The 57,671-nt window shown below is 57.1% G+C and carries 37 protein-coding genes and 3 pseudogenes (2 of these 40 running past the window's edge); 29 read left to right on the top strand and 11 right to left on the bottom strand.

Features of this window, described 5'->3' with window-relative positions:
• The 10 genes and pseudogenes from AC3WP7_RS04380 to AC3WP7_RS04335 form a co-directional block, all read left to right on the top strand.
• Positions 1 to 14,250, top strand: partial view of a hemagglutinin repeat-containing protein gene (locus AC3WP7_RS04380; RefSeq protein ID WP_331459847.1) — the 3' portion only. 435 nt of this gene lie to the left of the window's left edge; 14,250 of the gene's 14,685 nt are visible here — the last part of the coding sequence; the start codon falls outside the window, past its left edge; its stop codon occupies positions 14,248 to 14,250.
• Positions 14,250 to 14,735 (top strand): hypothetical protein, encoded by a 486-nt coding sequence (locus AC3WP7_RS04375; RefSeq protein ID WP_092243291.1) that lies wholly within the window; start codon positions 14,250 to 14,252, stop codon positions 14,733 to 14,735. Before AC3WP7_RS04380 ends, AC3WP7_RS04375 begins: the two co-directional genes overlap by 1 nt.
• Positions 14,736 to 15,230: 495 nt before the next feature.
• Positions 15,231 to 15,767, top strand: coding sequence for a ParA family protein (locus AC3WP7_RS04370; protein ID WP_139212877.1), 537 nt, complete (start codon positions 15,231 to 15,233; stop codon positions 15,765 to 15,767).
• Positions 15,768 to 15,924: 157 nt separating this feature from the next.
• Positions 15,925 to 17,949 carry a methyl-accepting chemotaxis protein gene (locus tag AC3WP7_RS04365; RefSeq protein ID WP_102592317.1) on the top strand — a complete coding sequence of 675 codons (2,025 nt, stop codon included), beginning with the start codon at positions 15,925 to 15,927 and terminating at the stop codon, positions 17,947 to 17,949.
• Positions 17,950 to 18,155: 206 nt separating this feature from the next.
• Positions 18,156 to 19,541: pseudogene (locus AC3WP7_RS04360) on the top strand (IS4 family transposase).
• A 186-nt stretch (positions 19,542 to 19,727) separates the two neighbouring features.
• The gene (locus AC3WP7_RS04355) at positions 19,728 to 20,030 is read left to right on the top strand and encodes a hypothetical protein (RefSeq protein WP_092243295.1); all 303 of its coding nucleotides are present in this window, start codon (positions 19,728 to 19,730) and stop codon (positions 20,028 to 20,030) included.
• A gap of 464 nt (positions 20,031 to 20,494) precedes the next feature.
• Positions 20,495 to 20,722 carry a deaminase domain-containing protein gene (locus tag AC3WP7_RS04350; protein WP_092243298.1) on the top strand — a complete coding sequence of 76 codons (228 nt, stop codon included), beginning with the start codon at positions 20,495 to 20,497 and terminating at the stop codon, positions 20,720 to 20,722.
• Positions 20,722 to 21,075 carry an Imm2 family immunity protein gene (gene imm2, locus AC3WP7_RS04345; protein ID WP_093122535.1) on the top strand — a complete coding sequence of 118 codons (354 nt, stop codon included), beginning with the start codon at positions 20,722 to 20,724 and terminating at the stop codon, positions 21,073 to 21,075. Before AC3WP7_RS04350 ends, imm2 begins: the two co-directional genes overlap by 1 nt.
• Positions 21,076 to 21,458: 383 nt before the next feature.
• Positions 21,459 to 21,662 carry a hypothetical protein gene (locus tag AC3WP7_RS04340; protein ID WP_492561380.1) on the top strand — a complete coding sequence of 68 codons (204 nt, stop codon included), beginning with the start codon at positions 21,459 to 21,461 and terminating at the stop codon, positions 21,660 to 21,662.
• 8 nt (positions 21,663 to 21,670) lie between these two features.
• On the top strand, positions 21,671 to 22,048 hold the full coding sequence (locus tag AC3WP7_RS04335; RefSeq protein WP_102630118.1) for a hypothetical protein: 378 nt from the start codon (positions 21,671 to 21,673) through the stop codon (positions 22,046 to 22,048).
• 644 nt (positions 22,049 to 22,692) lie between these two features.
• Here the strand turns inward: AC3WP7_RS04335 and AC3WP7_RS04330 are convergent.
• Positions 22,693 to 23,544 (bottom strand): annotated as a pseudogene (locus AC3WP7_RS04330) (Tc toxin subunit A-related protein); the annotation flags it as partial.
• Between the two features lie 144 nt (positions 23,545 to 23,688).
• Here AC3WP7_RS04330 and AC3WP7_RS04325 point away from each other — a divergent pair.
• The 5 genes from AC3WP7_RS04325 (at position 23,689) to AC3WP7_RS04305 (ending at position 26,490) form a co-directional block, all read left to right on the top strand.
• Complete coding sequence (locus AC3WP7_RS04325) at positions 23,689 to 23,922, top strand: hypothetical protein (protein ID WP_092250874.1); 234 nt, start codon at positions 23,689 to 23,691, stop codon at positions 23,920 to 23,922.
• 457 nt (positions 23,923 to 24,379) lie between these two features.
• Positions 24,380 to 24,904 carry a hypothetical protein gene (locus AC3WP7_RS04320; RefSeq protein ID WP_093128590.1) on the top strand — a complete coding sequence of 175 codons (525 nt, stop codon included), beginning with the start codon at positions 24,380 to 24,382 and terminating at the stop codon, positions 24,902 to 24,904.
• A 120-nt stretch (positions 24,905 to 25,024) separates the two neighbouring features.
• Entirely contained in the window at positions 25,025 to 25,606 is a 582-nt protein-coding gene (locus tag AC3WP7_RS04315) for a tetratricopeptide repeat protein (RefSeq protein ID WP_102592314.1), read from the top strand.
• 163 nt (positions 25,607 to 25,769) lie between these two features.
• Entirely contained in the window at positions 25,770 to 26,072 is a 303-nt protein-coding gene (locus AC3WP7_RS04310; protein WP_207240118.1) for an EndoU domain-containing protein, read from the top strand.
• 10 nt (positions 26,073 to 26,082) lie between these two features.
• Positions 26,083 to 26,490, top strand: coding sequence for a hypothetical protein (locus AC3WP7_RS04305; RefSeq protein ID WP_093128602.1), 408 nt, complete (start codon positions 26,083 to 26,085; stop codon positions 26,488 to 26,490).
• Between the two features lie 326 nt (positions 26,491 to 26,816).
• Here AC3WP7_RS04305 and AC3WP7_RS04300 read toward each other — a convergent pair whose 3' ends face one another.
• The 5 genes and pseudogenes from AC3WP7_RS04300 to AC3WP7_RS04280 all read right to left on the bottom strand — a co-directional run bounded on the left by AC3WP7_RS04300 (position 26,817) and on the right by AC3WP7_RS04280 (position 37,976).
• The gene (locus tag AC3WP7_RS04300) at positions 26,817 to 30,929 is read right to left on the bottom strand and encodes a Tc toxin subunit A-related protein (protein WP_102592312.1); all 4,113 of its coding nucleotides are present in this window, start codon (positions 30,927 to 30,929) and stop codon (positions 26,817 to 26,819) included.
• A gap of 12 nt (positions 30,930 to 30,941) precedes the next feature.
• Complete coding sequence (locus tag AC3WP7_RS04295; protein WP_102592311.1) at positions 30,942 to 34,154, bottom strand: Tc toxin subunit A; 3,213 nt, start codon at positions 34,152 to 34,154, stop codon at positions 30,942 to 30,944.
• A 214-nt stretch (positions 34,155 to 34,368) separates the two neighbouring features.
• A pseudogene (locus AC3WP7_RS04290) lies at positions 34,369 to 34,664 on the bottom strand (zinc-binding dehydrogenase); the annotation flags it as partial.
• Between the two features lie 16 nt (positions 34,665 to 34,680).
• Complete coding sequence (locus tag AC3WP7_RS04285; RefSeq protein WP_092250743.1) at positions 34,681 to 36,507, bottom strand: CocE/NonD family hydrolase; 1,827 nt, start codon at positions 36,505 to 36,507, stop codon at positions 34,681 to 34,683.
• 47 nt (positions 36,508 to 36,554) lie between these two features.
• Positions 36,555 to 37,976, bottom strand: coding sequence for a YfcC family protein (locus AC3WP7_RS04280; protein WP_102592310.1), 1,422 nt, complete (start codon positions 37,974 to 37,976; stop codon positions 36,555 to 36,557).
• A 303-nt stretch (positions 37,977 to 38,279) separates the two neighbouring features.
• Between AC3WP7_RS04280 and AC3WP7_RS04275 the strand changes: the two genes are divergently transcribed.
• Both AC3WP7_RS04275 and AC3WP7_RS04270 read left to right on the top strand, forming a co-directional pair.
• On the top strand, positions 38,280 to 39,506 hold the full coding sequence (locus tag AC3WP7_RS04275; protein WP_371914785.1) for an OprD family outer membrane porin: 1,227 nt from the start codon (positions 38,280 to 38,282) through the stop codon (positions 39,504 to 39,506).
• 72 nt (positions 39,507 to 39,578) lie between these two features.
• The gene (locus AC3WP7_RS04270; RefSeq protein WP_093124909.1) at positions 39,579 to 40,484 is read left to right on the top strand and encodes a LysR family transcriptional regulator; all 906 of its coding nucleotides are present in this window, start codon (positions 39,579 to 39,581) and stop codon (positions 40,482 to 40,484) included.
• Positions 40,485 to 40,486: 2 nt separating this feature from the next.
• Here AC3WP7_RS04270 and AC3WP7_RS04265 read toward each other — a convergent pair whose 3' ends face one another.
• Positions 40,487 to 41,389 carry a LysR substrate-binding domain-containing protein gene (locus AC3WP7_RS04265; protein WP_102592309.1) on the bottom strand — a complete coding sequence of 301 codons (903 nt, stop codon included), beginning with the start codon at positions 41,387 to 41,389 and terminating at the stop codon, positions 40,487 to 40,489.
• 173 nt (positions 41,390 to 41,562) lie between these two features.
• Between AC3WP7_RS04265 and AC3WP7_RS04260 the strand changes: the two genes are divergently transcribed.
• The 7 genes from AC3WP7_RS04260 to AC3WP7_RS04230 all read left to right on the top strand — a co-directional run bounded on the left by AC3WP7_RS04260 (position 41,563) and on the right by AC3WP7_RS04230 (position 50,925).
• Positions 41,563 to 42,825: a dicarboxylate/amino acid:cation symporter gene (locus AC3WP7_RS04260; protein ID WP_092250617.1), complete on the top strand. Its 1,263-nt coding sequence runs from the start codon at positions 41,563 to 41,565 to the stop codon at positions 42,823 to 42,825.
• On the top strand, positions 42,822 to 44,273 hold the full coding sequence (gene cuyB / locus AC3WP7_RS04255) for a cysteate racemase (protein WP_102592308.1): 1,452 nt from the start codon (positions 42,822 to 42,824) through the stop codon (positions 44,271 to 44,273). Before AC3WP7_RS04260 ends, cuyB begins: the two co-directional genes overlap by 4 nt.
• Before the next feature lie 115 nt (positions 44,274 to 44,388).
• Positions 44,389 to 44,847 (top strand): Hsp20 family protein, encoded by a 459-nt coding sequence (locus AC3WP7_RS04250; protein WP_071490189.1) that lies wholly within the window; start codon positions 44,389 to 44,391, stop codon positions 44,845 to 44,847.
• Between the two features lie 589 nt (positions 44,848 to 45,436).
• On the top strand, positions 45,437 to 48,103 hold the full coding sequence (locus tag AC3WP7_RS04245) for a phosphoenolpyruvate carboxylase (protein ID WP_256579979.1): 2,667 nt from the start codon (positions 45,437 to 45,439) through the stop codon (positions 48,101 to 48,103).
• A 69-nt stretch (positions 48,104 to 48,172) separates the two neighbouring features.
• Positions 48,173 to 49,228: an NAD(P)-dependent oxidoreductase gene (locus tag AC3WP7_RS04240; protein ID WP_092250626.1), complete on the top strand. Its 1,056-nt coding sequence runs from the start codon at positions 48,173 to 48,175 to the stop codon at positions 49,226 to 49,228.
• Positions 49,229 to 49,254: 26 nt separating this feature from the next.
• Positions 49,255 to 49,908, top strand: coding sequence for an RraA family protein (locus AC3WP7_RS04235; protein ID WP_092250629.1), 654 nt, complete (start codon positions 49,255 to 49,257; stop codon positions 49,906 to 49,908).
• A gap of 93 nt (positions 49,909 to 50,001) precedes the next feature.
• Positions 50,002 to 50,925: a LysR family transcriptional regulator gene (locus AC3WP7_RS04230; protein ID WP_102592306.1), complete on the top strand. Its 924-nt coding sequence runs from the start codon at positions 50,002 to 50,004 to the stop codon at positions 50,923 to 50,925.
• Here the strand turns inward: AC3WP7_RS04230 and AC3WP7_RS04225 are convergent.
• Positions 50,828 to 51,532: a TetR/AcrR family transcriptional regulator gene (locus AC3WP7_RS04225; protein ID WP_092250632.1), complete on the bottom strand. Its 705-nt coding sequence runs from the start codon at positions 51,530 to 51,532 to the stop codon at positions 50,828 to 50,830. The genes AC3WP7_RS04230 and AC3WP7_RS04225 overlap by 98 nt on opposite strands.
• Before the next feature lie 123 nt (positions 51,533 to 51,655).
• Here AC3WP7_RS04225 and AC3WP7_RS04220 point away from each other — a divergent pair, with 123 nt between their 5' ends.
• Complete coding sequence (locus AC3WP7_RS04220) at positions 51,656 to 52,873, top strand: MFS transporter (protein ID WP_102592305.1); 1,218 nt, start codon at positions 51,656 to 51,658, stop codon at positions 52,871 to 52,873.
• A 94-nt stretch (positions 52,874 to 52,967) separates the two neighbouring features.
• Positions 52,968 to 53,762 carry a DNA/RNA non-specific endonuclease gene (locus tag AC3WP7_RS04215; RefSeq protein ID WP_092250638.1) on the top strand — a complete coding sequence of 265 codons (795 nt, stop codon included), beginning with the start codon at positions 52,968 to 52,970 and terminating at the stop codon, positions 53,760 to 53,762.
• Positions 53,763 to 53,933: 171 nt separating this feature from the next.
• On the opposite strand, the gene AC3WP7_RS04210 is transcribed toward AC3WP7_RS04215, so the two are convergent.
• On the bottom strand, positions 53,934 to 54,113 hold the full coding sequence (locus tag AC3WP7_RS04210; RefSeq protein ID WP_102592304.1) for a DUF1289 domain-containing protein: 180 nt from the start codon (positions 54,111 to 54,113) through the stop codon (positions 53,934 to 53,936).
• A 123-nt stretch (positions 54,114 to 54,236) separates the two neighbouring features.
• Here AC3WP7_RS04210 and AC3WP7_RS04205 point away from each other — a divergent pair, with 123 nt between their 5' ends.
• Positions 54,237 to 55,448, top strand: a complete 1,212-nt coding sequence (locus tag AC3WP7_RS04205; protein ID WP_102630116.1) for a YeeE/YedE family protein — start codon at positions 54,237 to 54,239, stop codon at positions 55,446 to 55,448.
• 1 nt (position 55,449) lies between these two features.
• Here the strand turns inward: AC3WP7_RS04205 and AC3WP7_RS04200 are convergent, their stop codons facing one another.
• Both AC3WP7_RS04200 and AC3WP7_RS04195 read right to left on the bottom strand, forming a co-directional pair.
• A complete protein-coding gene (locus tag AC3WP7_RS04200; protein ID WP_092250644.1) occupies positions 55,450 to 55,611 on the bottom strand; it encodes a DUF2986 domain-containing protein in 162 nt (53 codons plus the stop codon).
• Between the two features lie 40 nt (positions 55,612 to 55,651).
• On the bottom strand, positions 55,652 to 56,704 hold the full coding sequence (locus AC3WP7_RS04195; protein WP_102592302.1) for an alpha/beta hydrolase family protein: 1,053 nt from the start codon (positions 56,702 to 56,704) through the stop codon (positions 55,652 to 55,654).
• A 244-nt stretch (positions 56,705 to 56,948) separates the two neighbouring features.
• On the opposite strand from AC3WP7_RS04195, the gene AC3WP7_RS04190 reads away from it, so the two are divergent.
• Together AC3WP7_RS04190 and AC3WP7_RS04185 are read left to right on the top strand one after the other, a co-directional pair.
• Positions 56,949 to 57,437, top strand: a complete 489-nt coding sequence (locus tag AC3WP7_RS04190; RefSeq protein WP_139216884.1) for a hypothetical protein — start codon at positions 56,949 to 56,951, stop codon at positions 57,435 to 57,437.
• A 99-nt stretch (positions 57,438 to 57,536) separates the two neighbouring features.
• Positions 57,537 to 57,671 carry the 5' end (the start) of a hypothetical protein gene (locus AC3WP7_RS04185; RefSeq protein ID WP_093513150.1) on the top strand. The gene runs 1,209 nt beyond the window's last position, so the window shows 135 of its 1,344 coding nt (coding positions 1-135); it begins with the start codon at positions 57,537 to 57,539; its stop codon lies beyond the right edge, outside the window.

Below are 57,671 nucleotides of genomic sequence, written 5' to 3'. Positions count from 1 at the left end.
AACGGCCAGATCAGCCGCTACCAAGTGGATCAGGGCAACGTCGCCATCGAAGGCACCGGCCTGAACGCCAGTAACGTCGATCAGTTCGAAATCATCACCCGCGCCACCACCATCAATGCGCAGATCCAGGCTAAAAAGCTCACCATCGTGGCGGGGCGCAACGATGTGGACGCGCGCACGTTGAATGCGACGGCGCGTGCGGCGGACGGCAGCAAGGCACCGGATCTGGCGATTGACTCGTCGGCGCTGGGCGGCATGTATGTGGGGGCGGTCAGGTTGGTGGGGACCGAGGCCGGCGTAGGGGTGAAACTGTCCGGGGACATGGTCGCCGGTGGTGATATCCAGATTGATGCAGCGGGCAATGTGGTCATGGGCCAGACCTCGGCCGGTACGGCAGTGGCGGTCAAAGCAACCAGCGTAGAGGCCAAGGGCGCCGTGTATGCCGGTACTGACTTGTCGGTGATCACCCAAGGCGCACTGACCAATCAGCAAACCCTGGCGGCCAAGGACAGCATCACACTGGACGCTGCTGGGCGGTTGACCAACAACGGGATCATCGAAGCGGGCGTCAATGCGGATAACAGCCGCAATGCCCAAGGCGATGTGCGCTTAAAAGCAAATAGCATCGACAACAGCGGCAAAACGGTGATCGCCAGCCGTGACCTGATCATCAACGCGGGTGAGCTGGCCAACCAAGGCGGCACGTTGAGCGCTCAGCGCGATGCGCAACTGAACGCGACAAACCTGGACAACCAGAACCAGGGCCGGATCCTTAGCGCAGGAAGTCTAGGGGTCACCGCCGACCAACTGCTAAATCAAAAGGGTCAACTGCTGGCGACTGACGTCACGTTGGCCGTGGGCTCTCTTGCTAACGATGACGGTCAGATTCAGGGTGATAACGCTCTGTCGATCAAGGGCAGCGCTATCAGCAACCTTCGCGGAAACATCGCTGCGGGTAAGCGCCTTGATGTTGTCAGCAACACGCTCGACAACACCGCTGGCAAGCTAATCAGTGACGACGCACTGACCACAGTGATCGCTGGTCAACTGCTCAACCAGACCGGTTTGTTCGCCGCCAAAGGTGACGCGCGCGTGAAACTGGCCAGCCTCGATAACCGTCATGGCACGATCGTCGCCAACCATCTCAATCTGCAGTTGACTGGGCCGGTGAACAATCAGCACGGCGCTATGCGCGGTAACGTCAGCCTGGATTTTAAAGCCGGTGAGGTCGACAACAGTCAAGGCGGCCGTATCACCAGCGGCCAGACGCTTAATGCCAGCGTCAGCGGACTGGACCAGCACGACGACGGTCGGATTTTCGCAGGCGGTGATGTCAGCCTCGACCTGAATGGCGGCCACCTGAACAACCAGGGCGGTTTGATCCATGCACCAGGTGCATTGCTACTCAATAACCTGACCAGTGTGGATAACCGAGGCGGCGAAATCTCCAGTGCCCAGGCGCTGGTTTTCAAGGCTGACCGCCTAGATAACCGCAACGGCAAACTGCTCAGTGAGCAAGGGTTGCTGGTACGTATTGCTCAAGCGCTGGACAACACCAAGGGCCTGGTCGTCGCGACCGGGTTGGACCTGCAAGCCAATAGCCTGAACAACACCGAAGGCAAACTCAGTGCGCGCGATGACCTGACTGCACGTGTCACCACAAGCCTGGTCAACCGCCAGGGCGAGATCCTCGGCGCTAACACCTTACTGACCGGTGCCTCACTGGATAACGGTAACGGTTTGATCCAGGGCGACAAGCGCCTGACCCTTGATCACACAGGCCTGATCAGCAACCGCAACGGGCGTATGGTCGCCGGGCAGGCATCGGACCTGAGTGCTGCCAGCCTCGACAACACCGGTGGCATGTTCACCAGTGACGGCACCCTGAAGGCGTTGATCTCCGGTCAGTTGGTCAACCAGGCCGGGCTGTTTGCTTCCGCCGGCCTGTTGCAGTTGACGGCCGCCAGTCTCGATAACCAGAACAAAGGCCGCATCACCGGCAAGAGTGAGCTGGCGCTTTCCCTCGGCCAACTCGACAACCGCAGCGGTTTGATCAACTCCGGCAAAACCATGACTTTGGGGGGCGACAGCCTCGACAACCGCGCCGGTGAAGTGTCCAGCGTCACGGACATTGTGCTCAACGGCAGTCAGCTGGATAACAGTGCCGGTGGCAAGGTACTCGCCAACGGCGATGTGCAACTGAACCTCGACCGTCTGAACAACCAGCTCAAGGGCAGCGTCTACGCCAAGCGCAACCTGAACATAGTACTCAATGGTCCACTGTTGAATCAGCACGGCGCGCTGCGCAGTGAGGCGAGCCTGACCCTGGACATGAACCATGGCGCACTCCACAACGCCGCTGGCCTGATCAACACCCCCGGTGCGTTGGTACTCAAAAACCTTTCCACGGTTGCCAACCAGCAAGGCGAAATCTCCAGCGAACACGCGTTCTCCCTGGCTGCACAAAGCCTGGACAACAGCGAAGGCAAACTGCTCAGCGATCAAGCCCTGACCCTCACCATTGACCAGGCTCTGGTCAATATCAAGGGCGTGATTGCTGCAGCCGGGCTGAGTGCTCAGGCAGCGCGCTTGGACAATACGCAAGGCGTGCTCAACAGTTCAAAAGACCTGACCCTGGCCGTGGCCGGTGAATGGCTGAATGCCGACGGCGAAGTGTCGAGTGCTGGCACCAGCGTGATTGACGCCATGACGTTGAATAACCGCAGTGGGCATGTCTTGAGTGACGTCAGTCTTTCCCTGACCACCCGAGCCGCGTTGGTTAACCAAGGCGGTACGCTCGGCGCCGGTCAACGTCTGCTGGTGACTGCGTCCAGTCTCGACAACAGTCAGTCCGGCAGCCTGGTCAGCGATGGCAGCGTCACGGTGCAGGTGGAGGGGCTTGTGGACAATCAGGCCAAGGGCCGCGTGTTGTCCAAGGGCGATATGACCCTTCAGGCGGGCAGCTTCGACAACCGCGGTGGTGTGCTGAGCAGCAAGCAGGCACAAACCCTTAACGGGCAATCCCTGAATAACAACGGCGGTCTGGTCAATGCCGTTGGGCCGTTACGTCTGACACTGGACGTCGCGGACAACACCAAGGGCCGTATCGCCAGCCAGGCTGATCTCGAGGCCTCGATCGGCGTGCTGAAGCAGCAGGGTGGCGAATTCGTCGCCCAGGGCAACCTGAGCCTCAGCGGCAATGACTTGGATAACCGTAACGGCGGGCTGGTAGGCGCGACAAAAGCGCTGAAACTCACTGTCGACCGTGTGGATAACCGCATCGGGGAAATCTCCGGTCAACTCAAGACGCAGATCAGCGGCCAGCACCTGGACAATAGCGGCGGCAAGGTATTGGCCGGCACCGCCCTGGAGCTGACGATGGCCGAGGTGATCAACCGGGCCAAAGGCTTGGTGTTTGCCCAGGATGTAAACCTCAAGGCTTCGAGCCTGGACAATACCGAAGGTACGCTGGCCGGTCAGCGCTCGCTGGCGGTGCAACTGTCGGCTGGGCTGGACAACACACGCGGCAAGATCAGCAGCGAAGGCGGCCTGCAACTGCACGCACATCGCGTGGATAACAGCGCTGGCAGCCTTTCCAGTGCCGGCGATCTGACCCTTGCCAGCGACGGTGAGCTGCTCAACGTGGGCGGCATGGTGGAGTCTGCACAGGCGCTCAATCTTTCCAGCACTGGCTTGAATAACAGTGAGCAAGGCCTGGTGAAAAGCCAGGGTGCTGCCACCCTGGCGACCGGGCAATTCAACAACAGCCTTGGCGGTCGTGTGATCAGTGCCAACAGCCTCGATATTCAAGCTACTGACCTTAACAACGGCGGCCGCATCGCCAGTACTGGCGTGCTGAATGCAAACCTTGCAAGCCTGACCCAGGCAAGCGGCGGCGAACTGTTTAGCAGCAGCCAGATGAACCTGGACATGAATCACGGAGAGCTGACCAACGCTGGGGTGATCAACGCACCGCTCCTGGTGTTGAAAAACCTCGGCAACGTGAACAACCGCAACGGTGAAATCTCCAGCCAGAACGCCTTCACCCTCGCGGCACGCAGCGTTGATAACAGCGACGGCAAGTTGATCAGCAACCAGGCCCTGAACCTGCGCATCGAACAAGCCTTGGCCAACGCCAAAGGCAGCATCAGTGCGGTCGGCCTCGATGTGCATAGCGCCAGCCTGGACAACACCGACGGCCTGGTCAGCAGCCGTGGTGGCCTGGAGATCAGCGCTGACGGCCTGATCGACAACCAGCGCGGCAGCCTGATTGGCGACGGTGCCGTTCTGCTGACCGCCGCAAAACTGGACAACCGCGCGGGCGAAATGGCGGGTAAGGCCAAGGTCACTGTCAACGCCAATCGCATCGACAACCAGAAAGGTCAGTTGATCAGCACTGACACCCTAACGATTACGGGTGCCAATCTCGACAACCGCAATGGCCTGGTAGGCGCGACAAAAGCGCTGAAGCTGGACGTGGGCGACGTCGATAACCGTACCGGTGAGCTGACCAGCAACGCCGACCTGAGCATCACTGGCCAACGTCTGGACAACAGCGACGGCGGACAGGTGTTCGCAGCCGCAGGCTTGAGCGTGGCGGTGGATAACGTACTCAACCGTGCGCGCGGTCAATTGAATGGCCAGCGCCTGACACTGACGGGAACAACGCTGGACAACAGCGGTGGCAAGTTGCTCAGCCAGCAACCTTTGGTGGTGGACCTGGCAGGTGACCTCACCAACAACCAGGGCCTGCTGAGCAGTGAAGGCACACTGGACGTCAAGGCACGCAGCCTCGATAACACCAAGGGCAGTCTCTCCAGCGCGCAAGGCCTGAAGGTGGTTGTCAGCGATAACCTGAACAACCAGGGCGGCGAACTGGTCACCGACGCTAACTTGGTGTTGCGCAGCGCCAACCTGGGCAACCAACAGGGCACCCTCAGTGGCAAAGGTCCGGTCTCGGTTACCACCGGCGCCCTGAACAACCAGGCCGGTCGCCTTAACAGCGGTGATACCTTGACCCTGGTCGCTGGCCAGGTAAACAACGGTGGCAGCATTGGTAGTGCCAAGGCACTGAACGCTACGGTGACTGGCCTCGACCAGCAGGCCGGCAAGCTCTTCAGCCAGGCCGGGTTGAGCCTGGACCTGGGCAACGGTCAACTGAACAACCGTGGCGGGTTGATAAACACCAGTGGTCCGCTACTGCTGAAAAACCTCACCACCGTCGATAACCAGGGCGGTGAAATCTCCAGCGACCAAGCCTTCATCTTGGCTGCACAAAGCCTGGATAACAGCAATGGCAAGGTGCTGAGCAACCAGGACCTGACACTGCGAATCAACCAGGCCATGGCCAACATCAAGGGCCTGGTCGGCGCCACCAATCTCAATGTGCACGCAGGTTCCATTGGTAACCAGGGCGGTACATTGACCGGCCGAGGCGAGCTGCAACTGACCAGCGACGGCCTGCTGAATAACCAAGGCGGCAATCTGTTGGGCGGTAGCCGCGTAATCCTCAACGCGATGGCGCTGGATAACACCGCCATGGGTTTGGTCAACAGCCAAGGCTCCCTCGATATCGCGACAGACAACCTCAGCACTGGCAGCGGCGGTGAGGTGTCCGCCAAGGGCTCGATGGACTTGAAGCTCAGCGGCTTGACACTGGGCGGCGGTCAAATCGTCGGCGCGCAGGGCGTGACCCTCGATTTGAACGGCGCTGAACTGGATAACCGCAACGGGCTGATCTCCGCCAAGGGCGCACTGGCGCTGAACCGTGTGCACGCCATCAATAACCAGAATGGCGAACTCTCCACCCAGCAAAACCTGACGCTTGACCTCAATAGCCTGGATAACAGCGGTGGTAAGTTGATCAGCAGCCAAGTGCTCTCTGTCAACGCACGCACGCTGCTCAACCAGAATGGGCTGTTGTCCGGCTGGCAGGGATTGAGTGTTAGTGGCGACAGTCTCGACAACCGCAACAACGGCACGCTTTCCAGCCGCAACGGCGCGGTGGACGTGCGTCTTACCGGCGCTCTGCTCAATACCGCTGCCGGTGCGGTGGCCAGTCAGGGACGGCTGGACCTAACTGCCGCCAGTCTCGACAACAGCGGCGGTATCCTCTCAAGTGGCGCGGGGCAAAGCCTGACCGTCACCGGCCAGTTGAGCAACGGCAACGCCGGCTTGATCGACAGCGGCGCCGAACTCGAGCTGCAGGCGGTCACGCTGGACAACCAGGGCGGTACAGTCAGCGCGCAAAAGGCCCTGGCCATCACCGCCACAGACCTCAACAACATCGGCGGCACCGTCGCCGGCAACGACCGCTTGACCCTCAACCTGCTCGGTTCCCTGACCAACACCAACGGCAAACTGGCCAGCGCAGGCCCGCTGTTGCTACAGCGCGCGATACAGATCGACAACCAGGGCGGCCAGATCGCCAGCCAAGGGTTGCTGACCTTACTGGCTGGCGGCCTGGACAACAGCCAGCTCGGCACTGTCGCCGGTAAAGGTCGTGTGGCGATCACCACCACCGGCATCCTGCAAAATGACGCCAAGGGCCTGATCTACAGCCAGGAAGCCGACCTGCAAATCAAGTCCGCAGGGCTCTCAAACGTTAGCGGCGTCGTGCAGGGCCAGAGCGGTTTGAGCCTCGACGTCAGCGGCGATATCGATAACCAGGGCGGCAAGCTCCTGGCTCAAACTGGCGACACCGTGATCAAGGCCAGCACCCTTAACAACCAGGGCGGTAGTGTGGCCAGCGTGGCGGGGGGAGTGGATGCCACATTGAGCGACAGTCTGCTCAATGGCGCTAGGCAAAGCAAAGGCGGGGTAGTGCAAGGCCAGCGCGTGAACCTGACAGCGCTTACCGTCGATAACCAGCAAGGTCGCATCGCCGCCCAGGACGGCGATGCCGTTATCACTGCCAATCAATTGCTTAACGCCTATGGCGGGGTGTATGCCAAGGGCGCGTTGCAAACCCGCGGCATCTCGTTGGATAACAGCTTCGGGCAACTCTCCGCCAAGCGCATCGACCTCGGCCTCAGTGGGCAACTGAGCAACCATTCGGGGATTATCGAAAGCGATGAGACGCTGACTCTGCAGGCTAATGACCTGGTCAACCAGGGCGGCAAGCTGCGTGCCTTGGCGAGCGTGGGCAAGACGCAGTTCCAGATCGGCAACCTGTTCGATAACCGCAACGGCGTGGTCGAAACCGCCAACACCAACCTGGGCCTGGCAGCCACGACCTTCCAGAACACCGGCGGCCAACTCCTGCATACCGGCGAGGGCGATTTTGATATCTCCCTGCCCAATGTTACGGGGGCCGGTGGCAGCATCGTTACCCGTGGCGGCCTGACCCTGAATGCCGACACCTGGACCAACAGCAGCGTCATCCAGGCAGGACGCCTCAATGTGAATGTCGGCACTTTCACTCAGACTGAAACCGGGCAGTTGCTGGCGTCTTCACGCCTGGAAGGCAAGGGCGGTCAGTGGATCAACAATGGCCTGATCGCCAGTGATGGCAGCCTGGAGCTGCAACTGACGGGGCGTTATGAGGGCAGCGGTCGAGTCAGCAGTGTGGGCGCGCTGGACCTCACGGCTGCGCAACTGACCGTGGGGCCACTCGCGAGCATCGCCGGCGGCGGCAATAGCCGCATCACCGTGGGCGGCACGCTGGCGAATGAAGGCCGGATCACATCGGCGACGGACCTGAATGTATCCGCAGGTGCGATCAATAACAGCGGCACGCTGGGCAGCACCGGCAACCTTCGCCTGACCACGCCAAACCTGTTGAACCAGAACGGACTGATTTTCAGCGGCGGCGACATGGCGCTGCGCACCGATACGTTCACCAACCGGTTTGCCGATGTTTACGGCCTGGGGAATGTGAGCATTGCCAAGGATGACAACAACGGGCAGAGCACGTCGATTAGCAATATTTCGGCGACGATCGAGAGTGGCGCAGACCTGAACCTGGCGGCGGCGAGTATCGAGAACCGTAAGGATGTGTTTAAGACCACAGGTGGTCAGGTATCCAGTTACATTGGTGTTCAGTGCAGCAGTTGTACGTCGATAGTTCCGAATCGTTCAGCTGATAGTTATCTGGTCTGGGTGCAAAACTTCAAATCGCAAATTATTGAAGATTCGGCATCGGCCACGATGACGGCCGGGCGCAATTTCTTCGTCACAGGCGCAGATCTGAGTAATAAGAACTCAACCCTCAGTGCGGGTGGCAACATCAATTTTGCCCTGCAAAACTTTACCAATGAAGGTGCGTCGGTGGGTGACTACAGCCTGCGTCGCTCATACTCCTACGGTGGTTTGCATCCCTACGATCTGTCGCGCTTCATGGTGACGGTCATGAACTACAACCGTGGTCATGACCCTTACTACAATGCGCCCGCCCCAAATATTCATGTTTGGACAGCCGATGGTACTGAATCCATTGTTCGTGTGGGCCACCAGCGCAATGGTCGGGAAGATCGAGGGTCAACGGTTTATGGGCCTTTGATTCTCCGAAACTCCGACAAAGGTGTAGATCCAGGAGTGGGCGCGGTAGATGGCCCCTGGGAAATGCTCACCACCCAGCCGTTTAATAACACCACCATTGGTTCCTCGAGCGCGGCAAATGCCGTTGTTCAAGCGGGTGGGGCGGTCAGCATCAATGCAACGCAACACCTGACCAACAGTGTTGTGCGCCAGAACGTCGCTGTAGCTGGCAACGGATCGCGTGTAGGCGCTACCCAGGTCACCGGCAACACGGCGGTGATGGTCACGATCAACCGCGAACTGCCACCCGGTCTCGCTCTGCAGCAAGTCAACCCGGTGGCCCTGCCAGGTTTCACCTTGCCTACCGGCAAAAACGGCTTGTTTCGCTTGAATGAACAAGCTGCGAACACTGGGCAGGTGAGCAGTGGCGACACTGGCTCGCAGAACTGGACGCTGGGCAATGCCAACGTAGGCCTGGTGCAGCGCCAGCAACCCTCGCCCGGCGTCTCCGGTCGTACCCTCCAGGTAAATAATGCCGCGCAAGCAGCAGGTGTCCATCAAGTCGCGCTGACTGCCCGCGAAGCCGGGGCCGTCAGTGGCAGTGCCAGTACGATTAGCGTCGCCGGCAATACCGATAGCGGTGCATTGCCGCCCGGCCGTACCACTGGTATTGAAATCAGCCACGGTGATGCGACACACACGCAGGTTTCGCGTCCGGACCTCGACTTGCCTGTCTTGACACCGGCAGTACGTGATACGAACGGTGCGCGTGATAACTCCACCGCGTCCAATGCCGGCGCCACTATCAACATTCCAGTACTGACCCCGCTGGCACCAGGCAGCACTCAACCTGGCGCAGCGAAACCCATTAATCGCGTCCAAGGTTTGCCCAACAGCAGCGCCGCCTCCCAACCACATAAATACCTGATCGAAACCAACCCCGCACTGACCGACCTGAAGCAATTCATGAGTTCGGACTACCTGCTCGCCGGCCTTGGCTACAACCCTGACGAGAGCGCCAAGCGCCTCGGAGACGGTCTGTATGAACAGCGCCTGATTCAGCAAGCTGTGGTCGCCCGGACCGGTCAACGCTTCCTCGACGGCCAGACCTCGGACGATGCACTGTTCCGACACCTGATGGATAACGCCATCCGCAGCAAACAAAGCCTGGATCTATCAGTGGGTGTGTCGTTGACCGGCGCGCAGGTTGCAGCACTGACGCATGACATCGTTTGGCTGGAAGAGCATGAGGTGGCTGGCGAGAAAGTCCTGGTACCGGTGCTTTATTTAGCCAATGCCGATCAGCGCCTGACGTCGAACGGTGCATTGATTGCTGGCCAGGACGTCAGCTTGATCGCCGGTAAGGACCTCATCAACGCAGGCACCTTGCGTGCCAGTAACAATCTTTCGGCGACCGCGGGCAATGACATGGTCAACAGTGGCCGGATTGAGGCAGGCAACCGCTTGGACCTGTTGGCAGGCAACAATATCGTCAACCAGTCCGGCGGTGTGATCGCTGGGCGCGACGTAACACTGACTGCGACGAAAGGTGATGTCGTCAATGAACGTAGCCTCACCGGCTTTGGCACGGGCAATCGTAATTACTACGGTGATTCGGCACGTATTGAAGCCGCAAACTCACTCACCATTAACGCCGGGCGCGATGTTACCAACAGCGGTAGCTTACTTAAGAGCGGTGGCGATACAACGATCAACGCTGGGCGTGATATCAACATTGTTTCGACCGAGACGCGTGATTCTGGGAATAGCGGGATGGGGGCGCGCTCCTCATCTGTTACTCAGAGCGGTTCTACTGTTGATATCGGCAAAGACCTACGCCTGACGTCCGGGCGTGATGTAAGCGTCGTTGCCAGCAGAATCGAAGTTAAACGCGACCTTGCCATTGCTGCAACTGGAGACCTGAGTATTTCGTCTGCAGCGGATGAGGAACATTCCTCGAGTAAAACCAAAAAAGTAACTCGCTCGGAGGACCACATCAGCCAGGTTTCCAGTGTGCTTAATGCCGGTGGTGACGTGTCATTGAGCGCCGGCAAAGACCTTGAGCTGACCGCCAGTCGAGTCGCTGGCGGCGGCAACGTGGCGCTTGAGGCGCAGCGTGATCTGAGCATCCTGTCAGCGCTGGATGAAGACGCTTCGTTCTATTCGAAGAAGAGCAAAGGCTCGTTCGGTCGCAGTAAAAGCGAGCAACGCGAAAGTTACGACAGCACCAACGTTGCGTCTGTTGTCGAGGCGGGCAAAGACCTGACGGTCAACGCCAGCAAGAAAGCCGACGGGGGTATGAATATCGAAGGTGGGCGTGATGTCACCGTGATCGGCAGCCAGCTGAAGGCCGGTGGCGACATGCTGCTGGGCGCCACGGGCGACATCGCAGTGCTGTCAGGTGTTGAAGAGCATGGCTCCTACAGCAAGAAGACCAAGTCCGGATTCCTGGGGCTTTCCAAGAGTAGCAAGAGTCAGCTGAAAACCACGGCCAGTCAGGTTGGTAGTGAGCTTGAGGCGGGTAATGACGTGGTCGTGGCTGCGGGTAATGACATTCGCTTGCGGGCGAGTGAGGTAAATGCCGAGAACGATGCTGAGTTGCGCGCCGGTCTGGTGAAGGCCACCGGTGACATCAACCTGATATCTGCGAATGACACGGCCTATAGCCGCAGTGAGAAGTACGAGAAGAAAACCGGTTCGATCTCCGGCGGGTTTATCGCGCTTACCTCGGCGAAGAAAGCCGGGCAAGAAGCCCAAAGCAGCACCAGCGTCGGTAGCCAGGTCGTGGCAGACCGGGATGCGACGTTGCAGGCTGAGCGAGATATCAACTTGGTGGGCAGTGGCATCAGCGCGGGACGTGATGTCAGCCTCAATGCAGGGCGTGACGTCAATGTTGTAGCTGCGCAAAACTTTAAGAGCGAACGCGATTGGGCCAAGTCGAAACAGACGGGTATCGGGGTGTCCAGTGATGCCAACGGTGTTACGTTCTTTGCCGGTACCGATCGCAGCGCCGAGAAAAATCGCGTTGAGCAGCAGACTGCGTCTGCAAGCCAAATCAGTGCGGGTGAGAATATTGCGATCACCGCGAAGCGCGATATCAATCAGCGCGGCTCTGATCTTGCGGCTGACAACGACATCGACCTGAAGGCCGGGCGCAATATCAATATTGATGCAGCTCGTGAGCGGTTGTTGGTAGAGCAGCAAATTGAGAAAGAGCGCAATGGGATTAGTGCATCGCTAAATCATAACTATGGCAGTACTAAGGATGCTGTAAGTGGTGCAGGCAAGGGTGAAGACAATGTCAGCAAAGGGTCGAGTGCCCTTCAAGGCGTTGATGCTGTGGGTCATTTTTTGGCAGGCCCGACCGGCGACCTCAAAATTGGCAATAGCAGCCAAAGCACCAGCACGCAATCTATCGAAGAGACCAATCGCTCATCGACGCTCAAGGCTGGCAAAGACCTCAACTTGACCGCCAATAACGATGTGACTGTTGCGGGTAGTCAATTGAATGCCGGACGGGACATCAACGTCACCGGTCGTGATATCAACCTTGATGTAGCCAAAGGTGCCATCAAGCAAGATGACACCCAAAGCCAGAGTTGGGCAGGTATCCATGGTGGTACCAGTGGCGGCCTCAAGCTCGGCGTTGGCGGCAGTCATGGCGTTGCGAATGAAGAGGCGAACCACGCGACCTCGACTACGACCGTGGTAGACGCCGGCAGAGATGTCAATCTGAAGGCCAGTAATGACCTGAACCTTATTGGTACTCAAGTTCGATCGGGTCGAGATATCGATCTCCAGGCCGGTAATGACCTCAACGTTCGTGCGGCTCAAAATGATAGTGACAGCGAAAGCAGCAGGAGCAGCGGTGGCGGTGAGGCCGGGTTGACGTTTGGTAGTCAAGGGGCTGGGATCTATGTCAGCGTTAGCATGGGTAGGGGGGACCTTGAAAGAGAGAAACAAGGCCAACAAAACGCTTATCTATATGCTGGGGATCGTCTCGATTTCAAAAGTGGGCGAGACACCAATATTGCAGGTGCCGAACTAAGAGGGGATGAAGTCATTGGCCGAGTGGGCCGTGACCTGAATGTTTCTTCTGTTCCTGACACTGGCAAGGTTAAAGGCAAAGAGTTCGATATCAGTGCAACAGTAACGATTGGTCCAGGTGCTGGCGTCAGTGGCTCAGTTGGTTACGGTCAGACCGCAGGAAAAACCAATTGGGTAGAAGATCAGACTCGAGTGACCGCGCGCGACAAGGTCGATATACGCACTGAAAAACACACCCAGTTGGATGGGGCGCTGATTGCTTCAGACACTGGCAATCTTAAGCTGGATACAGGAACGCTTGGATTCAAAGATATTGCAGGCAAAGACAACGAGCATGGCTATTACCTGAATGTAGGTGGTACATACAAAACCGGTGACAGCACTACTCAGGATCCAAGCCAAGAGGGCAAAGGAAAGGCCGGTGATAAGGGGTGGAGTGTTTCAGGCTGGAAGTACGACAAGGAACGGGAACAATCGGTCCGCGCAACGGTGGGTTCGGGAGAGATCATTGTTCGTGATGCTGCAGATTCGGCTTCGGCCGTCGCAGGTCTCAACCGTGATGTGAACAAGGCCTCTGAGATAACAAAGGATAAAGAAAAGCGTACCAATCTCTACATCACCGATTCGTCATTAACGGCGGTTACCAACCCGACTGCAACGATCAATCAATGGAAAAAAGATGCCAAGAAATATGGAGACCATACCGAGGAAACTATAAATCAACTGATTGATCTTTTCAGTGCGGGTACAACGCTTGCGCAGGGAGGGAATCCCGATGATGTATCTCGCGCTATGATGACGAAGGCGTTCGTCAGGCAAGTGGGAAGCCGGAATGCAGAGGATCGTGCGGCGGCGATCGGAAGAGTGATTGGGGGTATTACTAGCAGAGAGCAGGCGCCGGATAACCAAGCACTCGTTGATCGCCTTACGAAGATTGCTGGTGATGACCCAAGTAAAGCCTTGGTGATTCTTGGCCTCCTAACAGCTCTGAAAAAGCCTGAATCTGGGGCAAGTAATTGGGTGATGTTGCCAGCAATGGCGGGAGCAGCAGTGGCTGCTGTAAGTGCCGCGCTGTTAGCGACAGGAGCGGCTACGCAGGAAAAAATGCGCATCGCCGCCAATACGCTTGTTGAAGCGGGTGCTAAGGCAGGTAACAGTGCTGTAGAAAATTTCAGGATCAATGCGGCACTTTGGGATTTTTTGTTCGATACACGTTTCCCTATTCACTCGCTAGATCCTAAGCTATTGATATATATCACTCCCATTCTAACAGTTGATGGGGAGCATCCGAGCAGCGGTGGTCTCGCTGGTGGCAGCGTTGTTAACCCCGCTACCAATACCGGTGGAACCCAGCTTGATGCGGAGCGGGATGATGGGAAATACGTAACGCCTGAGCATCAGCTTGATCCGGGAAATATGTATAGTGAGGAGAGTTCTAGCTCAAAGGGAATAATCAAGGCAAGCGAGACCATTGGGCAGCCGATCGAAGCTGTTATAGGTGGGCGTAAGCGCCTGTTGCGGGTTGATATTGAACCCAATGGTAAGCTTCAAATACAGTCTGGAGGCGGCAAAGACTCGATAGTAGATTTTAGACCCGATCTATCGAAACCATTGGCGCCGCAGATCAACCAGGCATTCAAGCGATTACCTCAATCAGCAAGAGATCAACTGATCAGGAACGCTGAGAAAGGATTGAAACGCCTCCAAGACACAGGAAATATGTAATGAGCGATAAATATGTCGTGGTTTTGGATGCAGGTTCGGACTTGCCCGAAAGAGACTACTTGATCAGCAATGCTTGGGGCGACGCCCCCGTCTCTTATGTTCAGGATGAGGTTGCTTTCAATGATTGCAACTTTCTAGATTTGAAAGTGAACAAATGGGAGGTCAATAATGAATGGAGTAAACAGCAGGTTAGTGAGCCTTGGATAAGGATTGAAAAAATGGAGGGTGAAGTGCTTAACGACTTCTTCCTAAGCGAAGGCTCATCTTGGCCTAAAGAAAATGTACCAAAAAAAATAATAACTATTGAACTAGATGAAGGTGGTCGTGAGGTTGATGAGATACTGCTGCAGCGACTGATAGCAGTTTTCTTTGGTCGATTCAAGGTCTATAGGTGCTCTGATAGAATTGAAGAAGTTAGCCAAGGTACTATCGACACCATACCCACGTTAGACGCCATCCATGAACGAATACGCAGGTGTGAGTAGCGTTTTTGTAGAGTATGATAACTATAGGTGGTGATTATTAGTGTCGCCTCGCGATATTTATTGAAAGTTTTCGAGTTGTAGTGGGGTTGTTGGTCCGAGTATTGTCATATGTATGTGGGGCGGGGAGTGCTCGGGGAACGGTTTTTTAATAGCCCCTCCGTACGTTGATATACGGAGTATTTGCTCAGTCGCTGCGCGTATTGGGGGGGGTAATGCTCGGAATAGTAGCAATAATTTCCCAGAGGTTTGACGGTTCAATAATTCGATTTATTCGAAGTTGAGAGTAGAAGTGTGCCGAGGTTTTCTTGTGCTTGATTGATCTCTAGGGCTTCTTTGTGTGAGTTCCGTTTGGTTTCTGATAGGGAAATGGATGAAGTTGGTGCATGGCTTTTGGCTGGCAGGCTTTCAGGAGAAAAAGGGGACGGATTTAAATTCTCTGAATAAATAAATCTGACCCCATCTCTCGCTAAATCAATCGATTCAGAGTTAAGCCCCATGACAGTCGCTGCAGTCGTTTCAACCAAAGGCGGGCCGGGTAAGACCACGGTTGGCGCCAATTTAGGTGCGTTCTGCGCCGATGCAGGGATCCGCATCCTGCCCATCGATCTGGATAATCAGCCGTCGCTGTCGTCGTTTTATGCGCTATCGCATGAGGCGCTTGAAAGGATCGACTACCACTTCAATGAGGACGAGAGCATTACTGGCATTCCCAGTGGTTTGGAGGCGATGCGCCAGATCACAGGCGGCTTTCAAGATGCTGATTTGATCGTCATTGCGGCGCGTCCTTCTATGGGGAAAACCAGTCTGACATTTAGTGTCGTGGATGCAGCGCCTCAACAGAAGCCAACCAACACGGTCCAGATCTATAGACATGTCGATGGGAGACAAACGGCCTCCAGCACAGACAATCCGGTAGCGACCGCAGCGCTTACCCTACAAGACTCCCTTGAAGCAGTGATGGCTCGGAGACATCATTGCTATCAAAGCGTTCATAAGTTGTACAAAAATAAATATCTGTACAACTTTTCATAAAGTTCTCAATCTCAATGCCGACAGGATGTCTGAAACGTTTAATTACATAAAACGTGATTAGCCGAATGAGCCAGACAGAGCCAGGCATTCGAGAAAATGGAATGTTCTCAACTACACATCAACTACAAACCGTCCCATTCCGGGCTGTGAGAACTCCATGAACATCCTTGCTCCTGCTGTTCACCTGGCTGACCGATTACGCTTCTCCACGAAATTCGGTGTGCTTGCAATCATCGTCCTAATCCCTTTGGTTCTGCTCGGTACGCGCGTGATCCATCAGATCAACGGAAGCCTTGAGGTCATTCGCTCGGAACAAGTAGGCCAGCGCTATCTATTGGACGTAACGCCTGTACTGCGTTTTTCGATGTTGCAACGTGCGCTCACCAACCGCTTGCTCAGCGGGGATAGAACCGCTCAAGCCGATCTGTCGGCCAACCAGTTGAAGTTGGAGGACGCGTTTTCGAAACTGGCTGCAACCGACCGACAACTCAACACACAGCTGGAAACCGGTGATCGAGTGCAGCGTCTGCACTCTGGGGCGCAGCGTTTGATTGAGCTGGCGAAAGCAGATGCCAATCAGAGTGCCATCTTCGACGACTGGAACGATCAGCTCACCGAGACGTTGAACTTCGTGTACTACGTATCGGCCACGTCGGGCATGGTGCTGGATGAAGATTACGCATCGTTGTTCATGATCGATCAGAGTACCTTGAGGCTGCCACGACAAATCAATATGGTCGGGCAATTGCGCGGGCTGGCCAGCGGGCTACATGACGGGCAAACGTTGAGTGCGGGTGCGCGCAGCGTTATCAAATCGATGCTCAAAAATGAGTTACTCATCCATAAAGAACTTCAGCAAAGCCTGGCACTTTTGCGCCGCAGAGAACCCGCCCTCACCGATAGTATTCAGGCGCCGATCACCAGTGCTTTTGCGAGCCTCGACAGCTTCCGCGCCGACCTCGAAGTATTGATTGGCGCGCCAGGCGACATCATCAGCGGCGTGCAGAACTTGCCGGCCAAGGGCAATGCGGTGGTGGCTGAGTTGTACAAAGCTCAAGACACGCTGCAAGACGCACTGTTGAATGCGCTTGAACGCCGAGTTCAGGAAAAAACGTCGGAACGGCTATTCATTCTAGGTATGTTTGTCGTTCTTGGCCTGTTGCTGGTGTATGTGTTCAGCGGCATCTACAGCGCCATGCGTCGCACGATCAACGATGTTTTGATTGCCACCCAACTCATTGCTCAGGGCGACCTGAGCGTGCGAGTTCAAGTGCGCGGCAAAGATGAAATGGCCGACGTGGGCAACGGCCTTAACCATATGGTGCAAGCCTTTGGCTCCTCGCTTGCCCAGGTCGAGCGCAGTTCACAATCGGTCTCCGATGCGGCGGAGCGCATTGGGGTGTCGATTGACCGGGCTAAACGCGCGATGAGCGCCCAGCAAAGCGAAACCGAACAAGTCGCTACGGCTATCAACGAGATGACCACCAGCGTTGCTGACGTGGCGCAAAACACCGAGGGTGCCGCCCACGCCGCTGGGCACGCCAGCCAGTCCTCCAACACCGGCCTGGCGAAGATGCAGGAAACCCGCGTGACTATTGAAGCCTTGGCCGATGAGGTAGAGCGCAGTGCGCAAAAGGTTTCGGCACTCGCGCAACACAGCCAGCAGATCGGCGGCGTGATTGAGGTGATCCGCAACATTGCTGATCAAACCAACCTACTGGCGTTGAACGCGGCCATTGAGGCGGCCCGCGCCGGTGAGCAGGGTCGAGGATTCGCGGTGGTCGCCGACGAGGTCAGAACTATGGCCTCGCGCACACAAAACTCAACTGAAGAGATCCGCCGGATTATCCAAGAGCTGCAACTGGCGACAGGCGACGCCGTCGAGCAAATGAAAGCGGGCAAACTGCGCGCGCAGGAATGCATCGAATCCGCTGATCAGGCCTCGACTAGCCTGGATGCAATCAATGACGGCGTTGAGCAAATCGTAGGAATGAACACCCAGATAGCCAGCGCGGCGGTTCAGCAGCACGCCGTCTCGGAGGATATCAATCGCAATGTGACCGAGATTCGTAACGGTAGCGTTGCGCTGATGGAGGGCATAGAGGACAACGCTGTGACTGCGGAGGAGCTCACGCTGCTGGCAGGGGAACTGCGTACTGTCGTTTCGCGTTTCAAGCTGTAACGCGGCAAAGGGGGGCCGAATTTGTTGGCAATAAAAGATTTGTGGCACAGTCCGTTTCGGGTAAATGGCGGGTAAATGGGGTCTGACCCGAATGGCACTTACTTAACGGCTAACCAGCTGATATAACTACAAAAAAATTGAAAAAGGCCGCCCTTGGTCTACGGTGATAGTTGCGAACACACACCACTAGAACAAGGACAGCCCGCGTGAATCGTAGACGTCAAATCGTCAGGCATCAACAGCAGCGCATTCAGCAGCACGCCAAAAACAGCAATGCCCATGCGTTCTTTAAGCTGCTAGCCGATCCGGCGCTGCTACAGGGTGCCGAGTCAGTGATGCCCAAGCATCGTCAACGGTTGTTCCCGCCGACTTAAACACTGTCGATGTTTCTGGCTCAAGCCATGAATGCCGACCGTTCCTGTCAGAAGGCCGTGAATGATTTTTCGATCAAACGTTGCTGCGATGGGCTAAGCCCCAGCAGCGTGTACACCGGCGCTTATTGCAAAGCACGGGCGCGGTTACCGGTAGAGATGGTTTCAACGTTGTTGCGCTCCACGGGATCAACGATGAGTAACAACGCGTCACCATCCTGGCGCTGGATGGGGCGTCCGGTACGCCTCGTAGATGGCACCACGGTGGCCCTGCCAGACACTGCGGCCAACCAAGCTGCCTATCCGCAATCGCGTGGTCAGAAAGCAGGGTTGGGTTTCCCCATCTGCCGTTTGGTAGGAATCATTTGCCTGGCCAGCGGTGCTGTTTTAGATGCATCGCTGGGACGCTTTCGAGGCAAAGGTGGCGATGAACAGACGCTGCTCAGGACGATGCTCGATACCCTGAACCAAGGCGACATTGTGTTGGGCGATGCCTACTACGCAACGTACTTTTTGCTGTGCGAACTGCAACGTCGTGGAATCGACGGCGTGTTCGAACAATATGGCGCCAGGCGGCGCAGCACCGACTTCCGGCTCGGGCAATCGCTGGGGCCGGAAGATCACTTGGTTGAGCTGACAAAACCCAGGAATCGACCTTCCTGGATGAGCCAAACTTATTACGACGATGCGCCTGAAACACTGACAGTACGCGAACTGAAAACTGGCGGAAAAATCCTGGTAACCACCTTGAACTGCCCACAGCAAGTACCTAAGGCTGGGCTCAAATCACTGTACAAAGACCGATGGCATGTTGAGCTGGATCTGCGCAATATCAAGACAACGCTGGGGCTTGAAACGTTGAGCTGCAAGACGCCTGGCATGGCTGTAAAAGAGTTATGGGTGTATCTGCTGGCGCATAATTTGATTCGGATGATCATGGCCAAATCAGCGCTATTAGCTGATTGCTTGCCACGCGAGCTTAGCTTTAAACATAGCCTTCAATTATTCCTTGCGATGCGGCAATACAGCTGCGACGAACCAGACGATAGGGTGCAGGATTTACTCAAGTTGATCGCCAGGAAACGTGTCGGAAACCGGCCGGGACGGATTGAGCCTCGCGCCATAAAACGAAGGCCCAAGCCTTACCCGATGCTGATGCAGACGCGCTCGGCGGCAAGGGCCGAGGTCAGGAAAAATGGACACCCGAAGAAGGTTAAGTAAGTGCCATTCGGGTCTGACCCCAATTAGTTTCCAATTAGTTTTCTAACAAAGTGGGTGTGACTAAGCCTATATCTGATGTCAAAGTTGATCCGGCTGATTGGGGTAAGGGCAAATGGGGTCTGACCCCAATTAGTTCCGAAATGCGTTCTTTGAATGTTAGGCCAATAAACTTCCGGAGGTTGTATAGTGGTTACTCAAGACCTACAGTTAGTAAAGCAAATTTTTGAATTGCTAGATGCTGGAATCGTAGATGGCTACGATTCTTTTTGTTATGAGGTAGCAGTAAGCGTTGGGTATATAGAAACGGTTCTTACTGTTGAGAAGGAAGGGGTTCGGGTGACGGACGCAGAAACGGATTACAATGGAGCAATTCTCTATCGTTTGGTGAAGGAGTTGAAAGAGTGCGCCACCAGACGTGGTGAAAATTGGAATTCGTTTGCGATGACTTATGCGCGTGGAGAAGAAGTTAAAACAAAATTTGACGTTTGATTAATAAGAAATCTTATATCAAAAAAGATCGGTGAAAGTGGACGAGAAAGGGCGAGGCTATCTGTATGCGGCGAGATCATGGGGCCGAGCTGGGTCAGGATCCAGGCTCATCGCTCCGGATAAGCGAGGTTGTTTCTGCTAAAGCATTTGCAGTGAAGGAGGCACTAATGCCGACTTACCTTTCCCTTTTATTTATTTGCTGAACAGATCACTATATATTGGAAGTGCGCGTTATCAGGCACCTTTCCAGACAAGGCATTCCAGTTTGAAATTGCTGACGATCTTCTCGATGAATATGGGGTTTGTCTGATATTCTGGCAACTGTAGTTTAAAGATAGCGCAGAAATGGTCCAAACTAGGTGGTGCCTAATCCAGGTAACGGTAAATGCGGTCTGACCCCAATTATTTTTGGCTCTGGCAGTGGAAATTTTGTGGCTGATTCGGTGCCTAACAAGGCAGGTTAATTGGTTCGTCGAGACATTGATACGGAATACAAAATTCTAGACAATATAGCTGATCAATTAGGGAGAAACACCTCAGCCAGCGGAACCGTAAATATCCTGACAGAGAAAGCGGCCTGTGCAAGCTGTCTAAATGTAGCGGAGCAGTTCAGGGCGAAGTATCCTAATATCACTGTGAATATTTTCGATAATCAGGGCGTCATGTTGCGTCCACCGAGGAAGGCTCCGTGATGGAAGAAAGAGTGACTTACGCTGAAATTAGGGCTTGGTTTTTGGGCAGTTACTACAGCTACTGCAGAGTAAAGCTTAGGCATCGAAGCGCTTGGGTCGAAGGTGAAAGCGAGGTAGGCTTTGCTTATAGCGAACTCGAAAATTCCTTCGACCTGCCAATTGAGAAATTGATGCTTGAAATTTTAGTCCTTATTCTTTCTGCGGGTCGATCTTCCGAGAGTGTCAAGAAATATCATATGGATGCTGCCTTAAAGCTGATCGAGCAGATTGACCTTTCCTCTATGCTGAAAGAGCTGCCTCCGGAAGAGGCAGCAGACCTTGTTGAGGATCTTCGATTATTAGGGATTTGTTAGGCTTTGTACGAACAGTAATGTCGATGATACTGCATAGCGCAGGCCGGCGATCTAGGTGTTTGGACTCAATACCCATTATCATGCTCGGTTCGATAGTTTTTCCGGTATCAATGATGTATTTTGAAAAGGACAAAAAGGGGACGGATTTAAATTTTCTGAATAAATTAATCTGACCCCTTTTCTCATAATGGAATTGAGCAAAATACCGCTGTCGGAGTCAGCTCTAATGGCTTTGTAGTGCGCGCGAATCCGATAAGTACATGGATGTTTTTAGAATGATTAACTTAAGACTGGCAAATGAACATCTGGCTGGGCCGATATTTTGCCCTGATTTAGATCAAATGGGGCACGTTGACATCGGAGAATTGCCTATTTAGAGAAGCCTGAGCGATAGAATTAAGGTATGGGATGATGAGTATCAAAGCACTTTCAATGACGAATATCCTCCTGATTCCGGATTTTTCTCTCCGCAGGAGAAGGTTCGCCATGTAAATGTTTCCGGGGATATTTGGACTGGAATAACGCCTAGCGGTGTAAAGGTCAAAGGGTATTTGAGCCCTAAAACTACCGTATACCCATTAATGTAAGGGCTAAAATGAAAATTAACTTTTATTTGGAAGAGTCAATGGGTGATCCAACTCCGTGGTGTAGCACGGATGTGGGGGGGGCAAATGACGTTGATCTTCTTGCGTGCCTTTTGCTTGACGATGGAGGGCTACCTTTGGGGTGCACTATTTCTTGGCTGGATGAGGGGTTGAGTAGAATAATCTCAGTGAGAAACGCCGAGAAAGTCTTCACTGAATGGGTGCGTGAAACTTGGGTAGCTGATATTTCGATAAGTGAGGTTAAAGTCTACTCACTTCATGATGAGGAGTTTGCAGTTACAATTAGTTTAGATGACTTCGAAAAGGCTTTGCTAGGTTGGAGAAATTTTGTTGTGTCATTTCAGCAGGGAGAGAAGTTTTTAGGGTGAGGTACCCATAAAGGCGTTGAGACAGTCTGCTTGCCCGAGCGTACGAATTCGATGCTTAAGAGACTATTCAGGCGGCATTATTGTTTATAAGGTCTCGCGCGATCGGGCTTTCTAGATTTTTTGATGCGACAGTGGATGACGCTGAAAAGATACTTCTGGCCGGAGACTGGCCGAAAATTTCTGACATTTACAGCATTCCAAAAGAGTATGGCTATGCCGATGCCAAGTAATAACGGCCTGGGTCAAACTAGTAGGAAAAGGCTCCTGGCTGCAAAAACGTGCATACAGATAAGGTCGAGAAAGTAGATCGCTGAGACGCCTCGTCTCCGGGTGCTGACAACGACCGTCTCCTTTTCTTACAGATCATTAATTTGCCCAGCTTTGACAAGCCATCCCAACCCGACTAACTTTCCTGGCGTGACGCATTCATGCGACCCACGCTATGCAGCAATTCCATCTCTCCACCACTTTTTTGTGGCCCCGGTGCGTCTAACAGCTAGCAAGTGACTGTTAATCATTGGCTTCCTGGTTCGAGTCCAGGTCGTGGAGCCAGATAGCGACATAAAGAGAAGCCTGCAGAGATGCAGGCTTTTTTGCCTTGGTTTCTCCCTGGCGATCAACGCGTCCAGTCTTGCAAGCCGGTACTAGGGCTGTGAAACTGTGGCGGTGCGAGGCACGGCTGCTTGGCGAATCGTGTAGCGAATATGCAGGATGACGTCCGTCAGGCTTATCAGTAGCTCGCGTTGACGCGTCGTGGCGTTCGGAAATGACAGCACGAAGACGCCCTCATTGATCGGTATACCTTCGAACGGGAAATACTTGCCGTCATTGAAATCAAGTTGGAGCTGGCCATTGTCATCAAGCCCGTGGGACAACGCTATCGCCTTGCAGCCGTCAGCGAGCGAATGGGTGGAGGCATACCGAAGCACTGCATGGACCTCCTGGTAAGGGCCGAGCACCGCCGGTAACGACACGCTCAGCGTCTTGATCTGGCGCAACGTGCCCAAATTCAGTGCGCTGGGGTAATCATCGTTTATCTGCATGGTATTCAAGTTGAATTTGATCGCCAGCAGATCGCTCGCCAGGCTTACCTCGATCACCTCGGGTTTGCTGGGCGAGGTAACGTTGTTGAGCAGGTCGCGTACTACGTGACTCAAGGTCTGCTTCGACAATTGCTGCAGGGAAACAGTGCGTTGTACCTCCAACGTGCGGCGGTCCCAGTCCAGGTATCTGTTTTCCATGTGCTGAAGGTTCTGCAGCAGGCCTTCACCCGCCAAAAGGCCCTGATAGGTGTCGCTCCAATTGCCCGGGCGCAGATACGCCGTAGTATCGCCTGTTTCCCATTGATAACTGCGCTGTGCGCGGGCGCAGACATCGACGGCCAAATCATAGAGTTGGTAATACAGCGCCGCGAGGCGGCCGGCCTGCCAGTTGAAGAGCGTCTGGCTGTTGAAGCGGGTGCTCAGCGTATCCAGGACCGCTTGGTTATAGGCCTGTTCCCGTTCTGTTTGAACCGGTTAATGGGGTCTGACCCTGGGGAGTCACGTTGTTAGGCACGAAAACCCCGTTTGGTACGGCGCTAGGTGTGTATGTCGGCGGAGTGGGTTATAAGGGCTACGGCTTTTACGAGGAGGCTAAGGGTGACGATTAGTAAGTTGATGTTCTCGGCAATAATGGCGGCGGGTGTTTTAGTCGTAATGCTTTCCATAGGATGCCTGCTGGCATTGTTGCCAGTCCTGTTTATTTCTGCAGGGTTTGAGGTGGAATTTGATGTGGTATTTGTATGGTTGGGAATGCCATTCTCGATTTTTTTTGCGTTAAGTTGGTTTTATAAGTATGCAGACTTCGCAAAATCAATCATCTTTAGGCATTAGTGAGTCCCGTTTCTGTTAGCAACGCATGGGGTAAAGCGGGCTTGGCGAAAAGGCCGTTGACTATTGTTCTCAGCGTCCAAAGCGACAGTTGAAAGATGAGGCGTTCCGGAAAGTCTATACCGTTGAATCGTCACGCCGCATGGTAAATAAATCAAAAAAGCAGACGGACCCTGAGGGATTCCCACACATTCACCCTAAACCCCGGAGAGCGATCTTGAATCTGCTCTGCTGGCGAAGTCTTAGGCTTGGCGAGGTCGGTGCGCGGAGTCTCTAGGTGACTCGAATGATGAGCGGGCGTTGCGCGTTGTGCTAACGCTTTTAAAAGCTAGAGAGGAGTCGATTGTCATTCACAGGTTTCAAGCCTAGAACGATAACCAGCTATCAGCAGTATTATGATAAGCAGGGAAGTCGGTTAAAATATGAAGCTGGGGAATGGAAAAACTAGGAGTGATGGTGAATGACTTTATTATTTCCTGATCTTATGGCTGAGTTGAGTCCTGGCTTGAGTGCGGCTGGTTTTTATTTGGGCGAAGACTTTTCCTGTGTTCAGGAAAAAATTGGCGCTGTGGAGTGGTACGACTCAAACTCCGCTCTTAATAAAATTTTGCTCGAAAGTTCAGGTTGGATTGGCGTTCGAACGCCGGTGGGCTCCGCCATCGATGTAGGTGCAGTCGTGGAGTCTTTCAGCTATCGGAATGACTGGGTTTCATTGGATTTCGGAGAGGGCAATAAGCTATATAGGATTGTGGTTGGTAGAGGCTATCAAGGAAAGTTTAAAGTGGTTATGCCTGGCAGTGACCTACTGCTGCTTGAGGATTTTTACGAGTTGGATTTTAATGATGTGGATGATGAGTTTCTGATTATTGAAAATGGTGAATATATAGAGGGGGTCAGCTTTATTACCGACTATAGAGCACCGTTGGAGTATGAGTCTAATCAGAAGATCGAATTGATATCGGTGCATGACTGGTCGTTTCAATAGAAGTAAATTTTGAACCAAGTATGCTGGGCGATAAAATAAAGAGTTTAAAGGGGGGCAGCCCGCGCGCAGTAAATGGCGGCTGACCCTGAGCAGTCCCGTTAGAGTAGTTGGAGAGTAGCTGTGAACGAGTCTGATTTTAATGATGTTAAGAGACAACTGATTCGGTACCTCTCAACCGGGCTTGTCGAAAATGCAATTGAATATTTCAAGGCCTGCTCGCATTCACTGTCTGATTATGCATGTGCTGAATGTTTAGGTGATATATGTTTCTATCAGCGTAACTTTGCCCAGGCTATTAAGCATTATGAAGTCGCTACCCAGTTGGCCCCTGATCAAGTCATAGCTCGATATCTTTTCCTTGCAGGCGTATCGAATGAGCGTGCGTCAAATGTTGTCGACGCATTCAAGTATTATCAGGCCGCCATTGAAGCCGAACCTTCATTTGTCGATACGTATCTTGAACTAGGTGCGATGTTGGTTAAGGTGGGAGATCTTGAAGGCGCCTTGCAGTGTTATGAGGATGCTATGGAAATAAAGCCTACAGACTTGGCTATTCATGAAAGTCTGGTGTCGATTTGGGGGGAACTTCACAAGCGCACTCCGGAAAAATATGTTGATAAGTATTTAGCGGTCAACGCGGAAATTGAAAAAATTAAGCATTCCGGAACGTCGACACCCTCGAACCGTCACGCTGCGTGGTAAGTAAAATTGATAAAGGGGATCCTAAACGGGGCGGATTTATTGACTTTGAGGTAGGTGACGAAACGAATCGAGTGATGATGCTGTATCTAATTCGGGCCGACAATCGCCTCGCGCTGAATGGCGGGCTCATGGGGTAAACGGTGTCTGACCCTGAGGGATCCCTGTGGAGGTGTTGTCGAGCAACGCTGACGGGACGCGAAATGCAAAATTGGTGGCGCAGTTTACTGATGGGAATATTTCGAAGATTAAAACGAGCACCTTGTTCCCCGCGTCCTGGTCGGATGCACAAACGATGAGTGCCGTTCGAGCTACTGGAAATGGCCCGGCGCTTGCGACGAGGGCCGATGGCGCCTCGTTGCATCAAACGACAGTTAACGGGGTAAAAGTTGAGGTCATCAAGGTTGGGGAACGCGTTACTGCTGGCTATCCTTGTGGCAGAGGCTGTACGGATCCGACGAAATTCTGATAGGTGAAATATGTTTAAAGAATATGAATTTTTGCTGGATTCAATAGGGTCAGAAGATTACTGGTCGGATGTAGGAATTGATGTCGCGGCCTCCAAGATCTCTCAGTTTGATAATTCAAGCTGGGACGAACTTGAATCTACTCTTCTGGCGAAGTCTGAAGTCTGGCGAGGTCGGTGCGCGGAGTCTCTCGGTGACTCGAATGATGAGCGGGCGTTGCGTGTTTTGCTAACGCTTCTAAAAGCTGGAGAGGAGTCGGTTGTCATTCATGCAATTGAATCAATTGAGTCAGTTTTTTTGGCTGGCTACATTTATGACAGGGCGCAGGTCTTACGCGCTCTAGATGAAGGATTTGAGGCAGAGAGCAGAACGTTGAAGCTAATGGCGGCTACGTTGGTCAGGAAGTTAAGTGAGGCATGAAGATTGCTCGGTAGCTGACAGAGGACGCCTCCTTTTCCTACAGGTCATTGTTTTGCCACGCTTTGACAAGCCAACCCAACCCGACTAACTTTCGTGGCGTGACGTATTCGCGTACTCACGCTATGCAGCGATTCTATTTCTCCAGCACGTTTTTCGTGGCCCAGTTGTGACTAGTCGGTAGCAAATGACTGTTAATCATTGGCTCCCTGGTTCGAGTCCAGGTCGTGGAGCCAGATAGCGACATAAAGAGAAGCCTGCAGAGATGCAGGCTTTTTTTGCCTTGGTTTCTCCTTGGCTATCAACGCGTCCAGTCTGGCAAGCCGGTACTAGGGCTGTGAAAATGTGGCGGTGCGAGGCACGGCTGCTTGGCGAATCGTGTAGCGAATATGCAGGATAACGTCCGTCAGGCTTATCAGTAGCTCGCGTTGACGCGTCGTGGCGTTCGGAAATGACAGCACGAAGACGCCCTCATTGATCGGTATACTTTCGAACGGGAAATACTTGCCGTCATTGAAATCAAGTTGGAACTGGCCATTGTCATCAAGCCCGTGGGACAACGCTATCGCCTTGCAGCCGTCAGCGAGCGAATGGGTGGAGGCATACTGAAGCACTGCCTGGACCTCCTGGTAAGGGCCGAGCACCACCGGTAACGACACGCTCAGCGTCTTGATCTGGCGCAACGTGCCCAAATTCAGTGCGCTGGGGTAATCATCGTTTATCTGCATGGTATTCAAGTTGAATTTGATCGCCAGCAGGTCGCTCGCCAGGCTTACCTCGATCACCTCGGGTTTGCTGGGCGAGGTAACGTTGTTGAGCAGGTCGCGTACTACGTGACTCATGGTCTGCTTCGACAATTGCTGCAGGGAAACAGTGCGTTGTACCTCCAACGTGCGGCGGTCCCAGTCCAGGTATCTGTTTTCAATGTGCTGAAGGTTCTGCAGCAGGCCTTCACCCGCCAAAAGGCCCTGATAGGTGTCGCTCCAATTGCCCGGGCGCAGATACGCCGTAGTATCGCCTGTTTCCCATTGATAACTGCGCTGTGCGCGGGCGCAGACATCGACGGCCAAATCATAGAGTTGGTAATACAGCGCCGCGAGGCGGCCGGCCTGCCAGTTGAAGAGCGTCTGGCTGTTGAAGCGGGTGCTCAGCGTATCCAGGACCGCTTGGTTATAGGCCTGTTCCCGTTCTGTTTGCGCCGACTGTTTGTTCGCCATGGTGATCTGTTCCGTTGCTGAAAGGATCTGCGCGTCCAGTTGGGCAATGTCATGCGCGCTCTGGTCACGCAGGGCCTGCCACTCTTCGCGTCGGCGTGCATATTGCTCGGAAGCCTCGAGTTTGTTGGCTTTGCCGTTGTTGGATTGCGCATCCAGCTCCAGCACCTTTGCCGCCGCTTGGGCCAAGCCGCCAAACTCCTTGTAGCCGATGCCGTAGGCCATGCCAGCTGTGAAATGGGTTGGGATCTGGTTTAAGAGGGCCGCGGTGGTGGTCAGTGCGCCGGCGCTGAGTTGTTTGTCATTGGCGCTGGTGCGCAAATCCATGGCGCGTTGTTCGTTGTCGGTGATATGCCGGTCATACAAACCCTTGTAATGCAGTTGACGCTTCTTAACGCCGGCTAGGCTCGCCTGCAACGAGGCCAGGTTGTGTTCCAGTGACGCGATGTTCGCCAGATGCACTTCGTTGGCCATACCCAACAAGGCGCCCTGTTGGGTCTGTTGCAGTACCCCCAACGCATCGGCGTCGCGCCGCTCCAGGATGCCCTGCAAGTTGCTGCCAAACTGGATCACCTGTTGCACGGCCGTACGGGCGCGCTCCAGCAACAGCGGGAAGCGTTGGCTCCAAAGGCCCAGGCCGGCCATTGAGGGCGCCGGGTCGCTGCCATCCCCGGCTTGACGGGCCTGCTGCAGGGCGGTGGGGGAGACGGGTTCTTCGAACAGCCGCAAAATCAACGGCTGGCCGTCAAGTGAGAGGTTATTGCGCAGGTTGAACAGACGCTGCTCCACCCGCCGCCAGTAATCCAGCAAGGCGTCATCGAAGGGTGCCTTGAACGGGCCGTTGGTCACTTGGATCTGCCCAACCAGGCCGGGTGCCAGTGCCTTGGGGTTGTCATCGAACAGCTTTTCCAGGCGTTTCAGTGACACGCTGTTTTCGACACTCGCCTGACCCAGCGTCGGATCAGCCCAGTTCAGCAGCAGCGGCATGGCTGGCCGCTTACCCAGCAGTTGCAGGGCCTGGATATACCACATCTTGGCTTCGGTCAAACTGTCACGGTTTTGCTGGCGGTACAGATGGTCGCCCCGTGCGAGCAACAGTTCCAGCCAACGCAGGTACACGGCCAGCTTATAGTGCATGGGGTCGTTGGCGGCGATCAGGTCTGGGTCATAGGTGTTTTCCGGCGAGGAAGTGTTCCAGGTGGTGTCCTGCTGCAATGGCTGGACGTTCCAGAAGCGCGGTGTGCTGCCGATCATGTCGAGACTGCCGTCTTCCTTGCGATAGCCGGCGGGATTGAAAATGCGCTTGAACCAGCGCTCGGCCTCGTCGAAACGCTGCTCGGCCAGCAGCCGATTGGCGATCAGGAAAGGCACGTGGAAAAACAGCTCCCAGGTATATTGGCCTATGCCACCTTCGAAGCGCATGGGGGTATTGATGATTGTGCCGCCCCAATTCGATCCACTCGGGTCGACAGGGATGGCTTGCGTGTTCCAAGAAAGCAGCACGTCGGTGCCTTCCTGCATCCGTTGTTCCAGTAGCGGCCCTCCAAGGGTCGTCATCACATGCTCGGCACCGCCGTTGGTTCCGTTGGATCGTAGGTGAAAGATTTGACTGTGTCCCAAGCGCTTGGGAGAAGTCACCATCCACCAGTTGACGTTCGGCGTGAAGTTCGTGATTTTTGCGGGTTGATCGAAAACCGCTCGCACGAGAGGGACATCGTAGACAATACGCTCACTGTATTCGGGGAAGGTAGTTATCAAAAATAACCTAATCGTTATACCGTGATTCGACGCTATGACTTGCTGGCTATAACCTGTTGGCAAACGCACTCTTTTATTTGCATTCGTGCGGATCTCTATAGACGAATATAGAGGTTCAATGCCGCCGCCTTTTGTCAATGTAACAAAGTACGCATGGTCGTCGTGATTCTTGGGGGTAGATGTAAAAGACAATGCTCCACTCGTTATTCTAAAGTCAGTAAGAGTGGCGGTGTTGTCCTCGGCTCTCGCTGATGCCGCTACCGTCAAGGTATCAATCGGGGGAGCCAAGCGAGCTTGGTATTTAAGTGGTGGAAACACTGGGTAGTTGGTATGCGTGGTGACGGATTCAATGTCATAGTTGAAATTGAACTCCCACGACTTACCGGGCGAGTCGATATGTTGTAGAAGTTTGTTTAAAAGACATAAGTAGCGCACGTTGGTGTTTGTTTCCTGTTGAACGAAAAACACACCCAATGGCCGATCTGCTGAGCTCCCTTCCTCTCTTAGTTCTGCTGCAAACAAACGTGTAGGGCTGACGAGATCCGTAGAAGGAATTAAATGTTCCAATGGATAGCTACGCTGCGCCCATTGACCATTTGCCTGCAACGAAGCGAGGTGCAGCTCCCACGAGACAATTTCCCATGCCCGCACATCGTTTTCCGAACTACTGGCTTTATCAACCTGTAGTTTACGAATCTTTTTATGTAACCACATCACATGGACCCGGTGATTGAAGTACACAATCGCTGGATCACCTTCTGCTTTGATAGGCACTTGGATCCTGGACCACTCACTCCAGGCCACAGGATTACGCAATCGACCGTTGACTCCGCCGCTGCTGCCATCAACATAGCGCCAGTAGTAGTCGCCATCCTGATCAAGCGAGCGACCCAAGAAATAGACCGGTGTGTCGCTCACATCCGGCTCGACCTGGTAGGCGCTGAACGACCTGATATCCAGCACAGCCCGCAACTCCCCCACATAATCGCGCATCGCCTGCTCAACCCGCTCTTCGGTCACCCGTCCCTGGTTGATGGTCTGCTCCAGGTTTTTGAACAGCGTGGTCTTGCGGTAACGCAGTGCCGGGTCCAGATAACTGGCCGGGTAGTGCAGCAAGAGTTGCAACCCGGCCCAAGTGGCATAACGCTTGTTGTAGGCGTCCCACTGGTCCAGGTAGCGGCCGGGGCGCGAAGCCTCTGCCATGGCGGGTAGGCTGACGCCGGGTTCCAGGTACTGGCGACAGCGATGGATATACAGCTGAACGCTGGCAATCGCCTCGGCAATCCGGCTGGTCGTGACCTGGCCGCTCACCTGCGGGTCCAGCAGCAGGTACTCGTAAAGGTCGTCGGCCGTTTTGATGTTTGTGGCGAGAGTACCCAGCTCACGATCAGGAATGACGTACTGCAGGTAGTAGCTCACCAGCGCATCGCGCTTGGTTTGGTTGAGCGAGTTTTCCAATGCGCTATTCATGATGCCTCCGGTTCAGGCGTGGGCAGCGGCGAGGATATTGGCAGCGAATTGTTCAAGCGTATTCTGATCGGGTATCAGTCCGGCCAACAGATCCAGGAGGCTCAGATCCGTCGGGGCCTGGCCCAGCTTCTGCCCCAGTTGCATGCGCGCGACGAGCGGGTACAGCTCACGAAAGCTCCTGGGCGAGACGCCTAGTGATTCCATGCAGCCGAGTACCTGGATTTTGTCCCAGCCATGTAACAGCGCAAGCTCCTGTGCTATGTCCGCGGGCGCCGTCCACTCGCCGGCCGCAGCGCGCTGCAAATACCGCCGCCCTTCGGCCACCGGCAGTACCAGCAATTTCTGCCAGTGCCGGTAGCGTGACAGCAGCAACAGCAATGGCAGGTCAGGAAGCGGCGGCAATAATTCGCCGGTCAGCAGCGAACGGGAAGGGCGCGGCATGATGAGTGCCAGGTCCTGCTCGCTGAGTTGCGCCCAATGGCACAGCAGGGCGAACTGGGCAATCAGGTTTGCATATTGCACCAACTGTGGGAGATCAGATTCCAGGGTAGATAACCCCCTCACCGGGCTACTGTAATAGGCTTGGATCTGATTCCAGAAGGTCAACACCGAGTAGCCGGTAAATGCCGGATTCATGCGAGCGGCAACGGCATCCATCCATTCGATCAGACGCAGGGACGTGCTCGGTTTCAAACCAAACTGCGCACCGATGTGCCGACACAGCAGTTCGAACAGCGCCTGCTCGCTGCGAGTATCACCGGGTTGTCCACTGAGTGTGCTGTAGATGTTCTGCAAAAAGCCTTGCAGCTCCGGTGTCGCGACCTGGCGGTAGTCGCGAGAGGTCATCACAATCAGACGGGCGGCATCCAGACCTTCGCGCCGCATCCAGTCCACCAGGTAACCCGTGCGTTCCAACGCCGCGAGCGCTGCCCCCACCGGACGCTCTTGCTGGCTGAGACTCTGAGCGATCACTCCCGGTGCATCCAGCAGATTCCACAACTGCAATGCTTCGTCCGGAGCCAGCCCAAACAGGCGTGGGATCGCCACCAGCCGATAGAGTGCGTCTACATGCGTTATATTCAGGGTGGGCAGGACATAGCCGATGGCGCCCCCATTATCGATGACTCCAGGCAGCAAGCGGGCCAGCATGATGAGCACATCGGCACTGATGCCCAACCCTCGGCACAATATGGCGCGTGCCGCCTGTGAAGGTGCGTCGTCGCGCGGTGGCGACAGGAACAGGCGCGTACTGAGAAAATCGTCGTTTCCAAACAACTCCCGGAAAAACGACTGCTCGCCCGGGCGGTGGTAGGTGTTGATCGAGCCGATACACGCAACGAAGGCATTGACGGAAAAACCGTAGCGTTCACGCAGCGGCAGGTAGACGGCCAAGGCTTGGAGTGGCCGGGTCAACGGGTAATCGGAGAGGTTGACCGCCGCCGCCACGATCAACCAATCGAGCTCTTCGAAGGTTATCCCGACGCGCCGCTGAAGCCGGATCACGCGATTGAGCCGTTCCAGATTTTGACCATGACGGTTGTACAGCCTGCTGGTCGCCGGGTTGTTGGCAGGCGGCGTCGCGGGGTGCCCTGCCCGTGTTCCTACGTACGCATACAGAGGGGGGTAGGGGTTGACGTCACTATCCCAGCCGTGAATGTAGCGGGCGCCGTACTTCTGCGGGGCAATCAACGGCCACTCCAGGGAGATTGGGCCGTTTGATACATATTGCCGAGGCCTGGGTCGGTAGGGGGGGGAATACCCAAGAACAAAGGTTAGAACAAAATCAGATCGGCTCAGCACTCCTGAGTCGATATCCAAGGTTATTCTCACTTCTCGCGTCACTCCTGCCGGCGTGCCGTTACTCCAATGGATCATGGGGTCGTCACTCGTGACCGATTCGTTTCCCCAGCGCATTTCAATAAAGAGTGACGCATCGTCCATATATGAATAGGTGACGGTATGCCGGGCATTTACCTGAGCCACCCAAGTAATCTGATCAGCCTCCCTATCTATTCTCATGTCGTAGATCGTGACTAAAGAATAGCCACCATCATCAGGCGAGTGATCGATCCTTAGTTCTACCGGTTTACGGTATTCGAGTGTGCGATCGCCCACATCTCTCTGAATGGCACCCACACCCAGTGCCTGCATCAACGTCTCCTGGTCCAGCTGAGTACGTTCCAGCAAGGACCGATCCTTCTGGATCGCTGTAATAGCGGCCTCCGACCCCACATGCGTCATGTCCGCAATTCGGCTCAAACCGTAGTATCGCCCGACTGTGGCCTGGGTGTTCTGCATGCCCTGCGTCAGTATCCCGAACTCCTCAGGCGATAACGCCAGCCGATCGCGCACGCAGCCCGGGGTCAGTACTTGGGTGATCCATGCATCAAAGGGGATAGATGAGAACGCGCGCGCTTCGTTATCGCCCAGCGTGGCCCATATTTCGGCTTGCGAACTCTTCAAGGCAGCCAAGCCCTGGCGGATCTGCTCGCTGGCATGGTTGTAAGGCAAGATCATCGGAAAAACCTTGGTACGCAGCTGTTCCTCGGCATCCCCCACCACGCCTTGCTCCAATACCTCCAGGATCAGGGTCAAGGTGGATATTTCTTGGTTCAGGTGGGTGTCACTCAACGGCAGGCGATTCAGGTCGGGGCGCCGCTTGTCCAGCTGCAAGCCGTGGGTGGCGGGATGCAACGGTTTGGCGACCCGGTACAGCGTCGTCAGGTAACTGCCAGGGGAAAACAGCGAGCCCACCGAATCGGGATGGGCATAGAGCAGGTTCCGGCCGAACCAATCTTGATAATTGCCGCTGGAGCCGATGGCGCGATCCAGCCACTCGGCATCATAGGCAATGCCCAGCTTGGCGATGGCCTGGGCGATCGGCTCGCCGCGTGCGGTCAACTGGCGATGCAACCGGGTCAAGGCTGCGGCGTGGGCTTCGGCCTGTTCAAAAAACTGTTGCGCCGCAGCCCGCTCGCGCTTCGCGGTTTTCTTTCCCAGATAGTTGGATATCGTCTCGGCACGGCCCTTACGGACGACGTCGAACACTGACTCGTAGCCCCGCTCGGCCAGTTGCTGGCGAAACGCTTTGATCTGCGCCACATCACTCTCGGGGGGCGGGGTGACTGCCGGTTGCGGCTTGTCTGCTGTCTTTACTGTCTTGTGGATGCGTGCGGGCGGCTTGGTCTTCGCTGCAGTAGCGCTGGGTGCGCTTTTCTTTGCCATACGTTTCTCCTGACGTACAACATTGCGCACACTGCGGTGGACCGTGCATTGAGTGGGTAATATAAAGTAATAGACGATTTGTTTAAGAGAGCAAGACGAGGCCGTTTCTGGTCCTTCACTTAACAGTAAGCCTCACCGATGTGTTCTTTATGAACCGGCAGCACGGCGATCTCGTAAATCATGGCGTTGCTTCCTGAGTGGGCACGACGGCTATCGCGTTCTTGCCCCAGGCCTGGACCAGGTTCTGCGGCTGCGCTATGTCCATGATCGAGGCCGTGAACGCGTGTGGCCGCCGATGGTATCGAACACCACATCAACGCCGCGCCCGTCCGTTTCCCGCAGGATGGCGTGAACGTAATCTTCCTTTTCGTAGTCGATGATCACATCGGCGCCCATGCGTTGTGCGAACTCAATATTGGCTTCACGCACGGGGGGGAACACCCTGGCGCCGATGGCCTTGGCCAGATGGATCGCCACATGGCCGACTCTGCCGGCGCCGCCATGTATCAGAGTTTTGATCCGCCTCCTATAGCGCACTGTTCACGATCGTGAGTATCAAACGGCTCGGATGCCCGGCGCCGATATGCACGGTATTGCGCGCCACCTGCGGATGCTCGCCCATGCCTTCGGCCTCGCCACTGTTGGGGTTTACATCGAAGCGCGGAAAGTTGCTGCTGGCGATATCCAGGCGCAGGCGGTGGCCACGCTTGAACAGGTTGCAGGTGGCGAAGGGTTCGATCACCACCTTGAACGGCTCTCCCGGCGTGAGCGGAGCCGGGTGTTCCCACGAGTCGCGGTAGCGACACCGGATAATCCCGTCGGTGATATTCATGGCGTACCCCTGCGGGTAATCGCCGCTCGGCGGGTAGACGTCCACCAGCTTGGCGGTGAAATCGGTATCCGGCGCACTGCTGTGCACCCACAGTTCGACTTTCACCGGGCCGGCGACCACCCAGTCGTGCTCAAGCGGTTGGGTTTCGAAGCTCACTACGTCATCTCGGTCGCACAGTGCCGAGTGGTCACCCCTGGTGCCGAAAAAGTCCGGGCTTTCGATCTGGTTGAAAGCGCCACCCACGAACACCGGAGCGCCAGACGTCAACGAGCCGCCAATGGTCGGCACCGGGTGGGCGGGATCGCTGAAGTAGCTCAATGAACTGGGCGGCCCCACAGGAGCGAGCGGCGAAAGGGCTTTTTGTGGTGTCAGGTAGAGGTTCAACTGTTGGCTGCCCGCGAGCGGCCAACACGGCGACTTGAGCCAACGCCCGCCATGCTCCAGCCGACCCTCTGCATTTTTTCGGCCGCTGCCGCCCCCCATCAGGAACACATCGACCTGATGGGTGGCGTGCCGTCCGGCGTCGGTCGGTTTGAGCCAGCGTTGCATCCATTCCACTCGGCAGCTCAACCAGTCTTCGCCCAGGTTGCCGTCGAAAGGCGCGGCGTTGCCAAATTCGGCGTTGCCGCTGTAGCTGATGTTGCGGTCACCGTGCAGCCACGGGCCCATGATCAGGCGTTGAGGTGACTGCTTGCGTGCGGTGAACGCCGTGAAATTGTCCAGCGTGCAACTGACATAGGCGTCGTACCAACTGGACATGAACAACACCGGGATGTCCGGGATCTGCTCGTAGAAACCTTCAGCGTAGATACCCAGTTGCTTCCAGTACTGGTCAAAGTCACCGTGGGACCACTGCTCGAACAGGTAGTTTTCATACTCCGGTACATGGCGCAATGGCGAATGCCCAGGGCGCCACGGCATGCGCGCAAACCAATCGAGAATGTCTTCCTGGGCCAACGCCTCTCGCAACTGCGGGTCGGCCTGCACGGCGGCGCTTTGCTGGGCTTGCTTGTAGGCCCAGGTCGCTTGCTTGAGTTCGAACGCGCCGCCCTGGCGAATGCCGCACTGGTAGGCGTTGGCGAACCCCCCCGAGTCCAGCACCATGGTCTTGAGACCTGGCGCATTGCAACAGGCCATCGCCATCTGCGTGTGCGCTGCATAGGACAGGCCCATGCTGCCGATGTGGCCATTGCACCAGGGCTGTTCGACGATCCAGCGCAAGGTGTCGTAGCCGTCTTCGCCTTCATTGATGTATTTGGTGAACACGCCTTCGGAACGGTAACGCCCGCGACAATCCTGGAAGATCGCCACAAAGCCCTGCTCGGTAAAAGCTGCGGCCATTTGCTCGCGGGTAAGATGCAGCCCGTCCAGGCGTTTTTCCGAGCGTGAGGGGCCGGATTTGTCGTAGGGCGTGCGCTCGATGACAACCGGCCAGGGGCCGGTGCCCAGCGGTAGATAAATGTCGGTGGCCAGGCGCACGCCATCGCGCAGGGTGATCATCTGGTTGCGTACGATGTGCATGTTTTCGAATGCGGGGTGGGTCATGACAAAGCCTTGGTCAGTCGAATTCAATAGCCGGTGAGGGCGGCGCAGGCGAGCAGAAGCAACGCCACCGTCGTGCAGATCAGGAACAGCGGCAGCACAAACCGAGCCCACTGCACCCAGCCCACATTGGCCGCAGCAAGCAGTACCAGCAGGCCGCTGGAAGTGGGCGTGATCATGTTGGTCAAGCCGTTGCCCAGCAGGAAGGCATACACCGTGGTCTGCGGGCTCACGCCGGCCAGTTGGCCCAGTGGACCGAAGATCGGCATCGTCACGGCGGCCTGCCCGCTGGTGGATGGAATCACCACATCCAGGCTCATCTGCGCGAAGAACATGCCGAACGCCGCAGGCAGTTGGCCGTGCTGGCCAATGATCTGCGACAGGCCGTGCACGATGGTGTCCAGCACCTGGCCGCTGGCGAGGATCGACTCCACGGCCGTGGCCAGTGCGATCAGCACGCCGGCCATGAGCATCTTGTTCATGCCTTCGACAAAGGTGCTTGCCGTGGTGCTCGGGCTCATGCCTGCGATGGCGGCGAAGACGATGGTCAGCGCCAGGTAATACGAGGACAGCTCGGGGTACTTCCAGTGCCAGGTATTGGAGGCGTACACCAGGAAGCCGACGCCCACCCCCAGTGTGATCAGGCTGAGAGTGTGCCGCGTGGAGAGTTTTTTGCCCGAGTGGGAAAATGTGGCCGAGGTATCGAAGCCGCTCCGGCGGATGTAGAACAGGATGTAGCCCACGGCCAGCGTGACAAAAATGAAGTACGCGACGATGCGCATGCTCAGCCCGCTGAACACTGGCAGGCCGACCAAGGGTTGCGCGACAGACAGCGCGATGGGGTTGGAAATCGAGCCCATGTACCCCGTCTTTACCGCCAGCGCGACGATCGCCAAGCCGACGATGTTGGGCAGGCCCAGGCGGTTTGCCATGGCCACCATCACGGGCACGAACATGATGTATTCCTTCGCCAGCCCCATGAAGGTGCTGCCTGCCGACAATGCGAGCATCAGGGTTGGCACCAGAATGTAGACGTTGCCTTTGGTGGCACCGAGCAGTCGGTCCAGGCCGGCATCGATGGTGCCGGTCTTGTTCAGCACGGCAAACATGCCACCGATGAACAGCACCATGAAAATCAGCCCGGCGCGTTTCTCGATGGCCAGGGGAATGGCCAGAAAGGTCTCGGCCAGCGATACCGGTTGTGCCACGGTTTTATTCGACGAGCGCGGCGGCAGGGCGAAGAGTTGGCTGAGCGAGGTGTCTTTTTCCAGTACCTGATAGGTCCCGGGAATCACGCGGACGTCTTGGCGTTCAAACTGGCCGGAGCGCACCACATAAGTCAGCACCATCGCCAGGAACACAATGCTCAGCAAGATGATTGCCGGGTTGAGTTGGCGGGTGTTTTTGGGTGGCGCGGTGTCGGTGACTGTTGGCGCAGTGGATGACATAGCGGTGCTCTCATCTTTTTTTATGGGGATAGCCAACGGCTACATCGGCACAGTAGGGCAATCATAAATACCTCACAACGTTATGAAGAACGCGTATTGGGCTATGCGTTTCAAGGTGTTGTCGGGTTATCTGTCATAGCCTGATGCGCTTTTGTCATAAGCTTGTCGCCCCTGTTTTAATTCGATAGCGTTGTTTGCTCATTCAGGTCATTAACACCGAAGAACATCGGCCAGGAAATACCTGGTCAAGTCACTTTTCTTACTCTCTGCCACAAAAAATAAAACACAGCTGAGGGCTTAACTATGCGTGCGTTTATAACGACCGGCGGGCTTTTGTGCGCCAGCTTAATGGTGCCTGGTATATCAAGCGTGCGCGCCGAAGGTTTCCTCGGGGATTCCACCGGCCACCTTGCGTTGCGTAATTACGCCTTCAATCATGACAACCGCAGCGGCGGCAACGACCGTGTCGAATGGGCACAGGGGTTGTTGCTGACGATGCGTTCCGGATTCACGTCCGGGACCGTCGGGTTTGGCCTCGACACCCTGGGCCTGCTGGGGCTGAGGCTTGACTCCAGCCCTGCACATGCCGGTACTGGCCTGTTGCCTGTGCAGGATGATGGCCGCGCCGCCCGTGATTTTTCCAGCCTCGGCGTGACCGGCAAGCTGCGTTTCGCCGATGTCGTGGTGAAGACGGGCACGTTGTTGCCCAAGAACCCGGTGGTCAGTTACAACGATGGGCGTTTGCTGCCACAGACATTCCAAGGCACGCAGTTTGAATACACCGGTATCGAACATCTATTTGTGCAAGGTGGGCGACTGGATCAATCAAAGTTGCGTAACTCCAGCGATAACGTCGATCTGATACCGAGCGGTTACAAAGGCCCGAAGCATGGTGATTTTTACTTTGTGGGTGGTACGTATGCACTCAATAAAACCATCAGCCTGTCTTATTACTACGGTGAACTTGAAAACTTCTATCGCCAGCACTTTTTCGGGGTTGTGCATAAAGTGGCTGTCGGGCCAGGTCACTTGACGACGGACGTGCGTTATTACAACAGTTTTGAAACGGGGGCGGCCTATAACGGTGCTGCGGACGCCGACATGTTCAGCGGCTCCTTGAGTTATCGGCTCGGCGGGCATACGTTCGGAGGCGGCTATCAGCAATTGTCCGGTAACGCCGCATTGCCCTATTTGAATGGTGCGGCCACCACGTCCTTTACCAGTCCGGGCGTGAGCAAATTCATCCTGGAGGATGAGAAAACCTGGATGCTGCGCTACGACTATGACTTTTCCGCCCTGGCGATCCCGGGCTTGAGTTTCATGATCCGCTACTACAAAGGATTCGACGCCAAGTATTCTGGCAAACCGGCCGATGAGCACGAGCTGGATACCAGCCTCAAGTACGTGATCCAGGACGGCACGTTCAAAGGCCTGGGGGCAGAATTTCGCAACACGGCGTACCGCTCAAATGTGCTCACCAGTTGGGACTACAATCGCCTGTACCTGACCTACGACATCAAGCTCTGGTAGGGCTGCAAGGCTGGACGCCGCCGGTGTTGCCAGCGGAAACTGCGCCCAGTCGTGTCTGCTTGGAGCCCGAGCGTGAATCTCAAACAACTGGAAGCGTTCCAGGCCATCATGTCGACCGGTTCGACCATCGATGCCGCCACGCGCATGGGCTTGTCCCAGTCGGCCATCAGCCGTTTGCTCAGCCAGCTCGAAGAGTCACTGGGCTTTGCCTTGTTCCTGCGCAGGAAGGGCAGGCTGACGCCGACCTCCGAGGCCGAGGCGTTTTTGCCGGAGGTGTCGGGGCTGGTCGACAACATGCAACGCGTCCAGCGCATGGCCGACGATCTGCGCCTGGGTCACGCTGGCCGGGCGCTGCTGCGTGTGGCGGTGCCCACCAGCATGACCCACCAATGGTTGCCCCGTGTGGTTGCCGAATTCATGCAGGGCCGCGACGACCTTGTTATCGAACTGGTCACCGGTTCCTACGATGCGCTTGAGCGCGCGGTGCTGGACCGCAGCGTCGATTTTGCCTTTGTGCGCCTGCCCACCGAATTGCCGGGCTTCGACGTGGTGCCGGTGTTGCAGGTGCAAGGCGTGTGCGTGCTTCCCCAAACGCACGCGCTGTGCGAAAAGCGCGTTATCCAGGTGAGTGATTTGCGCGGTGTGCCGCTGGTGCTGCTGGGCCGCCAGCGCAACCTGCGCACGGAGCTTGACCAGGTGTTTCGGCAGGCGTCCATTCTTCCCAACGTGCGCATGGAAGTGCATTCGGCAGGTGCCGCCTGCGCTTTCGTCGCCGAGGGCATCGGCGTGTCGATCATCAACGAATTGCTGGCCAATGATTTCTTGGACTTGCCGATCGTGACGCGGCCTTTTCTACCGGTTTTGCCGTATTCATTCGGCCTGGTTTTTCGCAGTGATGTTCCCCGTACGGCCCTGGCGCAAGCGTTCTCCGATTTACTTGCCCAGCGTTTGCGAATGGCGATGCCGCAGGTGCATTGACGTCAGCGCAGCCCTTCGAGCGTGCGCCACAACTTCCTCATCGTGGGGTTCTGGTTTTCAATCGCGCAGTACGAGCGAATCTCCAACCGCGTACTCCACGCCTCGCCACCCGCCCGCACCAGCAGCCCACGCTCCAACTCATCCACCACCGCGCTCTGTGGCAACCACGCCACACCGTAACCTTCGATAGCCATGCGCATCAGCAGCATGGCCATGTCGGCTTCGTAGCAGCGCTCCAGCACGGCAGGTGCAGGGCCGTTCTTGATCACGATTTCCGCGACCCTGCCCAGGAACGTGGTGGCCGTGTAAGCCAGATGCGGGACGGGTTTTCCCGTGCTCCCCGGCAGGCGATACAGCGGTCGGCCGCGTTTGTCCGGCGCGCACAACGGAATAAACGCATCATGCCCCAGGGCCAGGCTGCCGAAGCGTTGCGCATCCAGCAGGATCGGCGCCAGCGGGTGGTGGTAGACGATCATCAAATCGCAACTGCCTTCTTCCAGCGCAATCACCGCGTCATGAATATTCGCTGCCACTACCCGTGCATTGAACTGCTCGGTCTGGCGCTGGAACTGCGTCAGCCACTTGGGCAGGAAGGTCATCGACAGGCTGTGTGCGGCGGTCACCTGGATCGAGCGCCCTGGCATGCGTTCCACTTCACGCAGGCTGGCGCGCAGGCGCATCAGGCCGGCCAGGGCTTCGCGGCTTTCGCTGCAGAAGGCTGCGCCTGCGGCGGTCAGTTGCACCGGGTAGGTGCCACGATCGACCAGTTCGACGCCCACCCATTCTTCCAGTGAACGAATGCGCCGCGACAACGCCGATTGCGTCACGCAGCGCACTTCGGCGGCGCGGGAGAAATTTTTCCACTCGGCGATGGCCAAGAGGTCGTCCAACCATTTGATCTGCATGCCGGTTCTCCAGGCGATGAGCCCTGAGTGTATGCCGCCGCGCGCAGCCTGGGCTGGGCTTTCTGCAAACTATTCCAAAAGCGCATGGGGTTAGCTGGATTACTCATCATGGCGGCCGGGGTGGGTCCCTAGAATCCGCTCCATACAACAAAAGCCATCTGAGGGCCGCACCTGTGAAGAAGAACAAACTCCCCCGTCGAATCGCAGTTGGCATCGTCTTGGGCGTGCTGGTGGGTTGGGCATGTCACCACTATGCAGGAAGCGAGCAGGCCGCCAAGGTGCTGGCGGGGTACTTTTCGATGGTCACCGATATTTTCCTGCGCATGATCAAGATGATCATTGCGCCGTTGGTGTTCGCCACCCTGGTGGGCGGCATCGCGAGCATGGGCAGTTCGCACTCGGTAGGGCGCATCGGCTTGCGTGCGATGCTGTGGTTCGTCACGGCGTCACTGGTCTCGCTGATGCTTGGCATGGCCCTGGTCAATCTGTTCCAGCCGGGGGCCGGGCTGAACATGCAGGTGGTGCAACATGCGACGGCAGCGGTGCCGGTCAACACCGGGGACTTCAGCCTCAAGACCTTCATCAGCCACGTATTCCCGCGCAGCATTGCCGAGGCGATGGCCAACAACGAGATCCTGCAGATCGTGGTGTTTTCGCTGTTCTTCGGCTTCGCCCTGGCCGGGGTCAAGCGCGCCGGCTACACGCGCATCACCGACACCGTGGACGAGCTGGCCAAGGTCATGTTCAAGATTACCGACTACGTGATGGCTTTCGCGCCGATCGGCGTGTTCGCCGCGATTGCCTCGGCGATCACCACCAACGGCCTGGGCCTGCTGGCCGATTACGCCAAGCTGATTGCCGAGTTCTACCTGGGGATCGCCCTGCTCTGGGTGTTGTTGTTCGCCGCCGGTTACCTGTTTCTCGGACGCTCGGTGTTCACCCTCGGCAAGCTGATCCGCGGGCCGATCCTGCTGGCGTTTTCCACGGCCAGCAGCGAGTCGGCCTACCCCAAAACCATGGAGGCGCTGGAGAAGTTCGGCGCGCCCAAGCGAGTCTCCAGTTTTGTGTTGCCGCTGGGCTATTCCTTTAACCTTGACGGCTCGATGATGTACCAGGCGTTCGCGATCATGTTCATCGCCCAGGCCTACAACATCGACCTGAGCTTCACCCAGCAACTGCTGATTTTGCTGACGCTGATGATCACCAGCAAAGGCATGGCCGGCGTGGCGCGGGCGTCGGTCGTGGTGGTGGCGGCGACGCTGCCGATGTTCAACCTGCCCGAGGCGGGTTTGTTGCTGATCATCGGTATCGACCAGTTCCTCGACATGGCGCGCACCGCCACCAACGTGGTGGGCAACAGCATCGCCACGGCGGTGGTGGCCAAATCCGAGAGCGCGGAAGAACCCGCTGAGCTGCCGCAAGGTGTGCACGCATGAAAACCACCTCCCGGCTGGGCATCGTCGGCGGGCTCGGTTCGCTGGCGGGCGGCGATCTGTTCTACAAACTGGTCAAGTCCCGTGCCGTGCTGGAGGACCAGCGGCGCTATCACTTCCTGTTCGAGCAGCACCCGTTCAAGGATGTACTGCTGCCCCTGGACCGTAACGCGAGCATGACCGCGCGCAAGTTCTATGTGTTCCAGGTATGCAAGACCTTTGAAAACACCGGGGTGGATGCGGTGCTGCTGCCGTGTTTCGCCAGCCAGACCTTTCGCGCTGAAATCCAGCAGGAACTGGGCATTCCCGTGCTGGACATGATGCACGCGCTGGTCCGGCACATCACCCGTCGAATAGCGCCTGGCACCACCCTCGGCGTGATCGCATCGGACTTCGTGCGTCACGGCGGCTTGTTTGAACGGCACCTCGGCCAGCACTTCAACCTGGTCTACCCGGAGGACCACGCCCAGGCCGCCTTGATGGAGGCGATGTACGGCGTCAACGGCATCAAGGACGGCCACCTTGACGGTGTGCCGCTGGAGTCGGTGTACCAGGCGTGCCTGTCGCTGCAAGGGCAGGGCGCCACGGTGATTGTGCCGGGCATGACCGAGCTGTCGCTGGTCTGCGGCGACCTGCAACGGCGTGGTATCAGCGCCCTCGACATCAACCAGATCTACGCCGAGTTCGCCACCCAGGCCGATGGCTCGGCGCTTCAGCCACCGTTCAAACTGGGCATCGTCGGCGGCGTCGGCCCGGCGGCTACCGTGGACTTCATGGGCAAGGTGGTCGCCCATACCCCGGCCGGCAAAGACCAGGACCACATCAAGATGGTGGTGGAACAGAACCCGCAGATCCCCGACCGCACCGCCAACCTGCTACGTGATGAAACCGACCCGACCCTGGCCCTGTACGCCACCTGCAAACGCCTGGAAAGCGCCGGCGCCCAGGCCATCGCGATTCCGTGCAACACCGCCCATGCGTTTGTCGAACGCATTCAGGCGCACCTGCGCGTGCCCATCGTCAACATGCTCAGCGAGACGGTGGAGTGGATCGTGCAGACCTACGGCAGCGGCCAGGCCGTGGGCTTGCTGGCGACGTCCGGCACCCTGCAAAGCCAGGTCTACCACCAGGCCGCGCGAGGCTGCGGCTTGCAACTCATCACGCCTGGCTTTGATTACCAGGCGCTGGTGATGGAGGCGATCTACGGCGAACGGGGGATCAAGGCGGGGTTTACCGCTGGCGTGTGCCGTGAGCAGTTGCTGCTGGCGGCAGAGCATCTGTGTGAACAAGGGGCGAAGGTGTTGATTCTCGGGTGTACCGAGTTGCCGTTGGTGCTGGCGCATTGCGAGGCGTTCGAGATCGGCGCCCACCGGGTCGCCCTGGTTGACCCCACGACGGTCCTGGCGCGCCGTTGTGTCAGCCTTTCGTCGGGAGCTCATCATGTCGGATAAAAAAATTTTGTGAGCGCCGCTTGAAAATATTCAGCCCGAACCTACTTAGGTTTTACGCGATGCCGAATGCGGGTCGCGTATCAAATCACTTGGAGAAACCTCAGGAGATTTTGCAATGGCTACTACTCTTTCGTTGGCCCCACTGTTCCGTCACTCTGTCGGCTTTGACCGTTTCAACGACCTTTTCGAATCGGCGCTTCGCAGCGAGGCCGGCACCACCTACCCACCTCACAACGTCGAAAAGCACGGTGACGATCATTATCGGATCGTGATTGCGGCCGCAGGCCTGGTGGAGGATGACCTGGAAATCCAGGTGGAAAAAGGCGTGTTGACCGTCGCCGGCGGCAAGCGCGAACACGATGAGGGCATCACCTACCTGCACCAGGGCATCGCCCAGCGCGCGTTCCGCTTGTCGTTCCGCCTGGTCGACCACATCGAAGTGCAGGGCGCCCAGCTTTCCAACGGCCTGCTGAGCATCGACCTGCTCAGGGTGGTACCGGAGGAAGCCAAGCCAAAACGCATTGCGATTGGTGGCGCTGCCAAGGCGGATGTGAAGTCCATCAGCGAGCAGTGAGTTGAAATGAATAAAGGCGCTCTTTGGAGCGCCTTTATTTTGCCCAATGATTCACAGTCATTTTCTATCTTATTTGCGCTCGTCGTTTGAGCCCGAGTCCACCCCTGCGCGGCCGGGCACGATGCCAAGGGCTCGGGATCGTCCGGTGCATATGGGGTCATGCCTTTATGAAGAATTATTTAAGAATGACCTGGCACATCCTGTCGGCGTGAGTGCTTTCTGGGCGTAATGCGTTTTTGACTCCCTTCATTAACCCCTAATAATCAATTGCTTGAAAAAGAATAGTCAGTGTCGGATCGGGAAACCGTTCTTAAGCTGGCTATCTTTTTATGCGCGTTTTATTCCAAAAAGGTCTTTTGTCGAAAAAGCGGCGACATGATTTATTCAAGTTGAAGTGTAACAACTTGTTTCAGATTTTTTGCCGCTTTTCGGTACCGATCTGGGGGCTTTCTGTCGGCGAACAGGGGATACCCGTTCGTTGCGACGCAGTGGTTTCGGCCTGTGACATTGATGATTTTGCTTCCACCCACGCGGTGGAGTGCAAACAAGGGATCTGTATTAATTATCGAGGCTTGAACCGATGAACCACATGATCAACTCCATACTTGAAGATGCGTCAACCCGTTCCTCTATCAGCCATACACACCCCGCGCTTGTGCATGATGTGTTGTGGCGCGCGTTGGAACAGGCACTGAAGATCAGCACCGATGATGTTTCTCACAGTCCGCATACCCGAGCCTGCCTGAGGATCTACGCCGAAATCGATACCCTGTCTTATCTGGATAAAGCAGATTCGAAATTGGCCGCCGCCTTGGGCAAGGCCTTCTTTGAGTCGCGTTCCAGTAAAGACGTCGAGGCGTTCTGGAAATTGTTGTTGATCAAGCAACTGCTGTTTGAAGTATCTGTCAGGGGCGTCGCTTCCCATATTGCTTCGCAGGCCAATCATAACCCTGTGTCTCCGCCGACCTTTGCCGGGTCGTCCAGGGTGAACGTCAGCCTGGGCCTGCTGTGCAAGGAGACCGATCAACTCAAGCACTCCGTTGTCCAGGTGTTGCAAAAACTCGCCCAGCATCTGGAAGACCACGGGCTCAAGAAACCCCAGGCCACTCAAGAGATTTTGTTGGCGCTGTACAACGCCGTGTGGTCGGGCAACCAGGGTGTCGATATCGAGTCGCAGATCTTCTATGCCAACAGCGTGTACGACGCATTGCCCGATGTCTATCAGGCCCTGGGTCTGGCGGCCCGGACCCAGTGGCTCACGGTGTTCACCTGGTTGTATGGCGACAAGGATGGGCGGCCGTACGACACAAACCAGCACACCGAAACCTTGGTTATCGCCCTGGAATCAGCGCTGCGCAGCCGTTATATCGCAGACATCAATAGCCTGATCAAAGACGGTGGCGCACGGCATCGCCTGGAAGAGATTCGTGCCCGACTGGACAAGGATCACGCCGATGCCTTTGCCGCCCCGGCCGAATTGATCGAAGCGCTGAGCAGCATCCGCTTCACCCAGCCTGCGGGCATCGACCCGTTGTTGCTGCGGGTGCAGGCCTTTGGTTTTCATTATGTGGAGATCGAGTTCCGCGAAAACGCCGAGATGTTCAGCAGCGTGGTCGATGAGATTGTTTCCAGCCAATGGCAACAGGATCCTGGCGCAGGCACATCCCGCCCCTATCGTGACCTGGATGAGCGGGAGCGCCGGACGGTGCTTGATGCCGCGCTGGCGGACGACAGCGTTCAGCCGCCCACGGATTTCTGGCAGGCCTACCTGCGGCGCACCGCTGCGATTTATGAAGAGAAAGCCCTGCGCTACAAGGGCCAGGACTACATCGCATTGATGGAACAGGACCCGGGCTACATTCGCATGTACGACGCCCGCAATGCGGTCGAACGTTTTGAGATGATCGACCGTTATCGCGACCGCATGAACATCCACGGGATCGCCGAGTACACATCGAGCCTCAGTGTGCTGGAAGTCCTGTTTTTGATGAAGGCGGCCCAGGTGCGGGAGGGCATCGACATCGCCCTGCAACCCGAAGACCTGGCGGGCGCCGAGCAAACCCTGGCCACGGTGCATGAGATTTATGAAAGCCCGGTTTACAGGCAGCACTTGGCATCACGGGGTAACCGCCAATACATCACCTTCGGCCCCAGCGACACTGGCAAGCAGGGTGGCAAGGGGATGCACAAGCTGAACATGGCTATCGCTCACCAGCACCAGCGGATCGCGGCTCGGTACGGTATCGAGGTGGTTACCCACGTGATCATGGGGGGCGAGCATGCGCGTTGTAATGGAGTGATCGCCGATACCCTGCAAGAGTTCGGCGCCCTGGACGGACCGGAAACCCGATTCATGCTGGCCGGGTGTGCGGAAATGCGCGGCCATTTGTTGACCCGCAATCAATCGGTGAATTTTCTCAGCCAACTCTACCGCATGCATGCTGAGCCCCGCACGCAGCCCTCGGAGGCGGTAATCGCCGACAGGATCCAGCGTTGGTCCGATGTCGTGCGCCGCTACCAGTCGCGTTTTTTCGAGCATCCGGCGCTGCCAGCCTTGCTGCGGGACATGGCGCGATTCGACGTGGTCAGGGCCACCGCCAAGGGCACTCGGCCGCCGTCACGCCTCTTCAATATCAAGGTCTTCGAGTCCAGGCCGGATGCCATTCGTGCGATTCCCTGGACTCGCGCCCTCTTGGCCAGTGGACTGCACAGCGAACTGATCGGGGTCGGGCAGTTCGCCGATGAGCCCGCGGCGAAATTGTTGGAAGCCTTTACGGAGGACGACAGCTTTCGCAGCTATGTCAAAGGCATGGCGTACGCCATCGCCCGAACCGACCTCACGTGCGCCTGGCTGACCTTGGCGGGCAGCGTTCCAGAGAAAACGCACATCCTGTCGCTGGCGCAGGCGTTGCACACCGAAGCTGTCGGTACCGGCGAGCAACTGTTGGCCAGCCTGCATCTGGAAGTGGTGGCGGGTAAGCGTTTTGTGCACAAGGCCACCACCGGCGTAGAGCCGCAGGACCCGTGGAAAATCAAGGAAAACTCCCTGCTCAATCTGTGGCCTAGCCTCAAGGCCGAGGTCTACCGCAAAGAGAAAAACCTGCGCATTTATCGGTTGTTCCTCATCTATGCCAAAAGCAACCCAGACTTTATCAAGGCCTCTTCACTGAACGATTTTTACAGTGGGTTCCTGGCGGCAGCCAGTACCGATACAGGCTTGGTCGATCCTGACAGCGCCTGCCACTTCACTTGGTAAAGCACCCGCCGACAGCCGGGGCGACCTGGCTGTCGGCGCGGTTGTGCGCCGTTCAAGAGGATCACAAGCATGGCATTCACCACCCTGATACTCGATGCACCCGGCCCGCCGTTGTTATTCGAGGAAGTCGACCGATTCCTCGCGCTGGGCCTGGTCGTCACCCTGAATCTCTACTATTTCACTGATAAGGATGGTATCCGCGAGCACTATGGCGAGCGCATTCACTACACCGAGATCAACGGTCACGACCGGCAGGCTTTCATGGGGGCCGTGATGTTGGCCGGAGGGTACAGCGTGTTCAAGACGCGCCTGAATATTCCCATTGAGGGCGAACTGATTCGCAACGCTGCGTCACCGGCTCTGCCAACGCCGCTGCGCGCTATCGCTCAAGCCGGTACGGGCGTCAACCATATCGACCGGCAAGCGGCCCAGCAGTGTGGCGTGACCCTGCTGAACACTCCAGGCGCCAACGCGGCTGCGGTTGCTGAATATGTCCTGGCCCAGGCGTTGTATTTATCCCGGGACCTGGACCACTACAACGCTGAAACGCACAAGGGATGCTGGTCCAAGGGCACCTTGGCGCCAGGCCTGGAGTTCGGTGAACTCACGCTAGGGGTGGTCGGCACGGGTAGCATCGCTCAAGAGGTCGCACGCAAGGCGGGAGCGCTTGGTCTCAAGGTCATCGCCACCGGTTCGGAACGCTTTACCGACCAGGTCGCGCGCAGCCTTGGCCTTGAGCGCCGGCAAACCCTCGAAGCATTGCTGAGGGAGGCCGACGTGGTCTCGATCCACGTACCGTTGACCCCGCTGACCCGCGGCCTGTTTGGGCTGACCCAGTTCAGGCAGATGCGCCAAGGTTCGATACTGATCAATACCGCGCGCGGCGGCATCGTCGATGAAGCGCAGTTGGCGAGTTTCATGACGGCGTTTCCCAGGCATATAAAAGCAGCCGCCATCGATACCTTCGCCCTGGAAAAAGACTGCTTCCACTCGCCACTGGCAGGCGTCGGCAATGCCCAGCTCACACCGCATATTGCAGGCACCACAACGACGGCGATCCGCAAGGCTTCGCGGCAGATTGTCGACAAGATCCACGCGCTCAGCCTGGCAGCGAACGCAGGTTAACTCCTCAACACAAGGAAGCCTTCCTCATGCAACGCTCTATTCATCAACGCCTGGACGCCCTCAGTTGTACCGACCTCAGCGATGCCATGGATCGCCTGAAAATCCTTTGTCAATGTACCGACATCAAGCCGCTGGACCGGTCCTTCAGCCTTACGGGCAAAGCCTGGACCCTGCGCTACGGACCTGTTGGCCTGGAGGGGGGCTCGGTGGGCGACTACATCGACGACCTTGCCCCAGGGCAAGTGGTGGTGATCGACAATCAGGCACGCCTCGACACCACCGTATGGGGCGACCTGCTGACCTCTACGGCTGCCCGCAAACAATTGGCCGGCACGGTGATCGACGGTATCTGCCGCGATGTCGATCGTGCGTTGGAACTCCATTACCCGATCTTTTCCCGGGGCAACTGGATGCGCACCGGCAAGGATCGCGTGCGTGTCGAGGCGATACAGGAGGCGGTGACGCTGGGTGGCGTGCGGGTTAGACCGGATGACTGGCTACGGGGCGATGGTGACGGGCTAGTGGTCATTCCTGCGGTTTCAGTGAGCGAGGTGCTGACGGTCGCCGAAGAAATCCACCAGGCCGAGGAACAGATTCGTGCGGCCATCGACGCCGGTGTCCCATTGCGGCAAGCGCGCGCAGACTATGGGTACCACGCCTTGCAAACCCCGCGCGGCTGACAACCCTGATCGAGCCAACGGCGTAAGCAAGCAGTGGCACACTGGGCGCGGACGTGTTGCAATCCCCCGCAGCCGTAACCGGGTGGACCCAGTGTGAAACGCCATTTCGAAGACCTGCAGCTCGGCAGCATCGAGCTGTTTTGCCTCGCCGCCGAAGCCAACAGCTTCACCGCCGCCGCGCAGGTTGCCGGTGTCACGCCGGCGGCCGTGAGCCGCAGCATTTCACGCCTGGAAGAGCGCCTGGGCTCGCGGCTGTTTGTGCGCACCACGCGCAGCATCCGCCTCACTGACAGTGGCCGCACCTTCTTCGAACAATGCCGCCAGGCCCTGACCCAACTGGTGGAAGCGCAACAGGAGGTGATGGGCGCGCAAGCAGTGCCGTCCGGCCTGTTGCGTATCAGTATTCCCACCACCTACGCCCATCACCGTCTGCTGCCGCTACTGCCGAAGTTTCGTGCGCTGTACCCGCAGGTGACGGTGGATATCCACATCAGCAACCGCAATATCGACTTCGTCGCCGAAGGCTACGACCTGGCGGTCCGTGTGCGCGCCCAGCCCGACTCATCGCTGATTGCGCGCCTGCTGGAAGACGCCGAGTTGGTGGTGGTCGCGGCACCGTCCTATCTTGAGCGCGCCGGCATCCCACAGACGCTGGAAGATCTACCTACCCATGAATGCATCCAGTACGAACTGCCCAGCAATGGCCGGCGTATCTCCTGGCTGTTTCAGGTGGATGGCAAGGCGCAAGAGTATGCGGGGCAGGCGGGGTACAGCTGCTCCGACGATGTGCTGGGCGGGGTGACCCTGGCCAGGCACGGCGCGGGGTTGTTTCAGACCTACAAGTTTATTGTCGAGCAGGAACTGGCTGACGGCAGCCTGGTAGAAGTCCTGCAGCCGTTCGGTGGGCGTTCACGGCCGTTTACCTTGTTGTATCCCCATGGTCGCTATGTGCCGCATCGGGTGCGGGCGTTTGTGGATTTCCTGATGCAATGCCGGGACGAATCGGCGGCGCCGTAGACGCGGCAATATCCCAGGTCAGCAGCAGTTGGCTGATCGCCGCGTCGATGCTGGCGTGGGGAACGTTGTCGCGCGCAAGGATCGAAATGCCCTGCAGGAAACTGTCAAATACCGTCGCCATCACCGCCGGGTCAATCGTGCCTGGCAATTGCCCTGCACGTATCGCACGCTGCACACAGGCCACAATCCCCGCCCGTGTGCGCAGCCGCGATTGCGTCAATCCATTCGCCACCCGCGCATTCTCGGGGCTCGGCGCACTCATCACGCCCAGCGCCACCATGCAACCCTTGGGATGCCCGTCTTCACACTGCATGCGTGCCGACTGGCGCAGCGCCGTTTCAACCGCCTGACGCGGCGACAGGCTTTCGTCCCACAGGCATTCGGTGACCTGTGCGTAGGTCGTCAGGTAGCGCTGTACACATTCGTCGAACAGCGCCTCTTTGGAACCGAACGCCGCATAAAAACTCGGCGCGGAGATACCGCCACCCAGGCCAGCCTTGAGTTGGGCGAGTGAGGTGGCGTCGTAGCCGTGCTGCCAGAACAGGTGCAAGGCCTGGTCTACGGCGTGATCGCGGTCGAAGGTGCGGGGGCGGCCCATTTGTGCCATGGCGGATCTCCGGTGGGGGAAGCGAGATAAATACTAGTCGATACATATGTCGTTGACAACGCGCTATGTCCGGTCGCAACATTTGTATCGATCAGTATTTAAATCTCGCTCAAGGAGTTACCCGTGACACCTTCACTCACTTTATCGGCGTCATCCGACCGCCTGCCCATCGGCGCCTTGCTCGCCCTGGCCATGACCGGCTTTATCTGCATCGTCACCGAAACCCTGCCCGCCGGCCTGTTGCCGTTGATCAGTGACGGCCTGGCGATTTCCCCGTCGATGGCCGGGCAGATGGTCACCGCGTATGCCTTGGGCTCGGTGCTGGCGGTGATCCCCATGACCATCGCGACCCGTGGCTGGCGCCGGCGTAATGTGCTGTTGCTGACCATCGTCGGGTTCCTGCTGTTCAACTCCATCACCGCGCTGTCGTCCCACTATGGTGTGACCCTGGTGGCGCGTTTTTTCGCCGGTGTGGCAGCGGGGTTGGCCTGGAGCCTGCTGGCCGGTTACGCCCGGCGCATGGTTGCGCCGCACCAGCAGGGCAGGGCGCTGGCGTTGGCGATGGTCGGCACGCCGATTGCGCTGTCGTTGGGTGTACCGCTCGGCACCTGGCTGGGTGGGTTGGTGGGATGGCGCACCACGTTTGTCCTGATGTCGGCGGTGAGTCTGGTATTGATTGCGTGGGTGTTGGTCAAAGTCCCGGACTACGCTCCCCAGCCCGCCCATCAACGTATGTCGCTGGGCCAGGTGCTGAGCACGCCGGGCGTACGGCCGGTGCTGGCGGTGGTGATCAGTTGGATGCTGGCGCACAACATTCTGTACACCTACATTGCACCCTTCGTGGCGCCGGCGGGGTTGGCCGAGCGGGTCGACCTGGTGCTGTTGGTGTTCGGGGTTGCCGCGCTGGCAGGGATCTGGCTCACGGCCAGGCTCGTTGAGTCGTTGTTGCGCAAGACCGTGCTCGTCAGCCTGGCGGTGTTCGCGGTCGTCTCGCTTGGGTTGGGTCTTTTTGGCAACCTGCCGGAAGTGGTCTACCTCGGCGTGGCCGTGTGGGGCCTGAGTTTCGGCGGCGCCGCGACCCTGCTGCAGACTGCCCTGGCCGATGCGGCGGGCGATGGCGCCGACGTGGCGCTGTCGCTGAATGTGGTGGCCTGGAACAGCGCGATCGCCGGCAGCGGTGTCGTCGGTGGGGTGTTGCTGGAGACCTGGGGCGTGGCCTCGTTTCCGTGGGCGATGTTGCTGTTGATCGGTGTGTCGCTGGCGATTGCCTGGAGCGCCCGTGCCCATGGTTTCAAACCAGGTGCGCGGGCTGCGGGAAAACCTTCAGCAGTCGGGCACTAATCTGACATCTGCTAGTCAATAATCCTCGCAATATCATCCACTTGGCTCCGTACGCCGGAGCCAGCCGCTTCACTCCTTTTCGAAGATTCAATGCATGTACCTACGCAAACTTGCCGTTGGGCTGACCGCCTTTGTTTTGCTGTCTTGCGGGGCCAACGCCCGCAGCCTGCCGGACCTGTATTCCAAACAGGAAAAGCAACTGTCCTTCGACAGTTGTGCCGACCTGTTCCCCGCCGCACCGATCAACACCGCCACCGTGCCAACCGCGATGAAACCGCTGGCGCTGTGTTCCGACCATTTCGCAGTGCTCTACTCGCAAACCAGCAAGACCCCGCTGGTGGTGGTCGAACGCCTGAATGCCGCCTTGTTGAAAGACGCCAAGGGCGAGGAACGCACCAACCAGTTCTACGCCGACCCGCGTATCCCCAAAGGCGGTCGCGCCGAGTTGAGCGACTACCGCGCCCAGCACCCGGCGGTGGACCGTGGTCATCAATCCCCGGCCGCCGATGCACCGAATGCCAATGCGATGGCGCAGTCGTTCGCGCTGTCGAACATGGTGCCCCAGGACCCCACCAACAACCGCAAGGTCTGGAGCAAGGTCGAGGCCGACGTGCGCAAGTTTGCCGTGCGTGCCGGTGGCGACGTGTATGTGTTCACCGGCCCGTTGTTCGACCCGGGCTACGGCACCATCGGCCACAACAAGGTCTGGGTGCCGACGCGGTTGTTCAAGCTGGTGTATGACGCCTCCAGCAAGCGCGCCTGGGCCTATGTGCTGCCCAACGCCGAGACGCGCATCCAGAAACCGATGGACTACGCGACGTTTGTGAAGAGCACCGGGCTCAAGTTGCTGGGTGATCTTCCGGTGTCGGGGTCCGTGGGGCGGGGTTGATCCGCGATCGTGCGGGCCAATTGTGAGGAGCGGGCCTGCGTGGTGAGTGGTCTTTTTTTTGTGGCGAGCGGGCTTGCCCCGCGTTGGGCTGCGTAGCGGCCCCCCAAAAAGCGGGAGCGCTGCGCACTCCAACGCGGGGCAAGCCCGCTCGCCACAGATGCATGAACAGCCTTACCTGGCTTTTTTCATCGCCTTGAGGCGCTGTGTCGCACGCTGTACGGCCGCCATCTTCTCCGGGCGTTTCATGCGTTTCCATTTGCGGATGTCATCCTTGGTGCGTCCGCAACTGACGCAGAGGTCGCCGCTGAGCTGGCAGAGGGAAACGCAGGGGTTCTCGATGTCTTTGGCCACGGGTTCACCGGCTGATGGAGGAAAGGGGCGCCGTCAGGCCACACGCATCCCGGGATTATCTATACACAAGGGTATACTCGCCACCCTCGCAGCCTACTCCTTTCAAACAGACCGAGATTCCCCATGAGTACCTCTCTGCCTCTCACCCCCGCGCGCAAACCCGTCGCGCCGCTGGTGGCCTTTATCATCCTGGTGCTGGGCGCCCTGTTCCTGCAAAACAGCGTCGGTTCGCACCAGGTGCTGTTGCTGGTGGTTGGCGCCGCACTGGGCTTGACCCTCTACCACGCCGCCTTCGGTTTCACTTCGGCCTGGCGCGTGTTCATCAATGATCGCCGTGGCGCTGGCTTGCGCGCGCAGATGGTGATGCTGGCGCTGGCGGTGCTGCTGTTCTTCCCGGCGCTGGGGGCGGGCACGCTGTTCGGGCAGCCGGTGACCGGGCTGGTGGCGCCGACCGGGGTGTCGGTGGTGTTCGGGGCATTTATTTTCGGCATCGGCATGCAGCTGGGCGGCGGTTGTGCGTCGGGCACGCTGTTCACCGTCGGCGGTGGCAATGCGCGCATGCTGGTCACGTTGCTGTTCTTTATCTGCGGTTCGTTGATCGCCACGCACCATGTTGACTGGTGGTTCGGGCTGTCGGCGTTCCCGGCGGTGTCCATCGTCAAGAGCTTCGGCGTGGTGCCGGCATTGGGCTTGAGCCTGGCGGTGTTCGCGATCATTGCGTTGGTGACCGTACGGTTGGAGAAGGGTCGCCATGGTCAGTTGGAAGAGGGCGTGAAAAGCGAGCACCGAGGCCTGCGCCGCTTTCTGCGCGGGCCATGGCCACTGGTGTGGGGCGCCATCGGCCTGGCCCTGCTCAACTACGCCACCCTGGCGCTGGCGGGACGGCCCTGGGGCATCACCTCGGCGTTCGCGCTGTGGGGCGCCAAAGTCGCCAGCGGCCTGGGTGTGGACGTGGCCAGCTGGGCGTTCTGGCAGATGCCGGGCAATGCCAAGGCCCTGGCCGCGCCGGTGTGGGAAGACATCACCAGCGTGATGGACATCGGCATCGTCCTCGGTGCGCTGCTGGCCGCCGGCCTGGCCGGGCGCTTTGCCCCCAGCCTCAAGATCCCGGCGCGCTCGCTGGTGGCGGCAGTGATCGGCGGCCTGCTGCTCGGCTACGGCTCGCGCCTGGCGTACGGTTGCAACATCGGCGCGTACTTCAGCGGCATCGCCTCGGGCAGCCTGCATGGCTGGGTATGGCTGGTGGCGGCGTTTATCGGCAACAGCGTGGGCGTGCGGTTGCGGCCGTTTTTCTTTGCGGGGGAGCGGCGGCAGGTGGCGTTGAGCGGTTGCTGATTCAGCTTTGCGGCGAACTGTCTGGCGCCTGAGCCGCTTCAGCCGCCAGCTTTTCGCGGTCCGCCTTGCTGATGTACTTGTCCTTCTTTTTCGGCGCCAACTTGGCATTCGCCTTCCTGGCTTTTTCCTTGAAGAGCTGCTGGAGTTTTTTCTGGCGATTCATGTGGGTCCACCCGGGTTGTACAGGCCCGGGATGATACCAGCTAAAAATCCGCCGCCGTGCGCCGTGCCGCTGTCCGCCACAAAAAACCAGTGATCAGAGCCAGCACCTGTTGCTGAATCACCGCCCGTGGCCGAGCCCCCTCGCCATCGCGGCAAATCATGCCATCGCCCGGCGAGTCTTCTTCGATCAACGCCATGCCACCCGGCTTGCAGATCGACATAAAGCTGAAGTGCGTAGCGTCGCTGATCTCCACATACTCGGTCGAGGCCTTTGGCATACGCCTGACCATGTCGGCGGACTCCAGGTTGGGGTCCATATCTTCCGTTGGCACGCCCCCCGCAATCACCAGCGCCGGCACCGGCAGGGCGGCCAGGCTGGCGTCGGTGAAGCCGCGCGACAGGCCCAGGTCCAGGGTCACTACAGCGCCGACGCGTGGGTCGCGCAGGTCAGCGGCCAGTTGGGCCTTCGCCGCCGGGGTCGCGGCGGGTTTGATCTGCTGGTAGCCAATGCAGCCGCCCAATTTGGGGTGAGTGTTGCAGTCGCGGGCGAAGAGGTCCGGGTCGAAACGCGCGCCGGCGATTTCCATGGCGGTCCAGCCACCGATGGAGTGGCCGACCACGGCGATACGGTTTTTCGCCACGGTGCCGAACTGCGTCGGCTGGGCGATCACCGCATCGATGGCCCGGCTCAGGTCTCTGGGCCGTTGCCACAACTGCGCAGCGGCCTGGGGGCTGCGGTCCTTGCTGGTGGTGCCGGGATGGTTGACCGCCGCCACGATGTAACCCTGATGGGCCAGGGCGCTGGCCAGCCACACCTGGTTGCCCCAGTTGCCGCCGTAGCCGTGGGAGAGCACCACCAGCGGATGTTCGCCGCTCGCTGCCGGCGCATCGGGCACTGCCAAGGCACCGAAAAACACGGCGTCATCGCGGATCAACTCAGGCGTAGCTGCGGTGGCGGCGGGGTACCAGACCACCATATGCAGCGGGCGTTGTGCATCAGGGACGTTGATGCTCTTGAAGCCGATGGGCGTGGTGTCGGCGAATGCAGGCATCGCCAAGCCAATCAACAGCAGCGCGGTGAGGGTGATTTTCACGGTTTTATCGTCCTTGATGTGAGGGCGGCATCATGCCTTGGAACAGGGGTTTTTAATAGAGGGGAGACGGGACTAGGAAGTTACTGACAAAGTCCTACTTGTAAGTATTACAGATAAGGACTTCATGTTTTTAGGAGGCGGGTGCCTTACTTGAATTGAAAAATCGTGCAAGGGTAGTGGTGTGATTCCTACTGCTGGAATGATTGGAACCTCAGGTGCTCACTTATGAACTAGGGTGAAGATTATGAAAAGCTCGAAAAGTATCAATAAGGTTTGGATTGTTGTGTGTGTTGTGTTGGCGGTTTTTACAAAGGATGTGGTGTTGGCGGCAGAATACTCCATTGCTAAAACAGTGGCGCCAGGTCCCATACTGGTGTTATCTAATTCCAATACTCATCCGGGTGTGGAATTCGCAAGTTTTAACGTGCTGGCCTCGGATATTCCTTCAGGAACACTCGCGGATCCCAAGCAAATACTGGAGGTTCAGTGGCGTACAACCTACTATCCCGGGACTATTCGTGAGGAGGTTAGGCTGTGTTACTACCGTCCATTTAGTTTAGAAGAGAACTGTCAGATCATCGCTCCGAGTTCGTCGGGTGTGCTGATGGATTTTAACAATCAGTCCTTTGGTAATGGCTCAAAAATTCAGATTTTTCATAAGGTGTGGGGCGGCACTCCACCGTACGCTCGTCCTGCCGGTGCCGATTCAGTGACTATTAAATATAGGTATTAGTGTGCGGTGTGATGCCCGCAGCCAATTTGGCTGCGGGTATTTGGATAGGTAAGAAACTTTTACATGACCATTCACATGCCTAACGCAAGGTGAATACTAATGATCACTATCAGCCCTAATACCTCCTCGTCAAACAATCGCGTGACGAATGATTCCGTCGGCATTGTTATTCCGTCCACAGTCTCGCCTGACAACGTCGAGACTGATGCGCTCGCTAAGCGTAATGACGGCATC

Source organism: Pseudomonas sp. FW305-3-2-15-C-LB1, from assembly GCF_058787615.1.
This window is presented reverse-complemented; position numbering and strand designations above follow the sequence as displayed.

Coding starts and splice junctions, on each gene's coding strand:
- AC3WP7_RS04375 (WP_092243291.1), top strand. CDS start 14,250: ATGAGCGATAAATATGTCGTGGTTTTGGATGCAGGTTCGGACTTGCCC.
- AC3WP7_RS04370 (WP_139212877.1), top strand. CDS start 15,231: ATGACAGTCGCTGCAGTCGTTTCAACCAAAGGCGGGCCGGGTAAGACC.
- AC3WP7_RS04365 (WP_102592317.1), top strand. CDS start 15,925: ATGAACATCCTTGCTCCTGCTGTTCACCTGGCTGACCGATTACGCTTC.
- imm2 (WP_093122535.1), top strand. CDS start 20,722: ATGGAAGAAAGAGTGACTTACGCTGAAATTAGGGCTTGGTTTTTGGGC.
- AC3WP7_RS04335 (WP_102630118.1), top strand. CDS start 21,671: ATGAAAATTAACTTTTATTTGGAAGAGTCAATGGGTGATCCAACTCCG.
- AC3WP7_RS04320 (WP_093128590.1), top strand. CDS start 24,380: ATGACTTTATTATTTCCTGATCTTATGGCTGAGTTGAGTCCTGGCTTG.
- AC3WP7_RS04305 (WP_093128602.1), top strand. CDS start 26,083: ATGTTTAAAGAATATGAATTTTTGCTGGATTCAATAGGGTCAGAAGAT.
- AC3WP7_RS04300 (WP_102592312.1), bottom strand. CDS start 30,929: ATGAATAGCGCATTGGAAAACTCGCTCAACCAAACCAAGCGCGATGCG.
- AC3WP7_RS04295 (WP_102592311.1), bottom strand. CDS start 34,154: ATGGCAAAGAAAAGCGCACCCAGCGCTACTGCAGCGAAGACCAAGCCG.
- AC3WP7_RS04285 (WP_092250743.1), bottom strand. CDS start 36,507: ATGCACATCGTACGCAACCAGATGATCACCCTGCGCGATGGCGTGCGC.
- AC3WP7_RS04280 (WP_102592310.1), bottom strand. CDS start 37,976: ATGTCATCCACTGCGCCAACAGTCACCGACACCGCGCCACCCAAAAAC.
- AC3WP7_RS04275 (WP_371914785.1), top strand. CDS start 38,280: ATGCGTGCGTTTATAACGACCGGCGGGCTTTTGTGCGCCAGCTTAATG.
- AC3WP7_RS04265 (WP_102592309.1), bottom strand. CDS start 41,389: ATGCAGATCAAATGGTTGGACGACCTCTTGGCCATCGCCGAGTGGAAA.
- cuyB (WP_102592308.1), top strand. CDS start 42,822: ATGAAAACCACCTCCCGGCTGGGCATCGTCGGCGGGCTCGGTTCGCTG.
- AC3WP7_RS04250 (WP_071490189.1), top strand. CDS start 44,389: ATGGCTACTACTCTTTCGTTGGCCCCACTGTTCCGTCACTCTGTCGGC.
- AC3WP7_RS04245 (WP_256579979.1), top strand. CDS start 45,437: ATGATCAACTCCATACTTGAAGATGCGTCAACCCGTTCCTCTATCAGC.
- AC3WP7_RS04240 (WP_092250626.1), top strand. CDS start 48,173: ATGGCATTCACCACCCTGATACTCGATGCACCCGGCCCGCCGTTGTTA.
- AC3WP7_RS04235 (WP_092250629.1), top strand. CDS start 49,255: ATGCAACGCTCTATTCATCAACGCCTGGACGCCCTCAGTTGTACCGAC.
- AC3WP7_RS04225 (WP_092250632.1), bottom strand. CDS start 51,532: ATGGCACAAATGGGCCGCCCCCGCACCTTCGACCGCGATCACGCCGTA.
- AC3WP7_RS04215 (WP_092250638.1), top strand. CDS start 52,968: ATGTACCTACGCAAACTTGCCGTTGGGCTGACCGCCTTTGTTTTGCTG.
- AC3WP7_RS04205 (WP_102630116.1), top strand. CDS start 54,237: ATGAGTACCTCTCTGCCTCTCACCCCCGCGCGCAAACCCGTCGCGCCG.
- AC3WP7_RS04200 (WP_092250644.1), bottom strand. CDS start 55,611: ATGAATCGCCAGAAAAAACTCCAGCAGCTCTTCAAGGAAAAAGCCAGG.
- AC3WP7_RS04190 (WP_139216884.1), top strand. CDS start 56,949: ATGAAAAGCTCGAAAAGTATCAATAAGGTTTGGATTGTTGTGTGTGTT.